Raw genomic sequence first — 57671 nt, 5'->3', positions numbered from 1 at the left:
GTATTTTGTAGGTTTTATTGTATTTGGTATTTTGGTAGCGATTCCGAATGCGATGAACAGTACCTTTGTCTCGCTCTATATCGTTGAACTTGGGGGAACCAAGTCGATGGTCGGTTGGGCTGTATTTGCTTCTTCTATTTTTGAAGCGGCTTTATTTTTGCTATTTGATCGTTATCTCAAGCGTAATATTTCATTTATGATCGGTTGGTTAGCAATTGTCAGTCTGTTGTTTACATTACGCTGGTTTTTGATGGCAGAAGCGACTAGCCCATGGGAAATTATTGCGATTCAATTGCTACATGCAGTAACATTCGGTGGCTATTTCTATGTCGGTACACAGCTCACCATGATGTTTGTTCCCAAAGCATTCCGCAGTTCCGGTCAAGCAATTTATACGATGACATGGAGCGGTGTATCCGGTGTGATTGCTGGCTTTCTCGGTGGATGGTTATTCCAGAACTTCGGTTCGGAGCAGATGTATCTAGCCGGTGTTGCTCTTTCGTTTGTGGGAGCGATCGGTTTTGCATCGATGTGGCTGAATGTGAAGCGAACGCAGTACCGAATGGAAGAAGAGGACGAACAGTATTAATGTATCTCACCCTATCTACTCATCTGTAATTTCATCATAGATAACATCAAAAACCGCCCTTTTCACTTGTTGAGAAAGGGCGGTTTTTGTGATGTGATTTGTTCCTATTTTAACTGTGAAAGAATTCTATGATCTTATGCTTTTGGCAATTTGAACGAACTCTTCATCGAGACAACAAGGTTAAAGACCGGATCGCCTGGCATCGTGTATTTCGGATCAGCACTGAAATAACCATGACGGAAAAATTGGTAACGATCATATCCTTTGGAATCTTTCAAACCAGGTTCTACAAACCCGTGAACCACTTCAAGTGATTTTGGATTTAAGTAATCCAAAAACGTTTTTTCAGCAGTCTCTTCATTTTCATCAGTTAATTCTTCGTCTGCTTCTTCCGCTGTAATCAACGGCTCATATAGACGGAATTCAGCAGGAACGGCTTGGCTCGCTTCGACCCAATGAATAGTACCTTTGACTTTACGTCCGGTGAATCCACTACCGCTTTTCGTTTCCACATCATACGTACAATGAATCTCTGTCACATTGCCTTCTTCATCTTTGATCACATCGTTACATTTGATAAAGTAAGCATGCTTCAAGCGAACTTCATTGCCCGGGAATAAGCGGAAATATTTATTCGGCGGATTCTCCATAAAGTCATCTTGCTCGATATAAATTTCACGTGAAAATGGAATTTGGCGAATACCCATTTCTTCATTTTCAGTGTTATTTTCAGCATCTAGCATTTCAATCTGTCCTTCAGGGTAGTTGGTAATGACCACTTTAAGTGGACGCAAAATACCCATCGTACGAGGAACACGCAATTTCAAGTCTTCACGTACAAAGTGATCTAGTGTTTGTAGATCGACAACGCCCTGACTTTTGGAAATACCGGTCTCATAGACAAATGCACGAATACCTTCTGGCGTATATCCACGACGACGTAATCCTGAGATCGTCGGCATACGTGGATCATCCCAACCATCAACAATCTTCTCGTCCACCAGTTGCTTCAGCTTACGTTTACTGGTTAGCGTCTGCGCTAGATTCAAGCGACCAAATTCATATTGATGAGGTTCCGCTTCAACTTCACACTCACGAATCACCCAATCATAAAATGGACGTTGATCTTCAAATTCAATCGAACAAAGAGAATGAGTCACATGTTCAATCGCATCTTCTAATGGATGTGCAAAAGTATACATTGGATAAATGCACCATTTGTCACCTGTATTGTGATGCTCTAGATGAGCAATACGGTAGATGACCGGATCACGCAAATTGATATTTGGTGAAGACATATCAATCTTCGCACGTAGTACACGTTCACCATTACCGAATTCGCCTGCACGCATACGACGGAATAAATCTAGGTTTTCTTCAATCGTACGTTCACGATAAGGGCTGTTCTTACCCGGCTCGGTTAGTGTTCCGCGCATTTCACGAATTTGATCAGCCGATTGATCATCGACATAAGCAAGTCCTTTTTGTATTAACAATTCTGCTTTTTCATACATCGTATCAAAATAATCCGAAGCAAAATATTTACCTGTCCATTCATAGCCTAGCCATTTCACATCTTCTTCAATCGATTTTACGTATTCTACATCTTCTTTTGCAGGATTCGTATCATCAAAGCGTAAGTTCGTACTACCACCGAATTCTTTCGCAAGTTCAAAGTTAATCCAGATTGCTTTGGCATGACCAATATGGAGATAACCGTTCGGCTCCGGTGGAAAACGGGTAACGACCTTTTTGACTTTACCGGACTGTAGGTCTTCCGCAATTACAGTTTTTATAAAATTAGGCGGGGTATTTGTATGCTCCACGTCAATCAACCTTTCATCGTTCAGTTTGTTTTACAGGAATAATCCAATACTTCCATTATAACTGTTCTGGCAAGTTAGACAAGGATATGCACATGAAGACAGAGACCATTGTCCTGTTCTAGTGACTGCATTTTTGATGCTAAATGGCTTTGACGCTAGAGGATGAATACGGTAGCATGTAGTATAAACGTGTACAAAGGAGCAATGACGCATGAAAGCATTGAGTCTACCGAAAGAACAGCGTGAGCAGATGATCGCTCAAATCCAGCATTTTTTTGAAGTAGAACGTGGTGAAAGTATAGGCGATTTGGCTGCTGATTCTGTGCTCGATTTCTTCTTACAATCGGCAGGGCCTCTGATCTATAATCAAGCCTTAGCGGATTGTCGCACAACCTTAAATGAACGCATGGCTGGGCTTGAAGAAGATATCTATGCTTTGGAACAGCACCCACCTCTTCGTCCACGTCGTTAAATCATCCATCCTGCTAATCTGCATATTTCATCCGATCCATTTTATTTTATATTCGATTAAGAAAGAGGGTACCTATTGATGTTTACATATAAATTGGATGAAGAAATCGAATTAAGACCGCTTGAACCCAGTCATGCTCGCCCAATTTATCAACTGATCGATCAATCCCGATCTTCTTTACGCCAATGGCTAGCTTGGGTCGACGCAACCAATTCTGTGGCTGCTAGCGAAGAATATGTACGGTCTTCGATGACCCAAGCGATGGAAAATGGTGCATTCAATGCTGGCATCTGGTATAAAGGTCAATTGGCTGGCATTATCGGTTTTCATGAGATCAATTGGAATCACCGTTCTGTAGGTATCGGCTACTGGCTTGGTTCGAATTATGAAGGCAAAGGATTAGTTACTTCTGCACTTCGTGTATTAATCGACTATGCATTGATCGAGCTGAATCTGCACCGAATCGAGATTCGCTGTGCGACAGGTAATCATCGCAGTCGCGCGGTTCCTCAGCGTCTAGGATTTATTTTGGAAGGTATTATTCGTGAAGCTGAATTGTTGCCGATCGGTTATGTAGATCATGCAGTATATGGCATGTTACAACAAGAATGGAAACTGAAGCGATAAGCTTCTTGATTATAAAAAAAGCTACTCAACCATCATTGTCTGCTGGTGAAGTAGCTTTTTTATGTGTTTAGCTTGATGGTTTATTTTTTCGGTTGTATCAATGGATTTTCTGGTCGTATCTTTATCGTATCTGAGCTACCACCGATCACATTCACCCGTGTCATCTCACCCCACTGGGCTTTTTTACCACGAATTGCTTGTGCTAGTCCAATCACTCTCCAGACGGTTAACATCGGACGATACCAGAATGATTCTGATAACGCATGCAGAACCAGACGGAATACGTCAGACATTCGATTGTAATGATGGAATCGCCACTCTTCGAATAACACAGCTCCAGTTGATAATAATGAACCGTATAGAATCATCATGAGTGTAAGCGAAGCACTGATCTCCCAGCCTGCGCCTGCTTTGAGCACAAGACCCAGTACAATCATAATTAAGCCGATTAATTCCACAACCGGCCCTAATAACTCTACAAACATAAATAGAGGCATAGCGGCGAACCCTATCCGTCCATAACGGGGATTGAACAGCATATCTTTGTTACGCCAAAGACTTTCAAATAATCCACGTTGCCAGCGAATCCGTTGACGACGTAAGATTTTGCGACTTTCTGGTGCTTCTGTCCAACATACCGGTTCAGGAATATAGATGATTCGACCTTTGCTTTTTTTCTTCCGTAGCAGACGGTGTAGACGCACAATGAGCTCCATATCTTCACCGATCGTTTCTGTCTCATATCCGCCTACTTCAATCACCCAGCTTTTTTTGAATACGCCAAATGCACCAGATACAAGAATCAACATATTGAAGCTACTTAGACCAATGCGCCCCATTAAGAAACCACGTAAGTACTCAATCACTTGCATGATCACATATGGATTACGAGATAACATTACATTATCGCTACTAAGATAACCTGTATCGACAATACTACCGTTGGCAATACCTACACTACCACCTGTCGCTACAATTTCTTCATCAGGCTTGGCTTCCATAATTGGCTTCATTACTTTGATAAAAGCATCTGTATCCAGTACGGTATCGCCATCTAGGGATGCAAAATAAGGATAACGTGATACATTAATCCCTGCATTTAGCGCATCGGCTTTCCCACCGTTTTCTTTATCGACCAGTACTAGATTGGGATGCTGTAGCGAACGATAAATATGACGGATCGGTGCTGTAGACTTGCCTAATGCTGAAAAAGGAACCCGATTGGAGATCGGCGACATATCGAATTCATCGATCATCCGTTGCGCAGTATCGTCTTTGGAACCATCGTTAATGACGATGACTTCAAATTGCTTATAATTAATACTCAGCAGTGAACGAGCACTGGATACGATATTGCCACCTTCATTGTAAGCAGGAACAAGAATGGATAAAGGAGCTAATTCATTTTCGAGTGCTTTACTATATTGAAGTCCACTCACATCTTTATCTTTGCGCAAATCTTTAGCCGCAGCAAAATACATTAATAAATAAGCCCCAGTTGAAAAAGCGACGTAAAGTATCGTGATCACAGCCACAATATGGTACACAACCATTCCTAACTCAGCCCACATTCCGCTCATAATTTCTCCTTTCCAATATCTCTTGTGCCATTTCTCTGGCAAATCGATCAGGATGATCTGTTGCAATTTGTTCTAGGATGGCTGCGCCTTGACGATACCGTAGCAATGCTTGTGCCGATTGTAGACGCACTTCATAAGCATCATCGCTCACCATTTGTTCCAAATAAGGTAAAAAGCGTTCATCACGCGTACTGTTGATCACTTTGACTCTCATCAATCGTTCTTGCCATGATACCGATTGCTGTTCCGCTAATTCTTGCTCCATCCGATCGGCGGCTTCAGGGCTCATATATCCAAAATTCGCTAATGCTTTCATCGCGCGAATCCGCATTTCTTTATCATTGACATAGATCAGTTGCTCTAACAATTGCAGTACGTCTTGCGTGCGGATATTGTTGATCCGCAGACTATCTATAATGGTATAACGCAACTTAGGGCTGTATTTATCAAATTGTAAAAGCAATCGATCCAGCAATTCTCCTCGAATTAACAACACCAACTGCAATAATTGAATTTCGGAATATTGTATAGCCGCTGGTTCCAATTCATCCATAATCTCAGACGCTTGAAAAGTAGCTAGAATACGTAAAATCAAAAACCGTTCGTCTCCTGTACAATTTTTGCGCTTCAAAGCTACTAATAGATCTGATTTGAGACGGGTCATTTGAAATTGTTCGATATACAGTAAGGCATTGATGCGATCACTCCAGCGTGAACTACGTAACTCAGCAGCATACATATCAGCAAAATAATATTCGCTTAATTCCATAATGCGTTCTTGCTCACTTTTGGCACGACTCAGAGATAAGCGATGAATCAACATTTCTTCGATCGCTTTTTGTTCTATTTTGCTTTTAGCCAGCATTTTGCGAGAGCGTTCTCCGGTTGAAATGTATTGGTTCAACGGTGAGTCTGCTTTGGCAAGTTGTTCGGTTACTTTAGCGATCGCTTGTAGACGACGATTCCGTTGATATTTGCGAAACATCAGATACAATAACAACACCACAATTAATGTAATCACTCCGACCGTTGCCCACCAAATAATGATTAATATCTCTTCTATACTCATAAAGCTGTCCCTACTTTGCTAAGTAAACGTCGTACTCGTGCTTCCAATTCCATCATACTAAATGGCTTGGTCATATAATCATCGGCTCCTGCACGAATCGCTTCTGTGATGCCTTGTTCATCATCAACTCCGGTTAACATCAAGACGGTATAATTAGAGTTCGCTTCATTACGCAAGCGTGATAGTACTTCCATTCCGTTAATACGTGGCATCATCCGATCTAAAATCAACAGGTATTGAGCAGATTCATCATGCCACGGATCACTTAGAAATTCTTTGCCATCGGTATAGACACGAATATCCAGTAAATATTCTTGTTCTAGATCCAACATTTGCCGTTCCAAAATATTACGGATTAACGGATCATCATCAATAATCGCTAACCGCAACGGTTCACCAGCAGATGGAGTAGGCGAAGACTGTTTTCTTACGACTTTCTCATCTTCTGAGATTCCAGATACAATCGGATTAGCTTCCACTTCAGCCGACTCCATGTTCAACAATTGCTGATTCACTTGATCGAACACTTGAGAGCGATCGGTATTGAAAGACACTGGAACTACTCCAAAGCGAATTCGCATCATATCCGATGGAATCAAAGCATTCAGTTCTTTTGACTGTAAAATACCTTCTATCAAAGAAGTACTTTGTTCGGCTGTCATTCCCGGTTGAAGCAGATAAAATCGCCCAGCACGCTCATGTGCCCAAATATCTTCTAATCGTAATGCAGCTTTGAACACATCAGATACTTGATGCAACAACTGATCGCCTTTCGCAAAGTTGTACATTTCGTTATAGTGACGCAATCCTTGTAGATCAATACCGACGAAAGAGATATCGATTGCTTTCATTCTCGATTGTGCTTGATATCGCTCTAATTCACGTTCTAGAAAAGGCATACTATATGCACCTGTGACACTATCTAATAACAACAATTCGGTTAGCTTGCGGCGTTTGCTTGTTAATTTGCGAATATGCAGTAAAAACTCATCAAGGTCGAATGGTTTGGCCATAAAATCTTCGGCTCCCATCGAATAGCTCTGCATACGTGTTTCTTTGTTACTGGAAGCGCTGACGATCATCACAGGAATAAAATGACGCTCACATAAATCCTGAATCTGCGCTAATAATTCAAATCCATTCATGCCCGGTAAAATCAAATCCAATACCACACAATCAGGACGCATATCATAAAACCAGCTCAATCCTTTTTCCGGTTGTGTTGTCGCTAAGACCATGAAATTTTGACGGGTTAATTCATCTTTTAATAATGTTAACAGCCCGATATCATCATCGATAACTAATACTTTGCCTACTCTAGGCGCATTCATACCGGGAGGAATTGCAGGTGTTGCTGGATGGGTCTGCTGTGATTCTGTGACTACTGGATGAAGATCAGATTGTTCAATTAATTCCTGTAATGTTCCCAAAATAGGCACTAACTGATCATGATCAAATATACGTTGACCGTTTTCTTTAAATGTCATTAATAAACGCAAAGACTCCGAATACCATTCAGGCAAATCAATCGTTCCTGCGGTTCCTTTGATCGAATGAGCCATCCGATATAATTCTTGTTCTGAAATCTGTGCATCTGGCGCTAGCATGTTCTGTAGTTTCTCCTGTAATTGAAGTTTAAAAAGGATCTGGTACTTTAACATGCGATTCACAAATAACCCCCCTTTTCTGTATACCCTCTTACTTGAAACTATCGGATACATTCACTGTAAATTGAACAAGAGAGTATTATAGATAGAAAATATTGTTATTTATTATGTAAAGAATGAAGCCTATGATTGAAACGTTAAAAATAGGTTTTAGCTTACCTTTACATTCTTTTAAGTTTCTTTTAAGGCAACCTGTTTATGATTGTTACAGAGCCATACATGGTAAAGGCTCAAGTTCTAATGGTAAACAATAGTATGAAATGAGGTATCCATGATGAAAAGCACGAAAAAAAACCACCGTTCACGTAAAGCGATGATCAGTACGTTGCTTCTAGGACTTGCGATCAGCAGTATGTTGCTAGGGGAAGAAGCAAATGCTCAAACGCCATCGAGTGCGTCTGGTTCTTCGTTGACGAGTGAGCAACAGGACCCGTTCCTAAGTACACTTGGCGCTTCGTCGGATGAGGATGTCTATGAAGATTTATATGAAGGTAGATCACTTGCCCAAACGGCACGTCGACATAACAAAAACCCGCAAGCCGTGATCGACTTACAGGTAGCGCAGATGACAGAGATGTTAAATGAACGATTCCAGCAAGGATTATTGTCACCGGATACATACCGGGCACAAAAAGAAGAATTGACCGATCTCATTACAAAGAGTGTATATGGTCAGACCTCCTACAGCCAGTAAGTCATCAAGATATCGTCCACATATTGCCCGTTAATATAGAATTCTTCAGGAAGCCTTCCGTTTTCTACAAAGCCTAACTTATTGTAGAACTGAAAGGCTTCTTTATTTGTAGATAGAACACGTAACGTTAATTTACGAATTTGTTGAGAACGTGCAAAGTCCCCCATCGATTCGATTAGCTTACGTCCTACACCTTTACCTTGATAATTAGGGTGAATTGCAATATGAATATCGTATACATGTTGATTAGTCGGTACATAGGTAGGATATTGAAAACCAACATATCCGCAGATGGTCTCACCGAGCATAGCTACCAGTTGAGTGCCTGGAGGATGATCTTGCAAGTATTGCTGACGTGATCCGTATTTCAATACACATGGAGTGTTATTATCATTCCATACCAAATGATCAATTTCTATTAAATATTGAGCATCATTCATAATCGATAATCGAGTGACTAGCTGATCAACAGGCTGAACCGCCATGTATACGCACCTTCTCTTATATAATTGGTCTTTGTATTCTGAGTATAGTATATCATCCATTTTATACTCAAGTATTAGACTTAAAGACCCGTTAGCGATACTGCTTTTCTTTGTGCATAATGATGAATCATAAAGAACGCTAAAGAAAGTATTCCTGCAATCACAGCTACCCATGCTACAGGATGAAGTCCACCAGCATCATAAAAGACACCCATAATATAAGGCCCGATAACACGCCCTACTGCACCGATTCCACCAGCAACGCCTAGATAAAATGGAGCGTACAATCCTGTTTTTTCCGAAACATAAGAAGGAATTGCAGGAGATAGTAACATTTCGCCAAATGTAATCAGAATCATCGCTACAATCATCGCAGGATAATTATGAAATCCAAGAATAACGATATACCCGAACAAATAGAAGAGAGCACTTGCTGTCATTTGAGCTTCTGCGGTACGTGCAGCAACGCGGCGAATAAAATTAACGAATGGCTGTCCCGCAAAGATCAGTACACCATTTAACGTCCACAGTAGACTATAATAACTGATCAACATGCCTGAACTTACGATAAATGGAGATACACCTGTATTCCAGATCGAATTGCCTAACCATAGAAATAAAGAACCGATCCCCATATATAAGTAGACTCTCACTTGTGCCAACAACCATACTGGGCGTTTTTCTGTATTTACTTGCGGTCGTCCCGGGTTATGTACATCTTCTTGCTCAGTAGGAGGACGTTCGCCTTCACCGATTTTGGTCAAATAGACAAAAAAGAAACCGGCAAATAAAGCACAGCTCACACCGTTAAGCACAAAGGTTAAATGGTATGAAATATCCGCCAACACCCCGCACAGAGCTGTTCCCAAAGCGACTCCGATGTTATTAGCGACATAGACAATATTAAATAATTGTCCACGGCGATCAGCAAAGCGGAAGCCGATAAATGCTTGAATAGCAGGTAAAGACATCGCATTAAATAGTCCTACAAATACCATAGTGAGCATATACAGATGCCAATTTTGACTTACAAAAGGCAAAGCGAATAAACAAAGTGCATTTAATGCCAGTGAACCTACAATTAACTTTTTGACACCTAGACGATGGTATAATGTACCTCCAAGCAATTGACCACCGATACCACCCAGTGATTGCAAAAGAACGACAAAACCTGCATCGGTCATCGTGCGACCGAGTTCTTGATATACATATAGTGTGGTCAGTGGCCACATTAATGAACCACCCGCTGCACTGATTAGACTAGCGAGTAAAAAAACTTGTATTTCGCGTGGATACGATCGAAGCCAATTCATAAGATGAATGTTCCTTTCTTGGTGATCACGAGCAGAATAAGCACAATATTTCTAGTATGATATAGAGAGTCGAAATCGGGCAAGTGTACCATGTAACGCTGTGCATCGATAATTCCTATCGTATTACTAATATTTAATAAGGAGATAAATTCTTATATGACTTCTTTATTCCAAACCCATATTGAACCTTTATATGTAGAATATCGATCATTACTCATAGCTGTTGCTTATCGAATCACCGGTATGCGTACTGAAGCAGAAGATATTGTACAAGATCTTTTTATCCATCTTAGCACGACAGACTGGAATCAGCAGCAGGTGATCAATATTCGTGCTTATCTAATTCAATCTACCGTCAATCGTAGTCTAAATGTACTGGAATCCGCACGGATTAAGCGTATCGATTATCCTGGAGTCTGGTTGCCTGAACCTAATATTGAGCATACCTATTCATCGACCAACATGAACTATGAAGCATTATTAACAGAAAGTGCCGATACCTCAATGATGTTAAAAGATGATATTAGTTATGCTGTAATGGTCATGCTTGATCAATTGACACCGATAGAAAGAGCTATTTTTGTGTTACGACAATCTTTTGATTTTCCTTATCGAGATATTGCGGTCTGGCTGGATCGATCCGAAAGTGCTTGTCGCAAAATACTCAGTCGTGCGCTACCCAAATTACAAGAAGCACAGTCTTCTCACTCTATCTCTTCCGAGCATAAATTAGCTTTTACACATGCTTTTTTGCAAGCTACGCAAACAGGTAATTTCTCGAATCTATTAGAATTATTAAAATCCGATATCCGTCTATACACAGATGGCGGGGGTAAAGTTAAATCGGCATTGCGTCCTATTTGGGATCGGAGGCGTGTGGTCTCATTTTTCAATGGCATTGCTAATAAAGGCTCCCTTACCGGCGAATGGTCGATTGTATGGATCAACGGAGAAATGGGTCTACAACTCCAACGCGAACATGTCACTGTAGCTATTTATTCTTTCAGATATGATATACACGGACAAGTCGATCAGATCTTTATGATCTCCAATCCCGATAAAATTCGTTAAGCTTGTCACAAATCGTATTCCTCATTGGTCTAGTCTATATAAGCTTCATATGGAGCTTACGATTATTCAATATCTTAGGAGGAATACACATGCAAACACGTATGGATTATTACAAAGTACACCCGAAAGTCTATTCACTAATGGGGCACATGGAGAAATTTATCAAAGAACAGGATCTTGACCCTATCCTTTATGAATTGATCAAAATTCGTGCTTCTCAGATCAATGGCTGTGCGTTCTGTCTCGATATGCATACACGCGATTTACGCAAAATGGGGGAATCGGAAGAACGAATCGCTCTAATCAGCGTATGGCGAGAATGTACGTATTATACAGATGCTGAAAAAGCAGTTCTTCATCTGACCGAAGTGGTCACTGAAATCACAACTCAAGGAGTCCCTCAAACGGTATACAATGAAGTGTTAAAACACTTTAGTGAGAAACAATATATGGATATTATTGTAGCGATTAACACGATCAATAATTGGAATCGGATAGCCATTTCAACAGGAATGTTCCCGGGCTGTAAAGATTAAAAAAATTTTGTAAATCACCTGTTTCAATACATGTGTCCGTGTTTAACAATAAGTAACGGCAATTGGCGAGAATGATGTCCCCTTCGTTCTCACTTCTGCTATATCATGGACCACTCCCGGAATCCGCCATATTACGGTTTCGTTCCCCCGAACCGCACTATGGCGGATTTCATTTGTTTATTCGGCTTTATATATTCTATTACATTATCAAAGTGCCCTATTATTGGGGCACTTTTTTTATTTGGTTCCACGCAAATCAGTTGTTCCTTAAAATTATATAAGCCACTTAGTTTAGTTTCTGAGAAATGTGTTTATACATTATTCGAGAGTATGCAAGTGAAAAAAGGTAAGTCATTTATTTCTATACAGTGGGGGCTGGTGATCGGGCAAGGACAGATCAGTGACATCAATTACGAAAACAGTAACAATACCGCATTATTCATCCTTCTATTACTTCATTGCAGCCTCATTTTTAAAATTAAAAAATAAATAAAGTGATCCAAAAACAAATATCTTTCGTTCATCTGTGTATGGACAGCAACAATGCTTCACCAAAAAATGTAAACACAAAGGGAGCTTACTTATGAAAATTCAAAAACTAATCGTACCTGCATTAAGCCTTTCTTTACTTCTTCCAGCAGCAGGAGCATTCGCGGCAACACCAGCAACAGCGACTCCTACAGTAAGCACCAAAGCGGCTGACCTTCGTTCAGGATTAGATTACTTACTTTCCGAGCATTTCGCATTAGCTGTTGTAGCTATGACTAAAGCATACGAAGGTGCACCTGATGCTAAACAAGCTTATGATGCACTTGATCAAAATGCACTAGATATGCAACCTGCTATCGAAGCGATCTACGGTAAAGCAGGCGCGGCTGAATTTGAAAGAATCTTCCGTGCTCACAACAAATACACAGACAACTTGGTTAAAGCAACTAAGATGGATAATAAAGCAGCAATCAAAAAAGCAGAAGCTCAAGTACAAAGCTTCGTAGATGAATTCTCTAAATTCCTTGCAACAGCTACAGAAGGCAAATTGCCACAAAAAGCAGCAGCTCAAGCTCTTCGTCTACATGAAGATCAAGTACAAGACGTATTTGAAAAATATGTAGCTGGCGATTACACAGGTGCTTATGCTGAATATCGTGAAGGTTTCGCTACTATGTTCACTGTAAGTAAAGCGCTATCAGGAGCAATCGTTGCTCAAAACCCTGCTAAATTCAACAATGGTTCTGTAGATACTCCAGCAGCTGATCTACGCTCTGCACTAAACCAATTAGCAGCAGAACACTTTGCATTATCTGTATTGCAAATGCAAAAACAATATGATGGCGATAGCAAAGATTCTGCAGCATTGATCAAAGCAGAAGCTGGCAACACAGCAGCATTCAAAAAAGCGATCACTTCCATCTATGGCGCTGAAGGTGGTAACCAGTTCGAAAAAATCTGGGTTACCAACCATATCAAAGCACAAAGCGATTATGTAACAGCATTGAAAAAAGGAGACAAAACGTCTCTACAAGCTGTAAAAGATCGTATTACTGATTTTACAACTGAATTCTCTACATTCTTAGGTGCTGCAACAGCAAACAACTTGCCAGCTGCTGCTGCTAAAAAAGCATTAGTTGCTCATGAAGATCAAGTACAAATGGTTATCGACAACTATGCTGCTAAAAAATACGAAGCTGCATACAAAGCAGATCGTGAAGGATTCAAAACAATGTTCGGTATCGGCGAAGCTTTGGGTGGCGCAATTGTAAAACAATACCCTGCTAAGTTCAAAATGGCTGCTGCGGCTCCAATGCCAGCAAAACCTGCTGATGCTTCTATGATGAAAGTATGGATGAAATTAAACAGCAAACAACTTAAAGTTGGCGACAAAATGACAATGATGGATACTATGCCTATGGTGAAAAATGGAACAACTTATATTCCATTGCGTTACCTTGCAGAAGGTATTGGCGCTAAAGTAGCTTGGAACAAAGCTGCGGGTCAAGTAACTGTTATGGCTGGTAAAGATACAATGAAATTCTGGGTTGGTAAAAATACTGTTGATGTGAACGGTAAAACTCAAAAAATCGAAGCTGTATCTATGGTAGATAGCAACGGTAGAACAATGGTTCCTTTACGCTCTATCACTGAATTATTGGGTTGGGATGTTAAATGGAATAAATCTACTGGTGAAATCACACTAACTAAATCAATGTAATCTAGTTTTTCTACACGCTAGATCTTATCTTTAATCAATGTTATAACGTAAAAGGCACTTTGGGGGTTATCCTCCAAAGTGCCTTTTATGTATAATGATCGCTTATGTTTACTCATACGATGTAGATAGGTCATCATTAATGTTTTTTGATTTTTTGTAATGCCAGAATACTGTTAAGCAAATGAAGTTTGCGAATTGGTTTGGTGATCACCGTCTCGAATCTGCCTTTGAAATCTTCATCAATCTTATTTCCCAAAGGAACCATTAGCAACATACGCTGCTTTTTCAAATAATCCAATTCCAAATCCCACTTTTTAAAATCAATCGTCTGATGATCGATTAAGCAGATATCATACGAATGTCTTGAAATATTATCAATAAATGAATCATCCATATTCAAAGACGTAGCGACCCGTGCTCCCCATCCTTGAAGTGTATTCGTCATTAACTCTAAGCTCGTCAGATTGCTGTCTAGCACCATAATATTGATATTAGCTAAGATATTTTTTTCAAAAGGAATGGACGGTAAGTCTGTATATTTATCAAATCGAATCTCGACGCTAAATTCAGTCCCTACACCCAACTCACTCTTTACATAGACTTGTCCGCCCATTAGTTCTACAAGACTTTTGGTGATTGCGAGTCCGAGTCCTGTTCCTCCATAATGATGCTTCTGATTGCTATGACCTTGAGCATAACTGTCAAAAATAACCCCGAGTTGCTTTTCCGACATCCCGATGCCTGTATCTCTAAGGACGATTTTGACATGGATATCTTCTTCTTTGACGGTAGACAATAAGAATAAAGAAATTAAAATTTCCCCAGAGTGTGTGAATTTAATCGCATTCTGCAAAATATTCATAAAAATCTGTCGAACCTTCAAAGCATCGCCGATCACAAATAAAGGAATATCAGTCTCTACATCGAGTATCACCTGTACTTTTTTCTCAAAAGCTGTAGGTGATAACACATATGCCAAATCTTCAATCGTATTGATCAGATCAAACGGATATTGTTCTAAAGACATTTTACCGGCTTCCATTTTGCTGATATCTAACAAATTATCGACAAGTGTCATTAAAGCTTCACTGCTGGATTGAATAATCTCGTTATATCGTGTCTGCTCTTCATCAAGTGAAGTCTGCTGTAATAAATCCGCCATTGTGATAATACCATTCATAGGTGTTCGAATCTCATGACTAAGCATAGCAATAAAGGAAGACTTATTCTCGTCTGCTTTTTCTGCTTTTACTTTGGCTTCCAAACGCTCGTCTGCGAGAAGCTGTAATCGCTTGATTTCTGCTTTTAAATTCTTTTCATTTTCAATAAGCTCATTTAAATCCTTATCAGACATAGTCAGACACCTCTATTTTCCGTACCTTTATAATTCGTAATTCATGATGCATATGGTCTCTACTTTATCATAAAGCATACCGCCAAAAATAGCTTACTATATTTGCAAATCATCAGGTGATATCCAGCATCAAACCTAGCGTATATCCGTTTTTCTATACGTTTATAGATGACCTCTCAAACTTCATCTATATCCAATAAAGACAAACTTAACTTTGTGTCGAAGAGAGTAGATTTTTTTTCATATAATACTTGGTCTGTCCTTCGATCGGAATATCATGAATTTCGCCAAAAATAGTATACCCGTACTTCATATAAAAGTGAGGCGCTTGCCAGCTCATTGTCGTTAATTCGCTTACTTTGGCTCCCTGCTGTCTAGCTTGATCTTCGATCGCTTGTAACAAGTCTGCTCCAATCCCTTTGCCTCTGTATACATGATCGACAGCAAGTAATTGAATATATAACAATCCCCAGACCATCGAGCCAACGACTCCACCAATATATTGCTCACCTTCATAAGCGGCTAGCGAAAAATGCACACGATCATACGGTGGAAGAGCCAACTCTTGATTACTATTAAATTGATCCATAAATGGTTTGATCTGTGGTATATGATCGTCTACAGATAGTTCTTGAATATGCAAAAATATCACCTACTCTTTCAGAGATAATTAAGATATCGTCATGATTATTTAATAAGTATACTATTTTGACTGTATGATGTTACAAGAAGATCATTAGCTTCCTCTATAACGCAAAAAAAAGACCTTCATCAACATGAAGATCTTTTTTTCTACACCTGCTTGCGATTAATGAGCTTGATCGCTATGTTGCAACGGTAATGTTGCTGTAGCCGATACCGCTGGCATCGTTGAGACTGTAGGTTCATGATGCTGAGTATGTCCAGAATTGGCTGGTGTCAGTTGATGATCTTTTTTGATATAGGCTGTGAAATAAATCCCTGCTACAAATACAGCTCCACCTGTGAGATTACCGAGCCATACCGGAATAAAGTTCATCAGATACATATCCCATGAATAATACCCTGCAAAGATCGCTGCTGGAATCAAAAACATATTAGCGACAACGTGCTGAAATCCGATAGCAACAAATGCCATGGTCGGGAACCAGATTCCGAGTATTTTACCACTAATACTGTCGGCACTATACGATAACCAGACCGCTAGAGCTACCAACCAGTTACATCCAATCCCGGATAAAAACATCTGGGCAAAGCTTCCTTCTAACTTATGCCCTGCCATTTCTACTGTTTTGGTCAAATAAGGACCGGTTTCTGTTAATCCCACCACATGACCGAAGAAGTAAGCGACGAATAAAGCGCCTAATAGATTCGCTACCGTAATCGCAAGTAGATTACGTGCTACTTCAAGGGTACTGATCCGCTTCGCCATCCGCGCTAACGGGACAGCCATCATATTACCAGTTAACAGTTCTCCACCTGCAACCAGTACAAGAATCAGTCCCACAGGGAACAATGCCGCTCCGATAAAGTTAGCAAAGCTTCCCCAGGCTTCCGGTGTATTGGCAATCACTCGAATATCTAATAAAAATCCTAGTGCAATAAAAGCTCCACCTAAAAACCCGAGTACAAGCATCTGTATCCATGTTGACTTAGCTTTGATAATTCCCGTCTCAATCGTATTCATTGCAATCTGTTGTGGTTTGTAATAAGCCATTGTGTTGCATCCCCCTTATAAGCATCTATTTCCGTATAATTAAATTACCTTTTCATATTTCAATTTTAATACAATTACTTTGTGAAAAAAGTAACAAATGTCACTTTGGAAAAGAATTTGTGAAATTAAGCACAAAAGCCTGTACAGTGGGGGAACTGTACAGGCTTTGTTAGGGGTAGAACTTTGATCAATATCTAATGGGAGCTTACGATGATATAAAATGAATTATTTCAAACCCGATTAAGCGTGAACTTCTTGTTGGGTCTGGATAGGTGCTAATGCTTGCAAACCTACCGTATTCAAGTAGTTCCAAGGTTTGTTGTAATGTGGTTGGAAGAAGAAGTCGATAAAGGCTAATTGATCCACTGTCATTTGATTTTGGATACAGACCGAGATGGTATTGATCGATTGAGTTAAGTCGACTTTAGACATCAATTGTGCGCCTAAGATGCGACGTGTTTCTTTTTCGTACACGACTTTCAAGGTTACTGTCTCATGTGTCGGCATAAATTCTGGACGATAATGATCGTGCATCGTGCTTGTTTCTACATTTAATCCTGCTTCACGAGCAGCTGTTTCGGTCATTCCTGTTCCTGCAATATTATCTTCATAGATTTTGATACCGGATGTTCCTTGTGTACCCATATATTCATTCGTAGGTTGCACAAGGTTACGAGCAACCAGTGTACCCATACGAACTGCATTGGTAGCTAAAGGAATATAAGCATGTTTACCTGTTGGGTTGTAGAAAATAGCACAGCTATCTCCAGCAGCGAACACATCTTTTTTACTGGTTTGCATATATTTATCTACAAGGATAGCACCGTTAACTAACATATCGACTTGTCCTTTAAGCAATTCAGTATTTGGACGGAAACCGATACACAAGATGACCATATCTGCTTGGTGAGTCGCTTTGTCAGTAACTACGGTCGTTACTTTGCCACCTTCACCTGTGAATTTTACCACTTTCTCTGATAACGCTAATTCGATGCCATGTTCTTGCAGTGATTCTTCAGTACGAGATGTAAATTCAGGATCTAGATATTTGTTCAAAATGCGATCTTCAGCATCGATCAATGTCACTTGTTTACCATTCATTTGGAATGCTTCTACCAGTTCAACACCGATATAACCTGCGCCTACAACAACGATATTGTTAGCATGTTGCGCTTTTTCAATAATCGTATTGGAGTGATTGTAGTTTTTGCAAAGTAAAATGTTATCCAGTTCAATACCTTCAAATTTAGGAACGATCGGCCAAGAACCCGTTGTCATAATCAATTTGTCATACGTATCTGTAAGTTCAATACCTGTAGTCAGGTCACGAGCTTGTAATGTTTTGTTATCCGTATCGATCGCTGTCACTTCATGCAACATTTTAGTGGTTACACCTAGATCAGCTAATTGATCGGGAGAAGAGTAAAACAATCCGTCTGGATCATTCACTACTCCACCTACATATAACGCAATCCCGCAAGATAAGAATGAAATATTATCGTTACGTTCATATACAGTGATCTCAGCATCAGGATACAATTTAGCGGTATTAACAACAGCGGCAGTTCCTGCGTGAGTACATCCTATAACAGCTACTTTCATGGTTTCTTCCTCCTGATAATTCTTTATTTTTTATCATGTAAATGGTTCTTATCCAAAGTTGTATGGTCTATGCTGAATGTCCGACAAGTAAAATTCAGGTGAATTAAGATGTAGGTGCAAGAGAAGTGTGTGGTTTCTCTATGGTGTCCATCTTCTTGTTGGCTCTTCTATTTTTTAATATAGCCTTTTTTGATTTATTTTATTTGTGAATTAATTCACCTTGTATTGCTATTATATTGTGATTTTTATCACATTGCAAGGGGTTTGAGAGAAGTTCGCAATTTGTTCATATTTTCACAAAGTTATATAAACATATGTTTCTTGTATAACATCTTTGATCAACGCGTTTATTGACTATACATTGGTTATGTTATAGTGAGAACAAATTATATAAAGGTGGTTGGTAAAATGAGTACACAATCAAGCAATATCTTGCGTGGTTTGAAAGCTTTATCTGGCCCTTTCCCTACCTGGGATACTCAATCATTACCGGAGAATCCGACTGAACTCTTCTTAGATTGGATGAAATTAGCGATCGAAATGAAAGTTAAAGAACCTCATGCAATGACTATTTCCACTGTAGATTCTGATGGTTTTCCAGATGCACGAGTATTGATTCTCAAAGAAGCTATAGAAGAATCTTTTTATTTTGCAACCGGATTGGAAAGTCAAAAAGGTCAACATATACAACATAACCCAAAGGTAGCTCTTACGTTCTATTGGCCTGAGTTAGGTAGACAGATTCGGATTAGAGGGATCGCTGAAGATCAAGGTCTAGAAGCAGGAGCCATTGATTTGAGAAGACGATCGACCATTGCTCGCGCTGTGGCTATGACCGAACACCAAAGCCAACCGCTGGAGAATCAAGAACAATTAGAACAATCTATTGCGATGCAGGAAGAAAAGATTCATCATGATCCTGATATTGTAACTCCTAATTGGCGACTATTCGCTGTACATGCTCAAGAAATCGAGTTCTGGCAAGCCGACCCTGATCGCAAACACACAAGGTATCAATATATTCTTCATAAGGGTCAATGGACACATCAGCAGTTGTGGCCTTAAAAAGATTATGAATTTTGTCTGTAAAGTCCTTTTGTATAACCTTCTATTCCAAAAGCAAAATCAGATATAGATGATTTTGCTTTTTTAATTTGCATCAAAAAATCGGTAGTTCTCTCCTGTCAAAGAAGAAAACTACCGATTGGGTATACCTACTATTATTGATATTAGTTATGTGCCATACGCATAGCATGTTGATGACGCACTTCACTCACTTGTTGTTCTTGCTGTACCGCTTCAGCCACATGACCTTCCAATGCATAAGGAAGACACAAAGGCACCCCGCTACGAGGATCAGTCACAATATCAGCTTCGATTCCGAATACGTTACGCAGTACATCACAAGAAACGACTTCAACGGGTGTTCCTTCAGCTACCGCTTTACCGTTCTTAATCGCAATCATATGATGTGCATAACGAGAAGCATGATTAAGATCATGCACCACCATCACAATGGTACGTTGAGAATCCGCATTTAATTTTTCCAACAATTGAAGAACTTCCAATTGATGCGCCATATCTAGAAATGTAGTCGGTTCATCCAAAAATAAGATCTCGGTATCCTGCGCTAGTGCCATCGCAATCCAAGCACGTTGACGCTGACCACCGGATAACTGATCAATCGGACGATCGTAGAAATCAACCATCCCTGTTGCTTCAATCGCCCATTCGACCATCGCTTTATCTTCTGCTTTCATCGAACCGAATCCTTTTTGATAAGGGAAACGTCCATAGGATACCAATTCCGTTACCGTTAATCCTTCAGGCGCTGTCGGGTTCTGAGGCAAAATCGCTAACTGCTTCGCTATTTCACGGGTAGATTGTTTGTGGATCGATTTGCCGTCCAATAATACAGCTCCCGATTTGGGTTGCATAATGCGTGCCATCGTTTTGAGTATCGTTGATTTACCTGAACCATTGGCTCCGACTAATGCTGTAATCTGTCCTTGAGGAATCTGTACACTCAAGTCTTCGACAATCAACCGATCTTCATATGCAATATCAAGCTTAGACGTCATCAAACGAACCATGGTTTATCCACCCTTTTCAGTGAACCCGATGTGCTAGACACCTGACTCCACTCTATATTTTCAATCTTTTATTGAATTGATTAGGATCAGCAAGTAACAAAACAACTTTGTATTTCATATCATTATCTAGAGTTATAACGTATAGATTATTATGCTTTGGAACGAGCTAATAAATATAAGAAGTAAGGTGCTCCAATAATCGCCACCATAACCCCTGCTGGAATTTCAGCATTTTGCAAAATCGATCGCCCAATCATATCGGCGGTAAGTAATAGCACTGCACCGATAAGAGCCGATACAGGAATAACATGCTCATAACGAGGGCCGACCAGACGACGAGCAATATGTGGCCCAAGTAGACCGATAAATCCTATCCCGCCACTTACAGCAACACAAGCTGCACTAATCGCCACAGCAACCACTAATAGGACGAGCCGTTGCATATTAAGCTGAGAACCTAAGCCTGTGGCTGTCTCATCGCCTAATGAGAAGACATCCAGTTGTCTGGCTTTCCACAAAGCAATAGGAATCAGTACGATTAACCACGGTAACAAAGCGATCACGAATTTCCAGCTACTGCCCCATATACTTCCTGCTTGCCATGTGGCGATAAAGTTAAATTCATTCGGATCAAGTCGAATCGTCATAACAATCATTAAGGCATTGACTCCTGCGGCAAGTGCTATACCGGATAGTACAAGACGTGAAGAGGATATGCCTTTATGACGTTTGTATGCCATAAGATAAATAATAATAGCGGCTCCAAAAGCACCAATCAAAGCTAGAAAAGGCAACAACATCGGTGAAGTCGATTCTCGTTGTGGATTCGTAATGACAAATAACACCACTGCTAAGCCTGCTCCCGAGTTAATACCTAGAATACCGGGATCCGCTAATCCATTACGAGATACCCCTTGCAGAATCGCTCCTGCTATCGCTAGCCCAATGCCGACTAACAAAGCAATCACAATACGGGGTAACCGAAATTCAAATAAAATCAAATGTTGCTTCGGCGTTCCGCCTCCAAACAAAGTACGTAACACTTCCATCGGTGACATTTTGCTAAACCCTGTATTCATACTTAGCAACAATACGCCAAAAGCGATTAGTGCTAAAACAATTAATGTAATCGTTGTACGTATCGTACGTTTACGGTGAAACATCACTTGATTCACAGATTATCCCTCACTTTCTTCCGAATAATATAGAAGAAATAAGGAACACCAATCAAAGCGATCAGCGCACTAACTGGTGTTTCATGAGGGGGATTACTCAGTCGTCCTACGGTATCGGCAACAACCATTAACAATGCACCTAGAATCGCAGAAGTCGGAATCACCCATTTATAATCGACGCCTACCATCGCACGCGCCGCATGAGGAATCATAAGACCGAGAAAACCTACAGCCCCTACCGTGGATACCGAAGCTCCAGCCAACACCATCACAGCTAGTACAGCGCCTAAGCGTACTAATGCAGTACGTTGACCTAATCCAGAAGCGACATCATCACCCAGACTGAGAATCGTTATCGAACGAGAAAGAAGTAAAGAACCAATCAGTGCAAGCACGATCCACGGCCACAATATATCAATTTGTGCCCATGTTACACCTGCTACACCGCCTGCATACCAGAAAGCTAGATCTTGTGAGATTCGAAAATACAATGCAATTCCTTCTGACAAAGCGACTAATAGTGCAGCGACGGCTGAGCCTGCTAAAGCAAGTCGTACCGGACTTAGCCCGCCTTTGGCAAGCGAACCAATGCCATAGACCAGACCTACACCAACAGCTGCTCCAACAAAAGAAAATAAAATTAACTGATTAAATGATAAACCTGGAAAAAAAGCAAAACATAATGCCAGTACAAATCCGGCTCCTGCATTAACCCCGAGCAATCCCGGGTCTGCGATCGGATTACGTGTCATCCCTTGCATCAATGCGCCAGATACAGCAAAAGCCGCTCCGACCAGAGCACCTGCAATCGTGCGTGGTAAGCGAAGTTCCCATATAATCTGATGATCACTATTCAAAGGATTGAACGCCACTAATGCTTGCCAGACTTCTTCAAGCGGAATATCTTTACTGCCTTTAGCGATTGAAAATGCACAACCTAATATCAACAGGACAAGACCACCAACGATGATCGAAATTGCTGTGTAAGGACGCGACCATAGCTGCTCTTTAGGTGAGGTCTGTCTGCCTTTCACAACATTGCTGCGAGTCATAAGCAAGCCTCTTTCTACATCAAAATCTATTGTTTCATTTATAGTAGTTATGATAAATACAATTATTGCATATGTTTAAAGATACTGATAATCATTATCATTTGTCAACACTTATCACAAAAAAACGTCTAAATTCCTCTGTTTTTAGGGAATGTAGACGTTTTAAGTTAAACGATTATTTTAGTAGCAACTTAAAATAAGCTCCAATCGAACTCTTTGGATAACCGTTCTAATAGATGCACACCTGCAATACTATTTCCTCTTTTATTTAGCGAAGGCCCTACTAATCCGATGCCATACTGTCCGGGAACCATCGTCAGGATTCCACCCGACACTCCACTTTTAGCAGGCAGACCCACATCAATAGCAAATTCACCAGAAGCATTGTACATACCGCAAGTAATCATAAATGTTTTGGCAATCTGTACATAACGACGTGGAATCAATTCTTCTCCAGAACAAGGATCTACACCGTCAAAAGCAAGTACCAATGCCATACGGGCAAGATCGGCACAATTGACTTCAATCGAACAATGACGGAAATACACTTCAAGTACGTCATCAACCGGATCTTTAATAATACCATTTTGCTTGAGGAAATAAGCCAGTGAACGATTCAAGTGACCGGATTCTGTTTCTGATTCGTAGACTGCCAGATTGTAATCGATTTTGTCATTCGCTGCGAGCTTACGGAAAAATTGCAGTACCCGTTCTGACTTCTCCTGTGGATTCTCACCAGATATCAGTGACGATACTGTGATCGCTCCTGCATTAATAAGCGGATTGAACGGGATTCCCGGCTCTACTAATTCTAACTTAATCATCGAATCGAAATCATCGCCTGTCGGCTCTTTACCTACATTAAAGAATACCGCTTCTTCTCCATGATCCATCAATGCAAGTATTAAAGTGAATACTTTGGATATACTTTGCATGGTAAAAGGAATCCCGCAATCGCCTGCCGAGATTACTTTCCCTTGCGAATCGGCAATAAAAATACCCAGTGCATCTTGCGAAGACTTGGCAAGCTCTGGAATATAAGAAGCTACTTTCCCCTGACTGGTATGCAAACGGCTGGTCTCTAACCAATCGGGCAATAGTGTGGTTAATCGTTCCATTTGTTCTTGACTCATCCATATTCCTCCTTGAAATCCATCTTTATGTTCTATATAAAATGAGTACGTATGCTCATCTCATCATTTCAAATTTTATTTTCTTCATCATATTATACTAATCTTGCTCCGAATCATACTGCCGCTCTTATTGCTGCTTTACGGATAATCTGAATATACGTTAACATAAACATATGTGTGTTTGACGGTTACATATTTCAGGATAGAAGGTGTATAGATGATTCCTTTGTTAAAATATTTGAAGCCTTATCGTACTGCTGCATTACTTGCTCCCTTGTTAATGTTGGTCGAAGTATTGATGGACTTGATGCAACCCAAGTTAGTAGCAAGTATTGTCGATCAAGGGATTATGACAGGCGACCTAGGGCATATTCAGCGTACAGGCTTGCTGATGATCGGTCTGGCTCTGATCGGTATGCTGGGCGGAATTGGCTGTACGATTTATGCCAGTATTGCTTCACAACATTTCGGTGCAGATATTCGTGCTGATTTGTTTCAGCACATTCAGCGCTTTTCTTTTCATAATCTGGATCGTTTTTCCTCAGGTTCATTGATCACTAGATTAACGAATGATGTGGTTCAATTGCAAAATCTAGTATTGATGGCTTTGCGTATGTTGGTACGTTCTCCTCTATTATCTATCGGCAGTTTGATTATGGCATTTACAATTAGTTTTAAATTAGCAATTATTTTGTTGATTGCTATGCCTATTTTGTTAGTCACCTTAATCTTTATTATGCGTAAAGCATTTCCTATTTTTGGACGTGTTCAAGCCGAATTAGATCGTGTTAATACCGTTACACAAGAAAATTTAGCCGGTATTCGAGTGATCAAAGCTTTTGTACGAGCTATCCATGAAAATAAACGGTACGATGCAGTCAATCAAGATTATACGAATATAGCGATTAAAGCGAATCGGATGGTTGCTCTGATTGGCCCCATTATGATGTTAATTATGGATATCTGTATTGTTGCTGTGCTGTGGTTCGGTGGCGGACTCACCAAAACTGGTGCTTTGCCTGTAGGGGATCTGATCGCTTTTATCAACTATGCTACACAAGTGTTGATGTCTCTTATGATGGTAAGTATGACACTGATGTCTGTTTCTCGTGCAACCGCTTCAGCAGAACGAATTAATGAAGTGTTACATACAGAACCCGATATTACGGCTCCTGCTCAGACCGTCACTCCTGATCCTCAGCAAGTAGGACGATTAGAATTCCGTGATGTTTCTTTTGCTTATGATGGTGATTCGCCTGCGGTATTAGATCAGATTAGCTTTGTGGCAACAGCAGGACAGACGATTGCGATTCTAGGAGCTACGGGTGCAGGCAAGTCCAGTCTGGTTCATTTGATTCCACGTATGTATGACGTGACGAATGGAGCGGTATTGGTAGATGATGTTAATGTAAACCAATGGGACCTGGATCAACTACGGAGCTCCATTGGAATCGTGTTGCAACAAGCATTACTATTTAGCGGTAGTATCCGTGATAATATCCGTTACGGGCGACCGAATGCTTCGCAAGAAGAAGTAGAGTCTGCCGCTAGAGCAGCGCAAGCTCATGAATTTATAGAAAAACTACCTGAAGGATATGACACTTTATTGGGGCAACGAGGGGTCAATCTATCAGGTGGTCAAAAACAACGTCTATCGATTGCACGCGCACTGTTGATTCAGCCGCCTCTACTGATTATGGATGATAGCACCAGTGCAGTTGATCTGCGAACAGAAGCATTGATTCAAAAAGCACTTGAAGAACGGTTATCAGCAAGTACGCGATTTATTATCGCTCAGCGTATCACTTCCGTCTTAGATGCTGATCTAATCTTAATTATGGAAGATGGCCAAATTATTGACCGTGGAGATCATGCTTATTTGATCAAAAATAGTCAGGCTTATCAGGAAATCTATCGTTCGCAATTAGGACAGGAGGTCGAATCTCATGGGTAATCCAATGATGCCGGGTCGAGCCGGACGATCGAATAGCGCTCCTGTCAAAGCTAAAAATGCTAAAAGTACTGTACGCCGTCTTTGGGATTATTTACGTCAACAGCGCAAAGGTCTAATCCTTGTTTTTATACTCACTTTACTTGGAACAGCATTCAATCTGATCACTCCTTATCTGCTGGGAACGATAGCTTTTGACCGATACATTTTACCGGGTAATTATGCAGGATTGGCTATGCTCTGTATATGGTTGTTAATTCTCTATGTCGTCGCCAGTCTAACAAGCTGGATACAAGCTTATGTAATGACAGCTGTTTCTCAGCAGACTGTATTTCAGATCAGACGCGATTTATTCAAACATCTGCATGACTTGCCGCTACGCTTTTTCGATACACATAGCAGTGGAGATCTGATGAGTCGTTCAACCAACGATATTGAAAATGTAACGACGACGCTGAATCAAAGTGTTGTACAGATTATGACCAGTGCTCTTACACTTGTCGGTACGCTGATTATTATGGTATGGCTTAATATTTGGTTAACACTGGTCACTTTAATCACAGTACCGATTATGTTCTGGCTGACCCGTATAATTACTAAGCGGACACGACGTTATTTTGGAGCTCAACAAACAGAATTAGGCGGACTCAATGGATATATTGAAGAAACAATATCCGGTCAAAAAGTGGTCAAAGCCTATGTCCAAGAAGCTCGCAGTCTGACTGAATTTAAAGAGATTAATCATCGACTGCTTCATGCCAGTATTCGTGCACAGAGCTGGTCTGGTAATATGGGCCCAGTGATGAACTTGGTCAACAATATCAGTTATGCGTTGATCGCTTTGTCTGGTGGATGGTTATTTTTGCAAGGCATGACCAGTGTGGGTGTGATTGTTAGTTTTCTTAGTTATTCCAAGCAATTCAGTCGTCCGATCAATGAACTGGCTAATCAATTCAACCTACTGCAATCCGCTATTGCTGGAGCAGAGCGTGTTTTTGAAGTGTTAGATGAGCGACCTGAAAGTACAGAAGATGAGAAAACAGCCGTACATCAACTACCTGCTAATGTTCATGGAGAAGTGATTTTTGATCATGTTCAATTTAGCTACAAAGCAGGTTCGCCGATTTTGCGTGATGTCTCCTTAACAGCCAAGCCCGGGCAGACAATCGCTTTGGTGGGACCTACAGGAGCAGGTAAAACAACGATTATCAATCTGCTCACCCGTTTCTATGAAATTGATAGCGGGACGATTACGATCGATGGTGAAGATATTCGTTTACTGGATAAAGAAAACTTGCGTAGTCGAATCGGGATTGTTTTACAGGATGCTTATTTATTTTCCGGTACAGTACGTGACAATATTCGGTACGGGCGATTGGAAGCCACCGATCAGGAGATTGAAGAAGCAGCGAAGCTAGCCAATGCTCATTCATTTATTCACAAATTACCTGAAGGTTATGATTCACCACTTTCTGCCGATGGAAGCAATCTAAGTCAAGGACAACGTCAATTGCTAACAATAGCTCGTGCGATTCTTGCTAATCCGTCTGTTCTTATTCTTGATGAAGCTACAAGTAGTGTCGATACACGTACAGAAATGCATATTCAGACCGCGATGAAACAGTTAATGCACGGACGTACCAGCTTTGTTATCGCTCATCGACTGAGCACCATACGTGAAGCCGATCAGATTCTAGTGATCCAGAGCGGCGAAGTCGTTGAGTGTGGCACCCATGATGAGTTACTTCAAGCAGGCGGATTCTATCATGATCTGTATCAAAGTCAATTCAATCGTGTCGTGTAGTGAAGAAGTAATACATTCTTTCATAGCTAAATAATATAAAAAAAGCTTTTTGATTAGAGTCATATGCTCTAGTCAAAAAGCTTTTTTATGTACGAACTATTCAGCCACTGGTGATTCTGACTTTGTTTCTTTACGTCCACCGAATTTGAATACCAGTATACCGCCAATAATGACGAGCACACCAATCAATTTAGCTGGCGTAAACGGAATCTTTTCTAAGCCTAACCAGCCTAATGAATCCCATAATAAGGCTGTACCGAGTTGTGCTGTCAGTACGATTGAGATTGCATATGTTGGACCTAACCGTCTCATCCCTTGTACCAGACAGAAGACAACACCTACTCCGATCATTCCACTGAACCAATACCACAACTGTACATGCTGAAGTGTAAATGTATTTTTCCCTTCAAAAATAAGACTTGCTAGCAGCGATGCAACAAATCCCATAAACAATACCAACATGGTCGTTGTCCAAGAACCGGTCTGCTCATTGACTTTGTTGTTAAATACCGTCTGCATACTGACCAAAGCGCCTGCTATAGCCGCCAAAAGTATACCAAATAAAATCATATGTCCTCTCCTAACGTCTCTCTATTATTCATAAATATTATGTCCTGCTAATGCTTCTAAGCCTGCCCGATTCTGAATGACCAAATACTCTGATGTTCGCTTCACCAGACCATCGCTACCTAATTTCTGAATAACACGGTTCAAATGCCGATAACTGGTGCCGATCAGGTTGGCTACATCAACTAGACTGGATATACGCAATTCTTCATAACAATCTGCTGGATCTTCATCACACGCTACAGATAACATGTAACTGGCTAAGCGAATCTCTACCGGATACATGAGATTGAAACGTGAATAATTAGAACTGCTATAAAATTTACGAGTCATCATCTGTAGCAAAAATTGCAGTAAAGGGACATGATCACTGCCATACTGAACTAACCATTTGCGATGAATACGTAGAAAATGTACCGATGATACAGCTTCAACAGTATTAATCACTTTATCATTGCCATTGATATATTCCACGTCACCTATAAATTCAAGCGGTGTTTTGAAGCAAAGAATCAATGTTTTACCTTCTTGAGACGTGGTATAAATTTTGATCTTTCCGTGAACCAATATATCCAGATGTTCAATATCATCACCTTGCGTACACAAAATATCGCCTTGTTCCAAATGGAAAACGGTTAGATATGGGAATAAGATTTGAGGAAAATGGGCACCCAAATCATGCAATTTCCAATAATACTCAACCTGCGCTTGATCCTGAATATCATGTATCGTCATGGATTCACCTTTTGGATTAGAATTTCAAAATAATCACACCTGCAATCATCATCGCAAGCCCTATAAATTGCGGCATTTTCATCTTCTGCTTCACTACGCCAAACCAACCATTGATATCAATAATAAAAGTTAAACATAATTGAGCAATCAATAATGCTGAGATCGTAAGCGTGACCCCGATCTGTTGAATGGCTGTTACTTCGGTAAAAATAATAATTGCTGCAAATCCACCACCTGCTAGATATAGCGGCTTCACCTTTTTAAAATCTCCAAGCTTACCATCTCGTACAAATACCCAGATTAATGCCGCTATAATAAATCCGGTTAATTGAGTAATAGTGGCTGCTTGCCATGTGCCGATATCTTGACTAATCCTTGTATTCGCTACCCCTTGTAACGTGATACAAGCCCCTCCTAATAAAGCAAACAAAATCCCTTTCATCGCTGCGTGTTCTCCTTATCTTTTAGACATTTCTTGTTCTTTCTATTAAAAACGATCTCTACATAATAGATAAAGGACATATGTCCTAAGCCTTCTCATAAAAAATCCCCTTTAGATTCAAAGGGGATAAAATATAGTTATTAACGTTTTCCACCACGACGTGCGTTATCTGACGGACGACCGGAAGAAGAAGGACGACCACCACTAGATGGTTTACCCGAAGACGGACGGTTGTTGCGTCCACCGGAACTGCTGTTGTTTTTACCGCCATAGGTACGTTCTCCACGAGCACTACCTGTGCCTTCGCTACGGCGACCACCAGCGTTGCTGTTACTTCCAGCTCCACCGTATTCACGTGTACGATCTGAATCACCTGACGAAATCGTGCGACCTTTGGAAGCATCTCTACGGAAAGAAGGAGCATCGTCTGTGCGACGTGTTGGTCTTGGAGCAGAACCGCTACCTGAGCGAGCTTGATCCTTACGACCATAACTGCGTTCTGGACGTTCGCTACGAGCACTTGCTTCTTTAGCTTCCGGACGAGCAGTTGTACGTACAGAAGGTGTAGATTCTTTACGTTCTCCACGCTTACCTGTACCGCCTCTACTTGCAAAACGATCACGCTCTGAAGTCGAAGAAGGTTTTCCGCGACCACCCGAGCGTCCACCAGAAGATTCTTCACGGTAAGCACCACGACGTGCATCTCCACGTTTGCCATCTTTTTTACGATCTTGATCACGAGATTTATGAGTAGCTCGTCTGCCTGCTTTGGCTTCTACGTTCGACAACAATTCACCAGAATCATCGGATTCGATCGAAGTACGAGCAATCTGACGCTCTAATTTCTGCGAAGTTCCTTGTTCGATCGCTTGCAATTCGTCACGATCATGAGGAGTTACAAATGTGATTGCTTTACCGGTTTCGCCTGCACGACCTGTACGTCCGATACGGTGAATATAGTATTCAGCGTCTTGAGGAATATCATAGTTGAATACATGGGTAATCCCTTCAACATCAATACCACGAGCGGCTACATCGGTAGCAACCAATAATTGCAATTTCGCTTCACGGAAAGCACGCATTACTTGCTCACGTTTATTTTGAGACAAATCGCCATGAAGTTCATCCGAAGAATAACCCAATTCTTTAAGCTGTTGATTCAGTTCTGCTGCCCGTTTTTTGGTACGACAGAAAATTACAGCCAGATAAGGTTTTTCTTGTTCCAAATATTCACGCAATGCAGAAAGTTTACCACGAGGTGTACATTCTACTACTAATTGACGAATCAATTTCAACGGAACACTTTCAGCAGGACCGACACGAATATCTTTCGGTGTACGCATATATTGCGCAGACAGACGACGAATACCATCAGGAATCGTTGCCGAAAATAACATCGTTTGACGTGCTGGAGAAGTGGCATTGATCATTTTTTCAACATCAGGTAAAAATCCCATGTGTAGCATTTGATCCGCTTCATCGAGTACCAATGTACGAATCTTCGTTAGATCCAGTGTGCCTCTACCCATATGGTCAAGCAGACGACCTGGCGTACCGACAACAAGGTGACATCCACCTTCAAGCTTACGCAACTGACGTTCTACATCTTGTCCACCATAAGCAGCAAGAATACGTACACCTTCATAAGCCGCAGCTAATTTGTTCGCTTCTGTAGCAATCTGTAGAGCCAACTCACGGGTTGGTGCTATGATAAGCGCTTGAGGTGCACCGACTGCATTCAAGTTCAACTTTTCAAAAATCGGTAGCAAAAATGCTAACGTTTTACCTGTACCTGTTTTGGCTTGGACGATAGCGTCTCCGCCTTTAAGCAATCCCGGAATCGACATCTGCTGTACTTCGGTAGGCTGTGTGATTCCATTGGAAGCCATTAGCTCTACGACATTCGGCGAGATGCCGAACTCATTAAAATTTTTCAACTCTATTCACCCATTCTTGTGATCTATATTCAGCAGCATTTCAAAAAATGCTCTCGTAAAAAGAAGCACCGGTAGATACCGATGCTTACATCTATAACGTCATTTAAAAGTCCGTAGTATGCCATTTTGGATAAACTGCTCTAGCGTCAATATACCGCTTATTTCTAGTTACGTCAATGTCCTGAAGACAATGCAGTCGTTCCTAATTTTTCAAGTAAGAGACGACTTTCTTCATTTAAGCCCCGAATATGCACTTCTTTATTCATAGCTTTATACTTTTCTTTGACTTTGGTAATCCCGATTACAGCCGAATGATCCCAAATATGCGAACGAGCAAAGTCGATCACAATCTGCTCTGGATCATCTAACGGTGCAAATTGATCTACAAAATAACTCATTGTCCCGAAAAACATCGGGCCACTCACTTCATAGACTTTCACCTGTTCACGTTGTTCTTGTATCGTTTCGATAGGTTCTATAGAAGAACGATGATCATGATCCACTTTATTCAATAGATCAGGATTAGAAGTGATATTGCCTGATTGCATCTTTGAAGTGATATGGATACGAGACATTTTCCATCCAAATAGTAAGGCACTCATGACAACACCTACGCCTACACCGATTGAAAGGTTGTCCGTAGCTACCACAATCGCTACCACTGTCACCATAATAATCGCTTCAGATAAAGGAATCTTATGGATCGTTACCAGAGAACGCCAGCTAAATGTACCGATGGATACCATCACCATCACACCTACAAGAGCACCCATCGGTACTTCACGTACAATATTACCAAGGACTAATAATAAGAATAATAAAAACACACCGGCAGTTAATGTAGACAAACGTCCACGTCCGCCTGATTTAATATTAATTACCGATTGCCCGATCATCGCACATCCTGCCATCCCACCGAAAAATCCATTTACGATGTTGGCAATCCCTTGTCCACGAGCTTCACGATTTTTATCACTTTTGCTATCTGTCATTTCATCTAATATGGTTGCCGTCAATAATGATTCAAGCAGACCGACAAAAGCAAGTGAAATCGAATACGGTAAAATGGTTAACAACATATCTAGCGATATATCGATCATAGGTAAATGGAACACCGGCGGTTGGTTAGACAATTGCCCCATATCCCCTACCGTTCGCACATCCAGATGTAGAAAATACGTCAATAACGACATCACAATAATGGCTACGAGTGGTGCTGGCACAGCTTTGGTAAATCGTGGCAAAATATATACGATCGCAAGCGTTCCTACTACCATCGCATACATGATCCAGTTCGATCCGACAAACTGTGGCAATTGCGCCATAAAAATAACGATAGCCAATGCGTTCACAAACCCCGTCATCACCGATTGAGGGATAAACGTAATAAAGCGCCCGATCTTGAACCAACCGAGTAATACTTGAAAAATACCTGCTAATATCGTGGCTGCGAATAAATATTCAATCCCATGGTCATGTACCAGATCAACGACCAGTACCGCCATGGCACCTGTAGCCGCTGAGATCATCCCACTGCGTCCACCTGCAATAGAGATTACTATGGCAATACAGATTGAAGCGTACAATCCGACCATCGGATCAACACCAGCTATAATCGAGAATCCGATCGCTTCGGGAATAAGAGCCAAGGCTACAGTAATACCGGCAAGAAGATCTCCACGGATATTACCAAACCATTGTTGTTGTAGATTCATGATCATCCTCTTTCCTTGTTTGGCACATAACGAATCTGTCCGGACGTTAACAAACTTTCCGAACGAATATCGAAGACAGTAGTCATTATGATATTAAATGTAATACATAGATTGCTTTCCTCTCGCGGGAAAACAGGAGCCGTAGGTACAGATAGATTTTTATTATACAAAATTTTCTCTATAAAACCTACATCTTTTTTCGTCTATGTAAGCGCAAAAATCACCGCTATTCATCGTTATCGTTAGTATTTCTCTTTATCTTCTATTAATAAGCTAAAAATAAAAAAAGAATAAAACGCAAAAAGAACGACTCTTTTTATCAAAGAGTCGTTCTTTTTGCTAAAATCGACCTGATTTGAAAATAGCATAGAATAGCCATATAACCATCAGTGTAGCAATTACAAAACCAATCTCAACGACTGGGAAACCCCATAGAATCGGTGTCTGGTCTCGTAACGATGAACCGACGATAAGACCGACCATAATAATACTAAAAGCCAGCAAAACAATACTGAATGCCAGTCGATTACTGATTTGATCCATTTTTTGCATCATATCTTTGACTTCAGGCACACTCACTTCTATCCTCATCTTACCTGTACGGATCATGCGAGATAATTCAGAAGCTTGTCTTGGCAGATCGGTTAACATTTCTACTGCATGTAATGCCCCGTCAGTGATACGTTGGCGAACTTTGTTAGGTGCATATTTTTCTCGCAAAAGTTTGCGTCCAAAAGGCTCTGCCATACTCAAAATACTGAGCGATGGATCTAACCGCTCAATTACACCTTCCAGTGTAATCAGTGATTTACCCAACAACGTCAAATCTGGTGGAATTCCGATTCGGTAACGACGTACCACATCAAACATTTCATTTAATGCACTACCTAGATTAATACGGGAAAAAGGAACATCATAATACTGCTCTCGCATACGTTCAAAATCGCTACGTAGCGCAGACATATTCACATCTTCTGGCACAAAACCGAGTCGCATCACCGCACGAATCATACTATCTGTATTTTTACGTAGCAAAGCAATAATTAATGCGGTCAGATGACCTTTCATTTCACTGCTAAGTCGTCCCATCAGTCCAAAATCAAGAAAAGCAATCCGTCCATCACGCAAAGCGAGTAGATTCCCCGGATGCGGATCGGCATGGAAAAAACCATCGATAAAAATCTGTTGCAACATCGAATCGACCAGATGTTGCGCCACATTTCCCAAGTCTAATCCTTGCTCTAAAATCTCTTCTCGCTTACCCAAAGCAATCCCATCGATATATTCCATCGTCAATACACGAGCAGACGTATAATTCCAGTACGTGACCGGAATATGAATATTGCGATCCCGTTCAAACTGACTGGCGATACGCTCCATATTACGTCCTTCAACACTGTAATCCAGTTCTTCACGCATCGATTTGGCAAATTCTTCAACGATTTCTTCCAGTTGATATTGTGAAGCCCATTCCATATGCTTTTTGATCAATCCTGTCAGGTCACGCAAAATCTCCAAATCTCGATTAACGACTCGTGATACGCCGGGACGCTGTACTTTGATCGCTACTTTTTCTCCTGAATGTAAAGTGCCTAAATGCACCTGTCCAATAGAAGCAGCAGCTACAGGCACATCTTCAAACGACTCAAAGACTTCTTCGATCGGTAATCCCAATTCTAGCTCGATAATCTTACGTGCTTCTGTTGCAGGAAATGGAGGGACTTGTTCTTGTAACTTGGTTAATTCTTTAACAATATTTTCAGGCAATAGATCAGAACGTGTACTGGCTAATTGCCCTAGCTTTACAAAGGTGGGACCTAATTCTTCAAGCACCAGACGGATACGTTCTCCTAGCGTACGAATACCGTGTACTTCACGACGTGCCAGTCGAAGCGGAATCGCTAGCATCTGGTGTAGCCCTAATTCCTCGACCATATAACCAAAGCCATGACGCATGAGCGCCATGGCTATTTCTCTGTACCTTCCGGCATGCCGGATATGAAGAGCCATCTTATTCCGGTTGTTGCGGTGATTCCAGTTCGGCAACACGCTTCTCTAGAACCGTAATCCGCTCATTCAATTGTTCTGTTGTTTCTTTGGACGGTACTTCCAGTTCAGTCAGCACTTTCTGAACTTGTCCACGAATCCATGTTTTCACTTGGTTCTGTTCTTCTTCTCCACGATCCATTAACTTGTTCACTAATGCACGAGATTCAGAAGGAGCCAATTCTCCACGTTTCACCAAATCTTCTACTGTTTTTTCTACTTTTTCTTTGCTGACAATGGTAAGTCCCAGCCCTAAAGATACTGCTCGTTTGAATAAATCGCTCATTTTCATTCCTCCTGTTGTATACTTCCATCTATCTATGCTAAGTATCCTTTTACCTAACAGAAGCCCTGCACATTGCCATAGTCCGGTTACTTGTTCATTACCGACTCATGGCAACATGCCCATGTCTTGTCGATCTATTATAAGTATAACGTCTAAAAGCAGATATGCCTAATTTCTGTACATGCAAGATGATTCCCAAAGCGATCTATATCCTCTACGTATCTGTACATCATTTCTACTATTTTTCATTGTCCAGACCTGCGACCCAAAACATACTTTGCACTACGATTTTGCGATACTCGGGATAGTCGAACGAAGCTGCATGATGTCCTGGCATAAGATACACAACCCGTCCTAATACGTAATTAGAACACCATGCGGCTGGCCATGTGGTACCTTCCAAATTATATTCCATTAATATCGTACGCTCTGCCGCAGGTAATAATGAAAATTCATAAGGTTCTTCTTCCATCGAAAAAGAAGAAATTCCCTGCATAATCGGGTGACTTGGTGACGATACGCTCATATCCAGTGGCTGGTAATCGGTATGTCCACGATAAACAGCTCCCATAAGTAACTTTATTTCGTGACGCTGTTCTTGCATGGATACCCCTGCATGAATAATCAGCAATCCGCCTCCATTGACAATATATGAAATAATGCCGGCAGTATGCTTGTCACTCATCTTTTTGTCAAAAGAATCGGTATACGAAATGCACAGGTCATAAGCTTCTAGACGTTCCGCTGTAAACATATCATAGTCATCGGTTACATGTAATTCCCAGCCTTCAGGCATCAGCTTACGAATCTCTTTTTCAATCGGTTCCAGTGGATGATAAGGTGCATCTTGATGATAATCCCCAATTAAAATAGCTTGTTTGATGTAAGTTTTGCGATCCGGTTGTAATTTTATAAGACAAGTAATCTCCTTTACATAGAGTGTTGACCGAAAATTCCGCTCTCTATGTTCCATTACCCTTTTCTTGCAACAATTCGACAAATAGATAAGCTTTATTTCAAATTTTATTCATATAAGATAAGAGAAAATAGAAGTCTATTAGCGATGATGGGTAGAAAAAGTAGGTATTTATCTTGGACTATCGTATAGCGAAATGTGACTAAGAGCAAAAGCATCCGATTTAGGCGTATAGCCTACTTTCTTTTTCGTATCTTCTAAATTGAGACGCTTAAATCGATTATCTGAAATCCCATGCAGAATCGTAAACGGTTCAAGATCCGTAGCTATAATCGATTTATAAAATAGATCACACATATCTGCCGGGCTGAGATACGCACTCATATCACGCGCTTCTAGTGTTGGTCCTTCTTCCTTGAAATCATCATACGCGCCAATACGAATCGCTATACTCTGTAGCCCTTCGGTATATGCAAAATATGAAGCTAACGATTCTCCAAAGCACTTGCTCACACCATACAAATTACGTGGTCTTGTTGGCATATCAGGATAAATTTGAGCATCGATTGGATACCCTTCTATCGTCTGTGCACTGCTTGCTAAAATCACTCGCTGTACACCTTGATCTTGGGCAGCACGAAAAATATTAAACGTTCCTTTGATATTATTATCTAACAACGATTCGTAAAATCCTGCATCTGGCAAAGGATCTCCTGCTAAATGGATGACGGTATCGATTCCTTTGCATGCTTGCTGGCAAACTTCTGGATCAGCAACGTTGAGAGTGATGATTTCATGCTTGGTATGCTCATACGTCTGTAATCGATCGATATGCAGATCAGCCAGACGTAGTTGGAATTTATCTTGTAAATACGCGGTCAGTTCACTTCCAATTTTGCCAGCCGCTCCGGTAATGAGGATATTCATAATTCAGCTCCGATTCTTAGTAAAGGTTATATTTCTTTTCTAATTATAGTAATTATCTGCTAGAACATATAGATAGATCAAATTAAGGTTTATCGATTAAACTTTAATTTTTTCACGACTAGTCTTTAGTTGTTCTTCTAATTTAGAAACTTCTATTTTTGATATACTACTTGAACCGTCCAGAGGTCTAAATACTGCTTGTCCAAAAACATTCGGATTCTTTTTGCCTTCCTTAGGAACAATCTGCCATTCGATACAAATAAACTCTACTTTATGTTTTGCTAGAGCATGTTGACCTTGAATCGAATATTTGACTTGTAATTCTTTGAGATCATGAGAATATTGTGCAACTAGAGCTGCTAAATATTTAATATTAGCTTCAAAAGGCATCATATGCGTATTGACATCACGGTTACCTACTACAAGATTAGAACCGTTTGTTACACCACCTAGCGATGCTGCCCGAACATGTAACCATTCCCATTTACTACTGTTCCAATCTGGTATTTTCGATAGTAGAGCATAACCTGAAGCATTTGTAGCAGCCATTGCAACATATTGGCCTTCTGCACGAGGTTTAGCAACAGGTGTATCTTTCAATGGTGGTGGAGTATGTTCAGCTTGAAGCGAATTTACTGACTTCTCATATGCAGCCAAATCTTTTAATCTAATCTCTTCAGATGTAGAAGATAAATAAGGTTTACCTTTTACAATAGCAGTACTAGCAGATTCTACTACTTTTTTATTTCCAGCTTTTTTATATATAGATTTAACATCTTTACCATCAATACTTATATCTTTTGTATACGTGTCGTCAGCATTAAAACCATCTTCTTCTAGTTGACTTGTAGCAATAGCATGTGCACGTCCTTTTGCACTAAATCCTCCTTTAACTCTTGGGAATATTTGTTTTAGTTTTGTATATAATTTGTTATTTGCTTTGATAATCTCATTAATTCGCAAGGCTTCTTTATAACTAGCCTCTTTATTTTCTTGTCTAATTAATTCAGCTAATTGAGTACAATGTTTATCTAAAAGCGTTATATTTAATTTTATATTGTTTTTGTATTCTTCTAACAATTCAATATCTTCATTGATAGACGTAGCATCCTCATCACTTTCTAATGTGTCTGTAATCGATTCAATTTCCAAATCTATATCTACTGCATCAATCAGCCATGAAAGAGGATCATGACTTTCCATCGCACCAATGTAATAATATTTGTTTTCTGGTGCATCTATCGTTTGCTCATCTTCTCTAGAAAACCGCTGTACAACTAAATTAAAAGGTTGCTCATTTAATATATATTCATGCGAAGGCCGATCAGACATTTTTACCTTTGCTGCCTGATTTCCCATTTCTGTCGCTTCTCGTTCCAGACCTTCATTATCATTCACAGGTAATCCTTGCATCAACTGCATTGTTGGTTGAACGCGTCCTTGTTTTTGTTGCACGACATGCCATGCTTCATGAGGAAGATGCTGTTCTTGTCCGGGAGCTAGATGAATATCGGTTCCTTGCGCATAGGCGAGCGCATTGATCTGGGCAGGTGCAGACGAATTGCGATGGACGCGTACATCAGACATATCTAAGCCAGACATACTTTCAATACCTTGCTTGAGCGAGTCAGACATACCTGTCTCATTAGGAGCTAGAGCAGGTTCTTCTACCCGCTGGACTACAGTTTCATTCTTTACGATAAGTTCATTCGATAATGACTTCATCTGTTGAATGATTGCTTGATTCCCCATCGTCTGTTGCATCTGCATGAGCTGAAGAGGGGACAGGTTCGACACTGCTGTATCAGGAGATAACGCTAACGGAATAGACTGACGGGTTGAATGAACTTTCACGGTAGGAGCTTGAGTATAAGACTTAGAATCCTTGCTCAATGAATCGTTAGATTTGGATGAATGCATTGTAATTCCTCCTTGTGTTTAACCTGAAATATACTATTATTCCACTGCTCCCCAACACTACTATCCTCATACGATAGTTCACACATCAGCCTACAGTTCCTACCATTTTCAACTGTCCATGCCAGCCTTCATCTGCACCTCGACTGTAGTATTCATCACTCAGATAAAAGTATAATTTGGCGGCCTCGTCTTTGCTATTTTGCCGAATAATCTGGAGAAACGAAGAACGAGCTTCCAAAAATCGTCCATCCCGGAAATAAGTTAGTCCTTGGTCGAACGTTTCTAGTGTTCTTGCTTTCAAACGGCGTTGGTCTTTAGCATCACCGTCGTATACTTCATATAGACGCATTGTATGTTCATCTACACCGGGCTGGATTTCTCCCAGATCACGAATACCATAATGATTCTTTTGTTCGAGTGCTTCATAGACTTCAGCTGTAATTAAGATACTAACTCCTAATTGCTGACTTAATCGTTCTAATTCAAATACAGTATTTACATCTTCGGAAATAACCGCATTTGCCATTCGTTCTTCTTCACCCACTACACCTAGTAATAAATTCCCACGATGAATAACAATACCTACATCCAGAGTACGACCTCCATCTGCTAATTGTTCTAGATTATATTCGTTCAAGCGTCCTCGAATCGATAAAGCCGCTTCCATTGCATCTTCTGTCCATCTGGGAAAAAGGCTAAATAGACTGGCATCTGCATAATCGTTAATAATCCCTCCGGCATGACGAATACGAGGGCCTGCACTGCCAAGAAAGAGGTTGATGAGATCAAAGATTTCGGTCGTTTCCATCCCTTTGGTATGCTGGTAAAAGGAACGAATACTGCATATCATCATACACATTTCTTTTTCCACTTGATTACCAAGCGCTACCTCAGTCATATCTTTTTTGCCGAGAAAATCGAGAAAGGGCTTCGGTACAAAGCGATAATATGAATGACTGAGCAATTGGATACTACTGATATATTGTTCAATCTGAGATGCCATCGTATTGAATTGATCTCCAAGTTCGTTGATCTCATCGCGTACACCTCCGATATGAACTCTTGTCCCCCAATGACCTGCCGCCATTTCAGCTGCACTGGCTCGTAACTTACGAATAGAAGACATAATAAACATCGTTAATCCTGAAAATAAAATAGCCGTGATCGGTGCAGATACCATAATTAACTTGAACATTTGATTGTACAGCAGGTCTGTTTTGGCATGTAGACTTTCGGCGGATACTCCAATTTCGTGCATACCTATTATATTACGATTCTGATCATAAATAGGGCCCACCGCTTCTAACCATGCTCCATCTCGATCAATGTCTTCGGTATAGATCGTTTCCCCTTGTATTACTTTTTGATAGGAATCCGTAAGCGTCACTGGATAAAATGGCCCCACAGGATCACCATAGTCTGTCAAAATATACATTTTGCCATCTCGGTAAGCATATAACTCACTATAGTATTCTTTCATGTTTGTATTGGTCGTTCCTGATAAGATACGTTCATTTTGAGCACTCATCGCTAAATACGTCTGGCTTTTAAAATCTTGAGGCCCCTGAAGAGCTTGCATCTCCGTAATGGGAAGCTGATCTGCACTCAGATAAATAGCTAAATTAAGCTTTTCCTGAATCTGATTCTGTAAGTCTTCTGTAATTCGCTCTGTCACTTTACTGGAAAAATAATTAAGTAAAATCGTTAAAACAATCATAAACGCAAGCAACTGCTTAATGAGAATAGATACTTTGCGATTCATAAAATGAATATAAATATGTCTCACAATCAATACAAACGAAATCATAATCATTAATGCACATAATCTTAAAGCCCATAGTTTTAATATCATGTATGCAGACATCTGTGGTTGATAGATAATTCGTAAATTGTCTCCATTTTCTTTCACCTGAATAACCGAATCGACAGCTCCAATCGTTACAGTTCCATCTTTTCCTATACCCATACTACTAATATTGTTAAGAATCGTCTCATGCCCTAATGTCTTCAATCGAGATTCATCTAACCAGACAACCGGTTTATCCTGCTTGGTATTCGTATGATTCACTGCAAAGCGAACAATTTGCTGTCGACTGATATCTGCTACATATAATTGCTGAGTAGAAGATACCCCGATGCGATAAGGATATTTACCACTACCACTACTTTGAGGTAAAGGGGTGATATCAGAAGTGACTTTAGCCGCATGATTGGGAATACCGGCTTGATAGACAGCTCCGCTTTTACTTGTAAAGTAAATATGACCGGATTGCCAGCCTGTTACATTTTGGATACCGATCGTTTGAGGGATTTTGATCTGAAGGATATCTATCGTTGTGTTGCTTTTGAGCTCTAGCTGACGTAAGAGTAGTCCTTCATCATTCATTTCATAGAAGTATAGACTATCGCCCGAAATGGTAAGAGAAGTTAATTGACCTGCTGTGTGTTCTAAAGGAGGATCGTAGTTACGAGTATATAAGGGCTCACCTTCTGGCTTACCGTTAGCGTTATAACGAATAATATCTTCGGACTGCAAAAAGACCCGATTACGCGAAAAATGACTACGAGACACATACATATTTCCTTGTTCATCGATTGTAATTTTACGCAACTGAGTAAATTCTTGCTCGTCTCGTAACAAGATGTTGCGCTTCAACCAATTATCATGCGCATCAATAATGAGATCAATGTCTCCATTTGAATTCCATTGCAAAATACGTTGCTGTTTGTCGAGTACATAGGTTCTACCTTCTTGATCGGTAACAACACTATTGATATTTTCGAGGTTCACTTTATTTGAAAACAAAGGCAGTTCTAGCAGATGCATATACGTATAGGTAATTAAAGTACTTGTTAAAAGGATTACACATAACCCTGTAAGTACAAGCCATCTGCGGATAGGATTCATCCTTATACCACTCCTATGAACGAAATAACCTCATTAAACGTTAATTCATCTGCTAACTTCTTGTTGCCGATGTTCACCTATTCATAGTACCATAGAAAAAGGAAAATTTTACATCTATAGGTGTTTGTTTTCACTTTCCACTTTGATTATCATTTCATTCCTATTTACTACTATTTTTTTGAAGGAGGTAGCCTTTTGAGTCTAGGTGTCTGTCATGGAGCAACCCTACAATGTTCATTTGGTATTGCTCCTTCTGTATTGAGCATTCTTCCTACTAATGCTGTACTGGCAAGTTCTATGCCCATGGCTACCATTATGGATAATAAGCCTATACTAAATATTGCACCTTTTGCAATGTGTACCTCTCCTAGCAATCCTCAAGTCGCTGCTGCGACAGCTGCTGCATTAGGCGTTCTTACACCTATGCCTTGTATGCCCGTCATCTCAGTTCCGTGGTCTCCCGGTTCTCCTACTGTACAAATGGCTAATATGCCTGCTCTCAGTAACAATTCCAAATGTTTATGCAATTGGGGTGGAATAATCTCTATTATTCAACCTGCTCAAACAACTGTTATGATTCCGTAAATAGGAGGATGACCTAGTGGAACTCTCTTTTGAGCCTGTCAAAAAATGGACGAAAGACACAGCAAGTAAAGCTGGTGAGTGGGTAAAAGGCGCTTGGGTTAGTGATCCACGTAGTATTCGCCAATACACCAAGATTGGTCATTATTTTGTAAGTAAAAAATGGCTTATTGCTACGATTGTGCTACTGATTGTATTAATTATAGTGTTAATCTTCTTCCCTTATAGCCGATTTGGACGCTGGCAAGACCTTTATGAAAATACCAACAAAGCTCAAACATTTACAGGTAATGCACAATTGTATGATAATCCTAAAAACAAAGAATTGCTGTATCGTGGAGGTTTTGTAGATGGGCAATATCATGGTGATGGCAAGATTTTTTTAGATCAAAAAGTTATCTATGATGGACAATTCGTCAAAGGGCAAAAACAAGGAACAGGCAGTCAGTATAATGATCAAGGAAAGCTCGTTTACCAAGGGCAATTTGCAGAAGGACGATATAGCGGTCAAGGAATTCAGTATCATGATGACGGCAGTATTGAATATGAAGGTACGTTTATTAACCAATTACGTGATGGAACAGGTAAATTGTATAATGATCGTTCTCTTCTGATCTATGAAGGGCAATTTAGCAATAACGTATTCAGTGGTACAGGAACTAAATACGATAATAATGGCAAAATGGTCTATACCGGTGCTTTTCAAAATGGATTGTACGATGGAGCAGGTGTCGATTATAACGCTGACGGTGTAGCTTTGTATAAAGGTGCTTTTGCGCTTGGGAAGCGTCAGGGACAAGGTACATTGTATACGCCTCAAGGAATCACTTTATACGAAGGTGAGTTTTTTAAAGGTCAGTACAATGGACAAGGAAAGCTTAATAACTCGCAAGGTGAAGCTCTGTATGAAGGGCAATTTCGCAATCATGCCTTCGACGGTATCGGTACATTGTACGGCAAAGACAAGTTGATTCGGTATAAAGGTTTTTTTGCTCAAGGTCAAATTGATCCCAAGCAATTTCTCGGGCTTTCTCGTAAAGAAGTACAAAATATAGTAGGTGATCCAACAACTGTACGTCCTATTGTAAATACTTCAAAAGCACCTGATCCTAGTCAAGCCAATACTCCACCTGTAACACCTGCTGTAGGAACCTTACCTCCTGTTGTATCTACAGATGTGTATCCAGTCACTACAGATAGTGCATCGCCTACAGCGCCAGTGACGCCCGAAGGATTAATACCTGCTTATCTTGATTATCCTGATTTACATTTAATTTTTCAGATCGGTGTCAAAGGAACCGATGCAACCGTCTCTGCGGTCACACTGAATGATCCGGATATGGCAATGGTGCTCTATGAGAATAATGTAGATGAAGCCAATCGCAAACTTACTGATGATGAACGAGCCGAAAATGTAAGCAAAAAGTCATTTTATTTTATAGAAGATGATACGATTTATGGCTTCCATTTTGGCGAAAAGCAAAAAGAACAAGAAGGTCTACAAAGTGCTGATGTTACGCAAGTTCCGGCAAAACCGTAAATTTTACGTCTAAGTCGTTCTTTTTCTATATTTTATAGCGTGCCTACATGGTCTAAGCCTGCATACAGCGTATATTTCGCATCTAGCAGGCTTTTGAGCTTGTTTAAACCCTACTGTATGCTTCCCTTTAGACTTCAGACTTCAACCGCTTTGACTGCCCACCACTGGATACGAAGCGTAGCAGGTCCTGAAGGAACAAATACTTTAGCTCCTATCCGAAATGTACCTTTTTCAGGATATTGAACCGTACCTAACTTTACTTGTGGCAAAGAAGATTCATATGGCGTATGATCAAATACATCTTGATTTCCCGCAAAAATTTTACCCGCTTCTTCTTCCCACAATCCAACGGTTAAATACACACTTCCAGCTCCCAGACCATGCTCAATCTCCTCAGAAACGGCATTTTCACCTTTGGAAAAAAGGACATTATGTGTTTTACTACCTGACAAAGAGAGTTCAATCATGCCAGAACGAACCTGCTGCGTATTCTGTTCACTTGTAGGCTGTTGTTGCAAAAGTAACGATATCTCATCCTCATCTGCATACGGTTCAATTGCGGGTGCATCAGGTTCAAACGTTGGAAGAGGGGTCGTACTCGCTTGCACAACAGATTGATCTTCTGATTCACTCATTCCTGCTAGCAAGCCAAGACGATATAGATCGGAAGTATTACGCACATAATCTCCAAAAGGAACAGGATCGACTTGATCAATTGAATAGGTAGATCGACTGCGAATCAGACTGATCTTGGCAAGACAGATCATGGCAGGGCGATCATCTAATGCGTCTTCAAGTGAACGTTCGCTATAATCCTGCCATATCTTCTGATCAGGTTGCTCTATCACGTCAATAGGGAATTTGATTTCTTCTCGAATCGAAATCGCTTGTCCATCTACTCGAATAGTTGCATCTACAATCCGAATGATCGCTTGATTTCCATTTTGGCGAGCGATAAACTGACTGTCGATTCGATACTCTTTGCGTGTTGTATTGCCGGAATCATTGTATGTTAAACGATCGCTCCCACTTTGAAGTTGTACCCCATCCATTTCAAGCTTACAATCGAGAATCACCTGCGCTTCCACATTGGTTTTGACTACATAGATATGCAGATCAAATGGAATTCCTGCTTGAGCATATTTAGGGCCTTTCATAAACATTTTGACACGCTCATCTTGATAAAAGTTAACGCGTTGTTCTTTTAATTGCATCGTTCCGTATTGTTCAAATTCTGCTGGATTCTCTTTCAAAATCAATTGATACACTTCCTGTACACGATTATGCTCGCTAAGATCGCCTATACTTTCGTTGTTGCGTTCCAACGTATGTACAGGTTCACGACCTCGTTCACTATAAGCTAGACAAAGATATAACTCCCGATTAGAGTCATTTTGGGCAAATCCATCAATCAATGACAATCGAGTGGTAATTGGTGCAGGAACAATGATTTCTCGGCCTAGATTGTCTAAGGCTGCCCCCGATTGAATCGATATGGTGTGAAAATCAATTTTGTCTACTTTCAAGCCTGTAATAATACCTGAACCGAACAGCAAGCGATTCATTAATCTACGCTTATCCATAACATAATTTTGTTCAGCTTCAAAATCCCGTACCGTTAGCAATTTGCCATAAAAATAACGATTACGCTCAAACGGATAGTATCTTGAGTTCTGCATCACCACGCGCTCCTTTGTTGGGTCATTCATTAATGATTAAGTTGGACTGCATTGTCTAATCGAAATGGAAATGTAGCTACAGATTGTTCTTCACCATCGGTTAGTACGGTATCATAGGAGACGACAGATTGATCGTCAATCGCTAATCGGGATGGAGCAGCTAGAATCGAATTTATTTCTAGATACGTATGCCCGCCTAGTCTGATTCTGGGTTCCAGTATAATCAGTTCTGCTTCCGTCATCGCAGGTTGATCACGAGTAATCATTCGCTGAAGCATTTCTTTTTGTTGTGTAGACGTTATACTATGGGGCGGAAGCACAACCAGAAAGTGATAAGGCATATCTTGATATAGTGGCAATAATGCTTGTTCCCAATCAGGATCATGTAATAAATGTTTATATTGAAAATGTTCTAAAATATATGGCGTATACCCACTCAATAACTTCACCATTTGTTGCATAGCTTGCCTGGTTCCTCGAATCTGATATAGCTTGGGAGCAAGTTGAATATACGATCGCAATCGTTCATCTGACCAGCTATCATCTGCTACAATATCCAACCACCCTGCCAGCCAACGTAAAAATTCACCCTCCGCTTGTTCAGGATCAAACACAGCCGAAATGCCAGCAATCTGCTGATGATGTTGCCTCAAAAAATGTCCGAATAATGAAATGAATCGTTCGAGAAAAGAATCTGCCTCTCCTTCTTGATAAATAGAAGGTAGATAGGAAAGTAACGAAGAACGCGGATAAAATAATTGCAACTGCGTTATCAATGGCGACTGACTTCCATTACCTTGAAGTTCTATCGCTATCCATAAATAACGACCTTTGGCTGCTATAAAAAAAGCATTGTGTGGATTAGGCGGTAAGGCTGTCCATTGCTCCTGTACATACTTTAATTTAGCTTGCTCGGGCACTTGTTCGCTTCGTAACCAATCATCAAGATCATACGATTGACTTTGCCAAAGAAGGGGCTTGTGATCGGACGCAAAGTAACGAATAATCACTCTCGTCTCTGCGGGAATCTGCCCTTCCAGTATCATATTGTGCCAGACTGTAGCTTCGTCCCCACTGTCTGCTGAAGGCAAAATAAGTGTGCCTCGTGGAAGTCCACCATATTCTGGAGCTGTGCGTGTATTTCTTTTCTTTTCCAAAATTGTAACCGTTACATCTTGCTGATTGTAGATAAGAATCTGACGGTGATGCCCGTAGAACATCTTATCCAGTCTGCCACTATAACCTGCAACTCGCTCAATCACTCCATGTGTTGAGATCGCTAACAGAAACGGATTATTGGCACTATTCGGCGTACCCCAGTAATAAGCTCCTACATATAACGTTCCATCGGTGTCTGCCAAAATATGACCTGTCATCCCAAACTCAGGAATAGAAAAACCTGTGAATTCACCTTTTAGATCTAATTTCCAAATTGTACGTGTCTGAAATTCGGACATATACATGATTCCACCAGCTACTGCAATTTGCCAGCTATCACTTGATGTAGATGATGTTAAAGAAGGATTAATACCATCTGTTCGTTGTTCCCAGCGTTCAGGTAAAGGTAGTACCTTTTGTAATATTCCTCGCTGATTATAGCTGTGGATCTCATAGTGATAGGCATGAACTACAGGTATATCTGACAGCAAGCTTTCCTCTGAAGTGACGCTTTTGAAATGCCGAACCAGTTGAAACAGATGCTGTTGTTCGTCATGAGTCCATGCGAGTACTTCGATGGGTTGTCCCTCTACATCTTTGTTACTTTCTATGCTCCATAGCTGTTGCCCGTTACGAGTAGCATAGGCTGCCATAATCAATCCTTTTCCTTTTCGTTGCACGATCATCCAATGATCTGATTGTCCTAACAACTCCGCATCAGGACGGAACATTTGGTGTCCAGCAGGGAATAAAGGTTCTACTGATTGAGTAGCAGGATCTAATAAAAATAAGGAACCTTGTGTATCTAATAAGTACAATTTGCCTTGTCCATCGGATGCCAAATCTGCAATAGGAATATGGAGAGGAATAAAAAAATGTCCGTCTATATTGTATTTTAGTTCTTTTTGCAAATGAACACCGGCATCACTGATCTGTACATTGATAGATGTTCCTGCTTCCCAATCTGCACGTTTATTCAGTGAGAGATGAGGGATTCTTAACATCGATTTCCTCTCCTTTCCTTTTTCTAGCACAAGCTGTTTTGTAAACGTATTAGCGAACTTCACTCGATATAAATAGTTCGATTCGATAGTCTCCACCTGCTGCAAGTCCATTAGGAGGAATGCTGATATTACCACTTTCATCACGCTTTGTTCCTGTGCCTTCTACATTAATCCATAGATCCTGCACATAGATCACACCGGGTACATGAGACAATAAGTTATGCAATTGACTGCTACGAATACTTTTGCCAAATTCACCTTGTTGACGTAACGGATCAAAATATTTTTCTAATATATCGCTAAATAATGCGGTTTGATTTTTGCAATACGGTTCCACTACTAGCTGTGCTTGGACATTCACTGTGATATACTGCGGGCCAATAATATGCAGTTGTGTGCCGAGTAGACGATGTTGCTCCATATGTTGTCTGACCGCTTGCAGATAAGCAGGGCTTGGTTCCGGTTTTCCTTTGCCATAAGGAACAACAACTAATGTCATTTGACCGGCTGCTTTGCGAGTCGGGTAGTCTGCGAGTCCGCTCACATACAGAGGAAGCGCTTTGACACTTGCTACACGTAGACCGGGAGTACGTAACGCAATCTGCTCATAATCTGAAGCTGTCACTGCACGATTCACCTGTTGCAAATCAGAAGATAATCTTCGCTTCGCTTGTTCTAATGTCTCTGCATCTTGTCCTCCGTAGCCATGCCTATAGTTTGTTGCTTGTAGATGAGGAGATAACGCTGGATGATGATTCAGCATCAACGCATTACTTTTAATATTGCCACGTTCTCCTCCACCCGATGTATAAGCAATTAAACAGATATTATTTACAGTGGCAGGGGCGGGAATCATCCCTTTCTCGTTGTCACCGAAGCGAATTTCACCATTATATTCATCATATTGAAAATGACGATCTTCTGAACCTGAACGGTCTAGATCATCTACTTGTTGCCAGTGATGCCAGACCATTTCTTTCGATAAGGGATCGATAGCACCCACCTGAATTCGAATATGAGCAAGTTTCTCTTCAGGAGAGGCAACACGATAATGTTGGACAGGCATTCCATTGCTTTGACCGATATAACGGCGTTCTCGAAAAGAGGGTTCCCATGCAATACACATGATTTTGCGTTTGCCCGCTGGAGGAATCTTTCCCGTATTTCCATTTCCAAAGCACATACGTACATGTCCATCTGCTGTTCTTTGGAGTACATAACAACGTTCTTCAGCTTGAGCATTATGAAGTTCATCAATAACATGCCAGAGATGCCAACCAGTCTGTTCACGAATCCGTACTTCAAGTTCACCTTCTTGTGCTAAACGATGGAGCCATTGGATTTGAATCCATTCTGATCCATCGCTATCAAAACGTTCTAACGCCACAGCTGTATTGCCTTCTACCGCTTGAATCGTATTCAGTAATAAATGTTTGAGTACGGGTGCGGTCTCATAGCCAGATTGACGTAAGACACAACGTATCCAGTACCGCGATTTTTCTACTGCTGGATATACTGCATGAGCAACCATTGGTGCTGTTAATTGAAAATGCAGACTGCCATCGAACGTCAGTTCACGCGTATGATCGGTTGTAATCATCAATGGTTGCCATCCATGCTCACCGTCACTCCATGCTGCAAAATAAGACCATTCTAATTGAACAGGTGGCTTTATATGCATCTGATCTTGTCGTACAGCATTTCGCAAAAATTGTTCTTCTTCGACAATATCAAATGTGAGATGAAGAGGTAACTCCGAAGGGAGCGCAGAATCAAGCCCGATATAAAAGCGACTATCTTGCTTGGCTTCACTACCGAACAAATAAAATTCAGGAGAATGTACGCCTTCCCATGCATACATCGTCGAGTCAGATCCTTCTTGCACCACTACCCGCTCAATCTTTTGTGGTAATAAATAAAGACTGTGTGTCGTCTCAAATGTTACTCGATCGGCTGTTAAGACTGTCCCTTGCGGTAACCATTCAGACTGCCCTACTTCTGAGACTTGAATCTCTGCTTGGGCTTGTCTGGTCGCTTGAGGAGTAATCCCTAACAATTCAAGAAATTTTAATTCATTGCGTGCGGTAACGCGATTGATATAGTACTGCTGGGCTTCAGTAACATAAGCAAATAATTCGATCAATGTCATGCCAGGATCATGCGTATTCTCATCTGTCCAGTCAGGATGAAGGCGGTGGATTGACTGTCTGGCACGATCTAGAATCTGTTTATACGTACGGTCATCCAAATTCAGATTAGGTAACATGACATCCTCCTTGATCTAGGTGCTCCACTTATTTTATTTATTCCAATCGGTACGCACGCTCAAATTATGTTTTCCACCGTGCACAACACTGTGGGCAATCATCGATGCTTGTTGTGCTGTTAATTCTTTGCGCTGATCTGAAGTCTGTTGAAAGATCTCTATCGTTAACTTATTGACGTATTTAACCCCGGAAACGGATTGTAATAACGGGTAAAATACAGATGGTTGCGGTTGTTCTCCAATATCCCAGCCGTTGCTATCATGCTGACCTGTAATTGCATTTAGAAATCGATCCAATCTGCTCACACATTCTTCTTCGACTGGAACCAAATCTTCCATACTGTGCACATACACTTCTGCGGTCACATCAATTTCAAGGTAAACCGGTTCTATAATAAATAAGGATTCTGGAAAAATCATCGCCGACATCCGTGGAATCAAGTGCTGACGAACTCGTTTGCGTAACTCTGGAAAATAACGTCGACCCCAATCGTCATCTTTGACCATAATCACAAGTGTAATACTCCCTGCTTCCTGGGCTAAATAGGCATTCTGACCAGAAAAGCATTTCACTTTGGCAACGTGAGCATCTGCTTCATAAGCAAGTGATTCATAATCTTCTTTAGTCACTGCACGATCCCGATGTCTTAATTGTGCGGGCCCACGTTGTACTGCTTCTATCGTCTGCTCACGATCATGTCCTCCATAAGCAGGCAAAGGATTCCATACTTTATCGATAAAAGCCTTGGCATAACGTAAACGGTTGATCTGATGCTGATCGACATTGCCTAGATGACCGGCTGATAAACGATAATTTACTTTGATTCGTCCTGTACCTACGGTTGTAGGCACTCGACCATAGCGACCATTCCCAAAATAAATTTCACCCTGTGTACGATCAATGCGATAGTGACGATCTAATGCTCCAGAACCTTGGAGACTCACAACAGCTGTCCATTTGCGCCAGACTTGCTGAGAACCATCAGGTAACGAGAGACTTTGGATATCCTCTGGAGCTTCTTGTCTAAGACGAAGCCATTCGCTATGTTCTTGCAAATGAGTCTCATTTACCCATACTTCTTCAGCGTGTACAGGTGTACGTAATAATCGAAAAGAGACTCCATCAGTGCCTTGCGTAACATCAGGCTTCTCCTCGGTTATACTTTGTTGTTGAATCGCGGGCACAGTGTTCCAATGAATACTTTTCACCACTGGATACGGTGTATTCTTTTGTCCGAATCGACGTTGACGATCCACTAGACGAATCCAATATCCCTGTTGTCCAAACCGGGAGTAGACTCCAAAATCGTCTGGAGCAGACCATTGTATTCCTCCACTAACGGTTAGTCCCTCGGTAAAATCATAGACTTCTAATGCTACCCACCCCTGACGACCTTGATGGTCTTGCCAGTATTCCCAATCGACAGCTACAGGATCACTATTCATAAGTTCAGTCAGCGGTTCTAATTCTAGATACATATGAAGTGGCCCACCTGAAGGGGCTTGATCAAATACGATATAACAAGCAGGCTCAGCACTATCTAATGCTTCAAACGGATAAAATGAAGCTGTACTTGCACGATTCCAGCTTTTACTTTCGCCATGATTAGCAGCGATAAATTGCTCAATAGGAAAAGATTCACGATAGCTATATTGAAGCTTTAATTGCTGTATCCACGGAGTACGGTAAATAGCATAAGGAGCATAAGCATTATCAAGTTCGATAATCCGAGCACGAATCCAGTGTCCTTCAAGTCCATTTACCATCGTCGAAACAAGATCAATAGGGCATTCAAATTCCCATTTCTGTTCGTGTATATCTTCAGGTTGACCATCCCATTCAATAGAAGATGACTCTTTAGATACAGTTGAATCTTGTCCACGTTCACTTCGTGTAGACATCCTTTTTTTTGGTGCGCGAAATTGATAATCCATCTCACGTGCTGTACCTGTTAGACGCACCCATGCTTGACCGTTCCAATACTCCCAGATCACTCGTTCAATACAAGCATAGACCGCGTGACGTGTATCAAATTCAGAAGCACGCATAACCGGTCGCCAGCGTGGTTCAATATCAGGTTCAGGAACTGCCCTTTGATTAACAAATCCACTTTGATAACGAAGTGTAATCCAACTGCCTGTCTTACTAAAAACTTCTGTCGATTCCATATAAAAACAACCGTATGTATAAAATAATTTGCCAAATGGATAAAATTGTTCCTGTTCCAGTTCTTGATCATCCAAAAATAAGCGCGCAGGTGCAATACCAATCTCGTCTATCCGTTGCCCGATACCTAATAATGGTTGCATCACGGGTTTGACTGTGACACGATTCAACCGTACAGTCGATAACCATTGACGATCTTTTTGCTGTGCCGCAGATGAATGATTGGGTTCTAACGGACGTACCATTCGGCAACGAATCCATATTTGCTCGTTTCCTTCAATAGAACAGCGTTCTAGGCGATGCCCCGCCGCTTTACTCAGACGTATTTTCCCTTTGACTGCTTGTACATGGTCAAATACTTTCCACTTCCCTTCTGACCAGTAAGTCCATTCGACATACGTAGAATCTGCTAGTAGCTGACACCAATCTGAAGCCATATAAGCGGGTTCCACCCAAGGTATCCATTCAATTCGAGTAGCTCCTTCCAAATGATCCAATATAGGATGAGCGGTATATAAGATATGCTCTTGAATATTCTGTTCACTATTACTTGTATCAAATAAACGATAAGACGCAGTCAAATCTTCTTTTGTTTTGGAGTCTTTGATCATCAGCGATGAACCGATTGGAATAATACGATCATCCTGACCATCCACTTGATAAATGCCAATCATTTGAGTAGGTGTCACTAACATCGAAGATGTCGTTTCAAAAGGAACTTCTTGCCCTTCTGATTCTGCTAATACAGGTGTACGTGCTGGAATCCATACAGGTTGTGTTGATCCTTTACTTAATTGAAAAGTTAGGCATGCAGAAGCCGCTCGCGAATGAATCGGTTCAACACCAATCAAATTGAGAAAAGAGAGATAGTTATTTAGAGGTGCTTGATTCAGACGTTTAATATTTTCAAGCAACATATCTGCAAAAATATAAAAAAGAGCTGTGCCTGCATCTGGATCGTCCGGTGTAAATCGCCACTCCGGCGTATAAAAAGGAACTAACTCGCTCATCTCACGCACCAAGTCAGAAAGCTCTCGTGAATCAATCACTGGCGAAGCTAGATTGCTAATCTGTTCCCATGATAACGTCATCTCTTTCCCTCCTTTTAAGATCAATGATGTATGCGGTTAACCTGTACCTTCATAGATATAAAATGGATAAACTTGATTTGTTACATGATTTGTAGAACGCTCTCGATATTCGACTTCCAATTGAACTAACCCATTTTCCTGTTGATCAGATAGAGCAGTGACTCTTACATCGGTTACTCTGGGTTCCCAGCGTTCAATAGCATCTTTGACACTACTTGCCATTAGATGAAGAGTGGTCACATCAATCGAATCAAATTGATAACGACGAATCCGGCATCCGTAATCAGGATTCATCACTCGCTCCCCCGGTGATGTGCGAATCAGAATGCGAATAGCTTCACGAATATCATCGCCATACTCGGACAGTTGAATTCTACCGGTAGCAGTATCGACTTGGATCGGAAATGACCACCCTCTGCCTAGAAAATCACGATTCATCGGCTATCTCCTCCTGTGTTTAATATGAGTAAATTCAACGCTTTTAATTCGAGTTCGATCATATTCAAATAGAATTTAATTAACTTTAACGAGTGAACCTTTGATCGATACCAATGCATCCGATTTGATCGTCAAGGGGCCCGAAGATTTGAGATCAAGTGTTCCTTTGGCTTCTAAAGAAATCTGAGCTGAACGAATACTGACAGATTTATTACTCGTGAGTGTGATATCTCCTTGATCATTAAGCGTAATTTGGGTTTCTCCGCTCACGATCGTCACTGCACCGGATGCGCCTCCAGCTAATTTAATTTTATGTTTGGCATCGGCATCCGTAAATTCTACGGTATTGTTACCATCATCCATCGCAATCTGATGCCCTTTCGCACTTTTGAATGTCATTTTACCTTTATCTTGAGCTTCATCAAAAATAATCTCGTGTCCACCTGTTGTCTTTATTTTTTTTTGATTATTCTCGTCTTCCATAGGTTCAGGTACAGCTAATTTGCTCCATAACAATCCAATCACATAAGGACGCGTAATATCTCCTAAATGAAAAGCAACCAGTACTTCATCATCCACTTCAGGAATAAATAAACTTCCTCTTGAACTACCTGCCATCGAACTTGCTACTCGTACCCAATCCGTCTCAAAGTCGCCGTGATGCATCTCTAGCATTAGCTTCACACGAGCGAGCTTTTCTGGATCTGTATTGTTTGTCACTTTGCCAATCGTCACACCAGAGATGCGTGTATCTTGCCGTCGACGTGAATCATAATAGGAATCTGGAAAAATCATATCGCATTCCCCTTTGTTTCAAATTGAATGATATATCCACTATCATCAATCATATGATTCACTTCACTGAGATAAGCAATACTACCTGCTCGCTTGCCCACGCCTGCAAATGCAATATAAAGACCGGCACGCAGATCAGGAATACCGATACATTCCCCGTAACCATCGATAAAATCCATGGAACGTGATTGCATCATACTGTCTGCGGCACTCTGTACATCTGTTTGTGACTCACCATCAATATCTATATACTCTTCATACGTACCGAGTGTAGCCGCAATTTGACTTCCTGTTTGTGTACCATTACCAATTTTGACGACCGTATAGCTAGACGAAGCGATCAACTGACGATTCAACTGATCCCAACTACGCACATTGACTCCACTTAATTGAGAAGAAATATTCATTTCTGTACGCAACGATATTAACCCTTGCCCCCATGTAAGTGTGATAAAAGGAGTTTTACGTTCGACCACTTTGCGAAAATAAACCGATTTCCCTACAATCAGTAATTGACGATTACTCCGCTGAGCCAATTCACGCAGAAATAGATAATCCGCTTGTTTATTTTGGTAAATATTTTCGATGATTGTATCAGTAGCATCAATAAATAATTGACTGGAATAAGAGGAAGCGATATCTTTTGCCACTTCACTATGCTTTTTCTTTTGCCATACTTTTTCGCTGTATGTCTTCATCATTAGAAATGTCATATCCATGCAACGAACAGTCATTAAAGGCTCGCCCTCACTTGGAAATTCATAAGCAACCGATACGACATAACCACTAAATACGGTCTTTAACTGATTACCATATCCCATATCAATCTCTATCGTCTGAGCTAGCTCGAAAGAAGATTCGTATGTAAATTCAGTCTGCTGAGAATCAAATCCCTCTTCGATCGTGAATGAAGCAGAATCTGCCATAGACTCTATTGTCGTTTGCACATTCAATTGCCGAATCGGTAAAGTATCGGTATCGAATGTTTTCCCTCCACATGTAATTTTGAATTGTGGAGCTAGAAATTCATCATAACTTTTATACAGTGTGTCGTAATCTGTAGGAGAATCAGGCAATGTAATGATCCCCATCTACTTTTTCCCCGGTACGTTTAACATCACATTAGTCATATCTTGCAAAGGATCATCAATATTACTTGCTTCTGCTATCGGTCGCCACTGCGTAGGATCATTGTATTGCTTATTTGCCGCCTCGCTTAACGATTCTCCTTGTCCAGCTACGACTTGTCCGGTGGCTTGGGTTGAACTACTTGTCGATGCTGTTGACTCATCACGCTGATCAAAGGTAACACCTACTCTAGCCCGTAAAGGAATACCATTTTCCATAAAAAGCGTGAATTTTTGGGATTTGATTTCCATATATCCTTCATATTGAAATGTTCCCCAGGCAAACGTATATTTACGTGGACGCTTTTTCTGAGTATCTTCTTGTAGCAAACCATTTAATTTATTAATGTAGATTCTCACATCTGTACCTTCCATCGATGTATCGAAAAAAAGTTCCATGGTCAGATTACCAGATACTTTAGGTAAATATTGATTAGGAGCACCATTTTGATCATCTGTCCAACCTACATTAGACTGTACAGAGTATTCAGTTGGATTAAACAGGACATGAACAGTTGATGACGAATCATCTTCAGGCACAATTCTTGCTTTTTCCAAAGCCATTACGGTCTCCTCCTTTATCTGTTATCACTACATCCCACGACGTTGGTAATCAAATTTTAATTTGCGTTGCAATTCACGATAGACTCTGTCCACTAAACGATTAAATTCAGTCGGTTGAATTCGAGTACGTCCAGAGTGTAGCAATTGATGCTCTAGATCATTCCGAATATTTTGTATCTCTGCTGAAGTTACCGTTTCAACTAACGGATCGACTGAAGCTGAAAATCCAGATGGCTGTCTCCAATCGATATTTGTATCATCTGTTGTTCTTGTTGTAGCATGTTGCTTTGTAGCTGATATCAATGGTGATTGCGCTGATAAAATGGTTGGTAGTCGTTTGGTGATCATTTGTAAGACTGTTCCTGTTTCTTGCTCAGTCTGTTGATGAGCTATACTGGTATCTGTACGGTGGCGATGAGCGAATGGATGTAATATCGACTGACGATCAGGAATCTTATTGCCAGGAAATAAAGGTGTATTGGATGTACGATTGACTCCTGTATTTCCTATATTGGAGGATTGTAGAAACAACATCGGATTCCAATGATTTTGATACGTATTTCGATAAGAAGGGAGCCAAGATGTAAGTACTTGAGATACATATTGTTGCGAAAAGCGGTCTGCTTCGATATTCATATACTGATTAATAGTGCTGTACATACGATCTTGCCAGACAGGGAGACCTTCACCGCTTCCCCGGTTCCATTGTTCGGGATCACTCAGATAACGACGAATCATAACAGGATGATAAATATGTTGCTGAATCGTCTGATCGCTTGGTTTATTTCTAAGCCACGGCATATGAAGTAGAGAATTCCAGGTGTCGTTGCGACTCCCTAATATAGAGACAGCCATCTGCGGAT

General features: G+C 40.7%; 46 protein-coding genes (2 of these 46 only partly in view). 12 read left to right on the top strand and 34 right to left on the bottom strand.

Features of this window, described 5'->3' with window-relative positions; all coding sequences use genetic code 11:
* Nucleotides 1-589 carry the 3' end of an MFS transporter gene (locus RCP16_RS21335; protein WP_069327768.1) on the top strand. 617 nt of this gene lie to the left of the window's left edge, so only the last 589 of its 1206 coding nucleotides appear in the window; the start codon falls outside the window, past its left edge; it ends in the stop codon at nucleotides 587-589.
* A gap of 134 nt (nucleotides 590-723) precedes the next feature.
* Here the strand turns inward: RCP16_RS21335 and RCP16_RS21330 are convergent, their stop codons facing one another.
* Nucleotides 724-2415, bottom strand: a complete 1692-nt coding sequence (locus RCP16_RS21330) for a glutamine--tRNA ligase/YqeY domain fusion protein (RefSeq protein ID WP_069327767.1) — start codon at nucleotides 2413-2415, stop codon at nucleotides 724-726.
* A 211-nt stretch (nucleotides 2416-2626) separates the two neighbouring features.
* Here RCP16_RS21330 and RCP16_RS21325 point away from each other — a divergent pair, with 211 nt between their 5' ends.
* On the top strand, nucleotides 2627-2887 hold the full coding sequence (locus tag RCP16_RS21325; protein WP_069327766.1) for a DUF2164 domain-containing protein: 261 nt from the start codon (nucleotides 2627-2629) through the stop codon (nucleotides 2885-2887).
* Nucleotides 2888-2965: 78 nt separating this feature from the next.
* Nucleotides 2966-3514, top strand: coding sequence for a GNAT family N-acetyltransferase (locus RCP16_RS21320; protein ID WP_069327765.1), 549 nt, complete (start codon nucleotides 2966-2968; stop codon nucleotides 3512-3514).
* 80 nt (nucleotides 3515-3594) lie between these two features.
* Here RCP16_RS21320 and RCP16_RS21315 read toward each other — a convergent pair whose 3' ends face one another.
* From RCP16_RS21315 to RCP16_RS21305, 3 genes are read right to left on the bottom strand one after another with little or no spacing between them, the layout of a single operon-like run.
* Nucleotides 3595-5094 carry a glycosyltransferase family 2 protein gene (locus RCP16_RS21315; RefSeq protein WP_137223004.1) on the bottom strand — a complete coding sequence of 500 codons (1500 nt, stop codon included), beginning with the start codon at nucleotides 5092-5094 and terminating at the stop codon, nucleotides 3595-3597.
* A complete protein-coding gene (locus RCP16_RS21310) occupies nucleotides 5075-6163 on the bottom strand; it encodes a HEAT repeat domain-containing protein (RefSeq protein WP_308641284.1) in 1089 nt (362 codons plus the stop codon). The genes RCP16_RS21315 and RCP16_RS21310 overlap by 20 nt, the downstream gene beginning before the upstream one ends.
* The gene (locus tag RCP16_RS21305; protein WP_308642524.1) at nucleotides 6160-7824 is read right to left on the bottom strand and encodes a response regulator; all 1665 of its coding nucleotides are present in this window, start codon (nucleotides 7822-7824) and stop codon (nucleotides 6160-6162) included. Before RCP16_RS21305 ends, RCP16_RS21310 begins: the two co-directional genes overlap by 4 nt.
* Before the next feature lie 280 nt (nucleotides 7825-8104).
* Between RCP16_RS21305 and RCP16_RS21300 the strand changes: the two genes are divergently transcribed.
* On the top strand, nucleotides 8105-8524 hold the full coding sequence (locus tag RCP16_RS21300; protein ID WP_069327761.1) for a hypothetical protein: 420 nt from the start codon (nucleotides 8105-8107) through the stop codon (nucleotides 8522-8524).
* Here the strand turns inward: RCP16_RS21300 and RCP16_RS21295 are convergent.
* Entirely contained in the window at nucleotides 8512-9009 is a 498-nt protein-coding gene (locus RCP16_RS21295) for a GNAT family N-acetyltransferase (RefSeq protein ID WP_069327760.1), read from the bottom strand. The genes RCP16_RS21300 and RCP16_RS21295 overlap by 13 nt on opposite strands.
* 80 nt (nucleotides 9010-9089) lie before the next feature.
* Nucleotides 9090-10322, bottom strand: a complete 1233-nt coding sequence (locus RCP16_RS21290) for an MFS transporter (RefSeq protein WP_069327759.1) — start codon at nucleotides 10320-10322, stop codon at nucleotides 9090-9092.
* 156 nt (nucleotides 10323-10478) lie between these two features.
* Between RCP16_RS21290 and RCP16_RS21285 the strand changes: the two genes are divergently transcribed.
* The 3 genes from RCP16_RS21285 (at nucleotide 10479) to RCP16_RS21275 (ending at nucleotide 14138) form a co-directional block, all read left to right on the top strand.
* Nucleotides 10479-11393, top strand: coding sequence for a sigma-70 family RNA polymerase sigma factor (locus tag RCP16_RS21285; RefSeq protein ID WP_069327758.1), 915 nt, complete (start codon nucleotides 10479-10481; stop codon nucleotides 11391-11393).
* A gap of 89 nt (nucleotides 11394-11482) precedes the next feature.
* A complete protein-coding gene (locus RCP16_RS21280; protein WP_083243484.1) occupies nucleotides 11483-11929 on the top strand; it encodes a carboxymuconolactone decarboxylase family protein in 447 nt (148 codons plus the stop codon).
* A gap of 583 nt (nucleotides 11930-12512) precedes the next feature.
* A complete protein-coding gene (locus RCP16_RS21275) occupies nucleotides 12513-14138 on the top strand; it encodes a copper amine oxidase N-terminal domain-containing protein (RefSeq protein ID WP_069327757.1) in 1626 nt (541 codons plus the stop codon).
* Between the two features lie 136 nt (nucleotides 14139-14274).
* Here the strand turns inward: RCP16_RS21275 and RCP16_RS21270 are convergent, their stop codons facing one another.
* The 4 genes from RCP16_RS21270 to RCP16_RS21255 form a co-directional block, all read right to left on the bottom strand.
* Nucleotides 14275-15492 carry a sensor histidine kinase gene (locus RCP16_RS21270; RefSeq protein WP_308641283.1) on the bottom strand — a complete coding sequence of 406 codons (1218 nt, stop codon included), beginning with the start codon at nucleotides 15490-15492 and terminating at the stop codon, nucleotides 14275-14277.
* 208 nt (nucleotides 15493-15700) lie between these two features.
* Complete coding sequence (locus tag RCP16_RS21265) at nucleotides 15701-16135, bottom strand: GNAT family N-acetyltransferase (protein WP_083243483.1); 435 nt, start codon at nucleotides 16133-16135, stop codon at nucleotides 15701-15703.
* A gap of 165 nt (nucleotides 16136-16300) precedes the next feature.
* Nucleotides 16301-17188: a formate/nitrite transporter family protein gene (locus RCP16_RS21260; RefSeq protein ID WP_137223018.1), complete on the bottom strand. Its 888-nt coding sequence runs from the start codon at nucleotides 17186-17188 to the stop codon at nucleotides 16301-16303.
* A gap of 240 nt (nucleotides 17189-17428) precedes the next feature.
* Complete coding sequence (locus RCP16_RS21255) at nucleotides 17429-18790, bottom strand: FAD-dependent oxidoreductase (RefSeq protein WP_308641282.1); 1362 nt, start codon at nucleotides 18788-18790, stop codon at nucleotides 17429-17431.
* Nucleotides 18791-19198: 408 nt separating this feature from the next.
* On the opposite strand from RCP16_RS21255, the gene RCP16_RS21250 reads away from it, so the two are divergent.
* The gene (locus RCP16_RS21250; protein ID WP_308641281.1) at nucleotides 19199-19855 is read left to right on the top strand and encodes a pyridoxine/pyridoxamine 5'-phosphate oxidase; all 657 of its coding nucleotides are present in this window, start codon (nucleotides 19199-19201) and stop codon (nucleotides 19853-19855) included.
* A 164-nt stretch (nucleotides 19856-20019) separates the two neighbouring features.
* Here the strand turns inward: RCP16_RS21250 and RCP16_RS21245 are convergent, their stop codons facing one another.
* From RCP16_RS21245 to glsA, 4 genes are all read right to left on the bottom strand, one after another.
* Nucleotides 20020-20883 carry an ABC transporter ATP-binding protein gene (locus RCP16_RS21245; protein ID WP_069327752.1) on the bottom strand — a complete coding sequence of 288 codons (864 nt, stop codon included), beginning with the start codon at nucleotides 20881-20883 and terminating at the stop codon, nucleotides 20020-20022.
* A gap of 149 nt (nucleotides 20884-21032) precedes the next feature.
* A complete protein-coding gene (locus RCP16_RS21240; protein WP_069327788.1) occupies nucleotides 21033-22046 on the bottom strand; it encodes a FecCD family ABC transporter permease in 1014 nt (337 codons plus the stop codon).
* A gap of 8 nt (nucleotides 22047-22054) precedes the next feature.
* The gene (locus RCP16_RS21235; RefSeq protein WP_308641280.1) at nucleotides 22055-23110 is read right to left on the bottom strand and encodes a FecCD family ABC transporter permease; all 1056 of its coding nucleotides are present in this window, start codon (nucleotides 23108-23110) and stop codon (nucleotides 22055-22057) included.
* 191 nt (nucleotides 23111-23301) lie between these two features.
* Nucleotides 23302-24243: a glutaminase A gene (glsA, locus tag RCP16_RS21230; protein WP_069327750.1), complete on the bottom strand. Its 942-nt coding sequence runs from the start codon at nucleotides 24241-24243 to the stop codon at nucleotides 23302-23304.
* Nucleotides 24244-24460: 217 nt separating this feature from the next.
* Here glsA and RCP16_RS21225 point away from each other — a divergent pair, with 217 nt between their 5' ends.
* Together RCP16_RS21225 and RCP16_RS21220 are read left to right on the top strand one after the other, a co-directional pair.
* Nucleotides 24461-26197, top strand: coding sequence for an ABC transporter ATP-binding protein (locus RCP16_RS21225; RefSeq protein ID WP_308641279.1), 1737 nt, complete (start codon nucleotides 24461-24463; stop codon nucleotides 26195-26197).
* Entirely contained in the window at nucleotides 26190-27998 is a 1809-nt protein-coding gene (locus RCP16_RS21220) for an ABC transporter ATP-binding protein (RefSeq protein ID WP_308641278.1), read from the top strand. Before RCP16_RS21225 ends, RCP16_RS21220 begins: the two co-directional genes overlap by 8 nt.
* Nucleotides 27999-28094: 96 nt before the next feature.
* Here the strand turns inward: RCP16_RS21220 and RCP16_RS21215 are convergent, their stop codons facing one another.
* The 11 genes from RCP16_RS21215 to RCP16_RS21165 all read right to left on the bottom strand — a co-directional run bounded on the left by RCP16_RS21215 (nucleotide 28095) and on the right by RCP16_RS21165 (nucleotide 42397).
* Complete coding sequence (locus RCP16_RS21215) at nucleotides 28095-28565, bottom strand: DMT family transporter (RefSeq protein ID WP_308642523.1); 471 nt, start codon at nucleotides 28563-28565, stop codon at nucleotides 28095-28097.
* A gap of 27 nt (nucleotides 28566-28592) precedes the next feature.
* The gene (locus RCP16_RS21210) at nucleotides 28593-29294 is read right to left on the bottom strand and encodes a Crp/Fnr family transcriptional regulator (protein ID WP_069327785.1); all 702 of its coding nucleotides are present in this window, start codon (nucleotides 29292-29294) and stop codon (nucleotides 28593-28595) included.
* Nucleotides 29295-29316: 22 nt separating this feature from the next.
* A complete protein-coding gene (locus RCP16_RS21205; RefSeq protein WP_069327748.1) occupies nucleotides 29317-29742 on the bottom strand; it encodes a DMT family transporter in 426 nt (141 codons plus the stop codon).
* Between the two features lie 140 nt (nucleotides 29743-29882).
* Complete coding sequence (locus RCP16_RS21200; RefSeq protein WP_069327747.1) at nucleotides 29883-31679, bottom strand: DEAD/DEAH box helicase; 1797 nt, start codon at nucleotides 31677-31679, stop codon at nucleotides 29883-29885.
* 173 nt (nucleotides 31680-31852) lie between these two features.
* Nucleotides 31853-33394 (bottom strand): SulP family inorganic anion transporter, encoded by a 1542-nt coding sequence (locus RCP16_RS21195; RefSeq protein ID WP_308641277.1) that lies wholly within the window; start codon nucleotides 33392-33394, stop codon nucleotides 31853-31855.
* Between the two features lie 339 nt (nucleotides 33395-33733).
* Nucleotides 33734-35404, bottom strand: coding sequence for an ABC1 kinase family protein (locus RCP16_RS21190; protein WP_069327745.1), 1671 nt, complete (start codon nucleotides 35402-35404; stop codon nucleotides 33734-33736).
* A 1-nt stretch (nucleotide 35405) separates the two neighbouring features.
* Nucleotides 35406-35726: a phasin family protein gene (locus RCP16_RS21185; protein WP_069327744.1), complete on the bottom strand. Its 321-nt coding sequence runs from the start codon at nucleotides 35724-35726 to the stop codon at nucleotides 35406-35408.
* Between the two features lie 238 nt (nucleotides 35727-35964).
* Nucleotides 35965-36699: a ThuA domain-containing protein gene (locus RCP16_RS21180; RefSeq protein ID WP_308641276.1), complete on the bottom strand. Its 735-nt coding sequence runs from the start codon at nucleotides 36697-36699 to the stop codon at nucleotides 35965-35967.
* A gap of 114 nt (nucleotides 36700-36813) precedes the next feature.
* Nucleotides 36814-37569 (bottom strand): NAD-dependent epimerase/dehydratase family protein, encoded by a 756-nt coding sequence (locus tag RCP16_RS21175; RefSeq protein WP_308641275.1) that lies wholly within the window; start codon nucleotides 37567-37569, stop codon nucleotides 36814-36816.
* A 96-nt stretch (nucleotides 37570-37665) separates the two neighbouring features.
* Complete coding sequence (locus RCP16_RS21170) at nucleotides 37666-39489, bottom strand: eCIS core domain-containing protein (RefSeq protein ID WP_308641274.1); 1824 nt, start codon at nucleotides 39487-39489, stop codon at nucleotides 37666-37668.
* 85 nt (nucleotides 39490-39574) lie between these two features.
* Entirely contained in the window at nucleotides 39575-42397 is a 2823-nt protein-coding gene (locus RCP16_RS21165) for a HAMP domain-containing protein (protein ID WP_308641273.1), read from the bottom strand.
* A 195-nt stretch (nucleotides 42398-42592) separates the two neighbouring features.
* Between RCP16_RS21165 and RCP16_RS21160 the strand changes: the two genes are divergently transcribed.
* Nucleotides 42593-42982 (top strand): DUF4280 domain-containing protein, encoded by a 390-nt coding sequence (locus RCP16_RS21160; RefSeq protein ID WP_308641272.1) that lies wholly within the window; start codon nucleotides 42593-42595, stop codon nucleotides 42980-42982.
* Nucleotides 42983-42998: 16 nt separating this feature from the next.
* Nucleotides 42999-44519, top strand: coding sequence for an MORN repeat-containing protein (locus RCP16_RS21155; protein WP_308641271.1), 1521 nt, complete (start codon nucleotides 42999-43001; stop codon nucleotides 44517-44519).
* 134 nt (nucleotides 44520-44653) lie between these two features.
* On the opposite strand, the gene RCP16_RS21150 is transcribed toward RCP16_RS21155, so the two are convergent.
* The 9 genes from RCP16_RS21150 to RCP16_RS21110 all read right to left on the bottom strand — a co-directional run.
* Nucleotides 44654-46198: a hypothetical protein gene (locus tag RCP16_RS21150; RefSeq protein ID WP_308641270.1), complete on the bottom strand. Its 1545-nt coding sequence runs from the start codon at nucleotides 46196-46198 to the stop codon at nucleotides 44654-44656.
* A gap of 29 nt (nucleotides 46199-46227) precedes the next feature.
* A complete protein-coding gene (locus RCP16_RS21145; protein WP_308641269.1) occupies nucleotides 46228-48360 on the bottom strand; it encodes a phage tail protein in 2133 nt (710 codons plus the stop codon).
* A gap of 49 nt (nucleotides 48361-48409) precedes the next feature.
* The gene (locus RCP16_RS21140) at nucleotides 48410-50626 is read right to left on the bottom strand and encodes a putative baseplate assembly protein (protein ID WP_308641268.1); all 2217 of its coding nucleotides are present in this window, start codon (nucleotides 50624-50626) and stop codon (nucleotides 48410-48412) included.
* A gap of 33 nt (nucleotides 50627-50659) precedes the next feature.
* Nucleotides 50660-53884, bottom strand: coding sequence for a putative baseplate assembly protein (locus RCP16_RS21135; RefSeq protein ID WP_308641267.1), 3225 nt, complete (start codon nucleotides 53882-53884; stop codon nucleotides 50660-50662).
* Nucleotides 53885-53920: 36 nt separating this feature from the next.
* Nucleotides 53921-54322 (bottom strand): GPW/gp25 family protein, encoded by a 402-nt coding sequence (locus RCP16_RS21130; RefSeq protein ID WP_308641266.1) that lies wholly within the window; start codon nucleotides 54320-54322, stop codon nucleotides 53921-53923.
* Between the two features lie 75 nt (nucleotides 54323-54397).
* Complete coding sequence (locus RCP16_RS21125) at nucleotides 54398-55117, bottom strand: phage baseplate assembly protein V (RefSeq protein WP_308641265.1); 720 nt, start codon at nucleotides 55115-55117, stop codon at nucleotides 54398-54400.
* Nucleotides 55114-56208, bottom strand: a complete 1095-nt coding sequence (locus RCP16_RS21120) for a phage late control D family protein (RefSeq protein WP_308641264.1) — start codon at nucleotides 56206-56208, stop codon at nucleotides 55114-55116. The genes RCP16_RS21125 and RCP16_RS21120 overlap by 4 nt, the downstream gene beginning before the upstream one ends.
* On the bottom strand, nucleotides 56209-56808 hold the full coding sequence (locus RCP16_RS21115) for a CIS tube protein (RefSeq protein ID WP_308641263.1): 600 nt from the start codon (nucleotides 56806-56808) through the stop codon (nucleotides 56209-56211).
* Between the two features lie 27 nt (nucleotides 56809-56835).
* Nucleotides 56836-57671 carry the final stretch of a hypothetical protein gene (locus tag RCP16_RS21110; RefSeq protein ID WP_308641262.1) on the bottom strand. 1174 nt of this gene lie beyond the right edge of the window, so the window shows 836 of its 2010 coding nt (coding positions 1175-2010); the start codon falls outside the window, past its right edge — the gene reads right to left on this strand; its stop codon occupies nucleotides 56836-56838.

The organism is Paenibacillus nuruki, assembly GCF_963311185.1.
GTDB lineage: Bacteria > Bacillota > Bacilli > Paenibacillales > Paenibacillaceae > Saccharibacillus > Saccharibacillus nuruki.
The sequence above is the reverse complement of the archived record's forward strand: the minus strand, read 5'-3'. Positions and strand labels throughout refer to the sequence as shown.

Bases quoted from the DNA above. Each gene is read 5' to 3' on its own strand.
- RCP16_RS21190 (WP_069327745.1), bottom strand. From the start codon at position 35,404: ATGGCTCTTCATATCCGGCATGCCGGAAGGTACAGAGAAATAGCCATG.
- RCP16_RS21325 (WP_069327766.1), top strand. From the start codon at position 2,627: ATGAAAGCATTGAGTCTACCGAAAGAACAGCGTGAGCAGATGATCGCT.
- RCP16_RS21150 (WP_308641270.1), bottom strand. From the start codon at position 46,198: ATGCAGAACTCAAGATACTATCCGTTTGAGCGTAATCGTTATTTTTAT.
- RCP16_RS21255 (WP_308641282.1), bottom strand. From the start codon at position 18,790: ATGAAAGTAGCTGTTATAGGATGTACTCACGCAGGAACTGCCGCTGTT.
- RCP16_RS21285 (WP_069327758.1), top strand. From the start codon at position 10,479: ATGACTTCTTTATTCCAAACCCATATTGAACCTTTATATGTAGAATAT.
- RCP16_RS21245 (WP_069327752.1), bottom strand. From the start codon at position 20,883: ATGGTTCGTTTGATGACGTCTAAGCTTGATATTGCATATGAAGATCGG.
- RCP16_RS21140 (WP_308641268.1), bottom strand. From the start codon at position 50,626: ATGTTACCTAATCTGAATTTGGATGACCGTACGTATAAACAGATTCTA.
- RCP16_RS21130 (WP_308641266.1), bottom strand. From the start codon at position 54,322: ATGAATCGTGATTTTCTAGGCAGAGGGTGGTCATTTCCGATCCAAGTC.
- RCP16_RS21295 (WP_069327760.1), bottom strand. From the start codon at position 9,009: ATGGCGGTTCAGCCTGTTGATCAGCTAGTCACTCGATTATCGATTATG.
- RCP16_RS21300 (WP_069327761.1), top strand. From the start codon at position 8,105: ATGAAAAGCACGAAAAAAAACCACCGTTCACGTAAAGCGATGATCAGT.
- RCP16_RS21135 (WP_308641267.1), bottom strand. From the start codon at position 53,884: ATGACGTTATCATGGGAACAGATTAGCAATCTAGCTTCGCCAGTGATT.
- RCP16_RS21250 (WP_308641281.1), top strand. From the start codon at position 19,199: ATGAGTACACAATCAAGCAATATCTTGCGTGGTTTGAAAGCTTTATCT.
- RCP16_RS21165 (WP_308641273.1), bottom strand. From the start codon at position 42,397: ATGAATCCTATCCGCAGATGGCTTGTACTTACAGGGTTATGTGTAATC.
- RCP16_RS21280 (WP_083243484.1), top strand. From the start codon at position 11,483: ATGCAAACACGTATGGATTATTACAAAGTACACCCGAAAGTCTATTCA.
- RCP16_RS21115 (WP_308641263.1), bottom strand. From the start codon at position 56,808: ATGGCTTTGGAAAAAGCAAGAATTGTGCCTGAAGATGATTCGTCATCA.
- RCP16_RS21305 (WP_308642524.1), bottom strand. From the start codon at position 7,824: ATGTTAAAGTACCAGATCCTTTTTAAACTTCAATTACAGGAGAAACTA.
- RCP16_RS21315 (WP_137223004.1), bottom strand. From the start codon at position 5,094: ATGAGCGGAATGTGGGCTGAGTTAGGAATGGTTGTGTACCATATTGTG.
- RCP16_RS21120 (WP_308641264.1), bottom strand. From the start codon at position 56,208: ATGGGGATCATTACATTGCCTGATTCTCCTACAGATTACGACACACTG.
- RCP16_RS21220 (WP_308641278.1), top strand. From the start codon at position 26,190: ATGGGTAATCCAATGATGCCGGGTCGAGCCGGACGATCGAATAGCGCT.
- RCP16_RS21260 (WP_137223018.1), bottom strand. From the start codon at position 17,188: ATGGCTTATTACAAACCACAACAGATTGCAATGAATACGATTGAGACG.
- RCP16_RS21170 (WP_308641274.1), bottom strand. From the start codon at position 39,489: ATGCATTCATCCAAATCTAACGATTCATTGAGCAAGGATTCTAAGTCT.
- RCP16_RS21145 (WP_308641269.1), bottom strand. From the start codon at position 48,360: ATGTTAAGAATCCCTCATCTCTCACTGAATAAACGTGCAGATTGGGAA.
- glsA (WP_069327750.1), bottom strand. From the start codon at position 24,243: ATGAGTCAAGAACAAATGGAACGATTAACCACACTATTGCCCGATTGG.
- RCP16_RS21195 (WP_308641277.1), bottom strand. From the start codon at position 33,394: ATGAATCTACAACAACAATGGTTTGGTAATATCCGTGGAGATCTTCTT.
- RCP16_RS21185 (WP_069327744.1), bottom strand. From the start codon at position 35,726: ATGAGCGATTTATTCAAACGAGCAGTATCTTTAGGGCTGGGACTTACC.
- RCP16_RS21125 (WP_308641265.1), bottom strand. From the start codon at position 55,117: ATGATTTTTCCAGATTCCTATTATGATTCACGTCGACGGCAAGATACA.
- RCP16_RS21275 (WP_069327757.1), top strand. From the start codon at position 12,513: ATGAAAATTCAAAAACTAATCGTACCTGCATTAAGCCTTTCTTTACTT.
- RCP16_RS21290 (WP_069327759.1), bottom strand. From the start codon at position 10,322: ATGAATTGGCTTCGATCGTATCCACGCGAAATACAAGTTTTTTTACTC.
- RCP16_RS21310 (WP_308641284.1), bottom strand. From the start codon at position 6,163: ATGAGTATAGAAGAGATATTAATCATTATTTGGTGGGCAACGGTCGGA.
- RCP16_RS21180 (WP_308641276.1), bottom strand. From the start codon at position 36,699: ATGGAACATAGAGAGCGGAATTTTCGGTCAACACTCTATGTAAAGGAG.
- RCP16_RS21320 (WP_069327765.1), top strand. From the start codon at position 2,966: ATGTTTACATATAAATTGGATGAAGAAATCGAATTAAGACCGCTTGAA.
- RCP16_RS21240 (WP_069327788.1), bottom strand. From the start codon at position 22,046: ATGTTTCACCGTAAACGTACGATACGTACAACGATTACATTAATTGTT.
- RCP16_RS21205 (WP_069327748.1), bottom strand. From the start codon at position 29,742: ATGAAAGGGATTTTGTTTGCTTTATTAGGAGGGGCTTGTATCACGTTA.
- RCP16_RS21175 (WP_308641275.1), bottom strand. From the start codon at position 37,569: ATGAATATCCTCATTACCGGAGCGGCTGGCAAAATTGGAAGTGAACTG.
- RCP16_RS21225 (WP_308641279.1), top strand. From the start codon at position 24,461: ATGATTCCTTTGTTAAAATATTTGAAGCCTTATCGTACTGCTGCATTA.
- RCP16_RS21270 (WP_308641283.1), bottom strand. From the start codon at position 15,492: ATGTCTGATAAGGATTTAAATGAGCTTATTGAAAATGAAAAGAATTTA.
- RCP16_RS21235 (WP_308641280.1), bottom strand. From the start codon at position 23,110: ATGACTCGCAGCAATGTTGTGAAAGGCAGACAGACCTCACCTAAAGAG.